This window comes from Bradyrhizobium sp. CCGE-LA001, from assembly GCF_000296215.2.
GTDB lineage: Bacteria > Pseudomonadota > Alphaproteobacteria > Rhizobiales > Xanthobacteraceae > Bradyrhizobium.
The window spans coordinates 840,549-894,787 of the sequence record NZ_CP013949.1 but is presented as its reverse complement, the minus strand read 5'-3'; the positions used below and the strand labels follow the sequence as shown (position 1 = coordinate 894,787).

Here is a 54,239-nt window from a genome sequence, read left to right as displayed (position 1 = left end):
ACAGGTCTTGCAACGCTTGCATTCGAGACGCGTCCATCCGCGGCGGACGGGTCGCCACAAGACCCATGGCGCTTATCTGATCGTAGATCGGATCAAGCGGAAAGCCGCCACCCAACATGTCCCACATATACGTCGCGACGACGCCGCCGGGAGCAACGACTCGCACCATTTCGCTGACACCCTTGGCGGGATCGGGAACGAACACGAGAACCAGCGCCATCACAGCCGCATCGAAGCTGCCATCGGCGAAAGGGAGTGCCATGGCATCGCCCTGGCGAAACTTTGCCACGCGCGCTCCAGGCCGAGTCCGTGCAAAAGCGAGTTGCTCTGCCGAGGGATCGATGCCCTGGACTTCGGCGGGGCTGCATCGCGCGACCAACAGGTCAGTGAAGGCCCCGTTGCCGCAACCGATGTCGATCCACCGCAAGCCCGCGGGTGGTGCCAGCCAGTCGAGGAATATTTCGCCGGCGAAGCGGCTCCAAATTCCCATCATCTGCTCGTAGGCGGCACCGTCGTCGAAACGAATTGTCTGCTCTGCCATGTCGAGAGCCTCCCCGGCCGGATGACGATCCTTGGCGGGCGCATTCTGCGCACAAAGGTTGCGATCGGGAAAGTGTCTGGCGGACCCTGGCCCGCGTTGGCCTACTGCCGTGCGACACTCTCACCGCGCAGCGTCCGCCTCCGCCAAAGGTCAACCATCACCTTTGCGGCCGCCATAACCACCAGCACGCACAGCGCCGCCTTCGAGATCGTCTCCATCGTCCCCTCGATCAAGAGGCAATGGACCACGCTGCCCGCGACGATGACGATGGCGAGCGGGATATGGATGATGCGCCAGGTTCGCAGGCGCAGGCCCAATCGCCGGCGCAAGAGCGCCAGAAGCGCGACGATGAAGATGGCCCACATCGCGGTGACGCCGAAGGGCGAGAAGGGCGTCGGCGACGCATAGGTCAGGGCGTCGATCATGTCGGGCGGGCTGGTGATCCAGAGGCCGGCGACGTGGATCACCACAGCCAGCACCAGCGTGCCGCCGATCCAATGATGGGCACGCCGCCCGCGATAGGGCGACAGGCCCGGCAGGTATCCGCCGATCAGCAGCGGCTGCACCAGCACGAGACCGAGGGCGATGATCCCGGCGAAGCCGGCGAGGATGTAGACCGGGCCGCGCCATGCGAGTTGCTCGCTGGTCGCGGCCAGCGCGACCGGCACGCCGATGGCCAGGGCAAGGGCGACCCAGATCAGGATCGCCCGCACCGATCTCCACTCCGTCATTCGCTGGCCCGATCAGGCCGGCTGCAGCACGAAGTGCGCCTCGAGGCTGGTTTCCTTTGCGCTACGCATGATCGGCCGGAGAAAGACTGTCTTGAACTCGCCGCTGTCATAGGCGAGGTGGCCGTGCGGCTGGCCGAAGATGGGAATGATCTGCGGCATCTCGAGCCGGAACTTGCCGTCCTTGTCGGTGAGCGTGGCGCCGTGGCTCTGCGGCTCGTGCTCCTGCCCTTCCACCGTGTGCGCCCAGATCTGGATGCGCTGGCCGGAGAGCGGCGCGCCGTCGCCGGCGCGGCGGACGGTGCCGCTCATCCAGAAGCCGCCCTTGCCGATGCGGTCCACGATCGCCGCGCCCTTGCGGTAATTGTTCGCCCCGCCCGACATCGTTTCGGTCGGCGCAAGGCCTGCCGCACGGGCCGGCAACAGGAGGCCGGGAACGGCGTATGCCAAGACCCCGGTTGCGAGGACGGAGCCGCCGGCGACGAGCAGGCTTCGGCGATTGAATACCGTGGTCATGTCGGTTCCTCCTGGCACCCCTGCGGCTGCCTCCGCACGCTACAACAACAGGCGCAAAACGCCCAGTTGCGGCGAAAGGCGCCAGAGGCCGCAATAACAGTGTTGTGAACGGGGACGGGGGCTGTCCGAACCTTCAAGCGAGAGTGTCTTCCTGACACTACATGTGTCCTTACGCGGCTCGCCGCGCAGATCCCCTCACGTCAGGTTTCCCACATGATCCCCTTTTCCGTGCTCGACCTCGCGCCGATCCGCCAGGGCGGCGACGCGTCGCAGGCGTTTCGCAATTCGCTCGATCTCGCCCAGCATGCGGAGAAATGGGGCTACAAGCGGTTCTGGCTGGCCGAGCATCACAACATGACGGGCATCGCGAGCGCGGCGACATCCGTGGTGATCGGGCATGTCGCGGGCGGGACCAGGACGATCCGGGTCGGCTCCGGCGGAATCATGCTGCCGAACCATTCACCGCTGGTCATCGCCGAGCAGTTCGGCACGCTGGAATCGCTCTATCCCGGGCGGATCGATCTCGGGCTCGGCCGCGCGCCGGGCACCGACCAGTTCACGGCGCGGGCGCTGCGGCGCGACCTCGCCACCACGTCAGAGAATTTTCCGCATGACCTGCTGGAGTTGCAGGCGCTGCTCGGCGATGTGCAGCCGAACCAGGCGATCCGCGCCGTGCCTGGGATGGGCACCAAGGTGCCGCTGTGGATCCTGGGATCGAGCACCTTTGGCGCACAGCTTGCGGCGATGCTCGGGCTGCCCTTCGCCTTCGCCTCGCATTTCGCGCCTCAGATGATGATGCCGGCGCTGCGCGAATATCGCGCCCGCTTCGAGCCATCGGCGCAGCTCGACAAGCCCTATGCGATGATCGGCGTCAACGTGTTCGCGGCCGAGAGCGACGAGGAGGCGCGGCGGATGTTCTCATCGCTGCAGCAGCAGTTCATCAATTTGCGCCGCGGCACGCCCGGCCCGCTGCCGCCCCCGGTCGACGACATGGACGCGCTGTGGTCGACGGCCGAGAAGGCCGGCGTTGCGCAGTCGCTATCGTGCTCGGCGGTGGGCTCGCCGGCCTTGGTGGAAGAGAGGCTGAAGACGCTGATCCTCGAGACCGGCGCGGACGAGCTGATGACGACGGGGCAGATCTACGACCATTCCGCGCGGCTGCGCTCGTTCGAGATCGCGGCGGAGGTGCGGGAGAGATTGGCGAAGCAGCCGGTGGTGTGAGCGGGATCGTGCTCGTCATTGCGAGCGAAGCGAAGCAATCCAGCCTGCCTCCGCAGAAACAGTCTGGATTGCTTCGTCGCTTCGCTCCTCGCAATGACGGCGGGGCTGTCTAATCCGTAAACCCGAACAGCCTGGCTGGATTGTGCACCAGTATCTTCTCCAGCTCGGCCTGGTCGGGCGCGTAGCGGTACATCAGCTCGAGCAGGTCGGCATCGTTCGGCGGCTGCTTCACCGAGACCGGGTGCGGCCAGTCGCTGGCCCAGACGCAGCGGTCGGGGGCAGCCTCGATATAGGCGCGCGCGATCGGGATGACGTCGTCATAGGGCGGACCGGCCTTCGAGGTCTTCTCGCCGAGCGACAGCATGACCCAGAAATTGCCCTTCTCGAGCAGCTCCAGCATCTTGCGCAAATTCGGATCGTTCTTGCCGGCTTCCGGATCTGGCCGCGCCATGTGGTCGATCAACACGGGCACGTCGAGATTCTCGTATTTGGCGACGCTGGACATGATGCCGTCCTTCTCCGGCTGGATCTTTGCGTACCAACCGAGCTCGCGGATGCGGGCGATGGCGCGGGCGAAGTCGGCATCCGACAGCACCGCGCCGAGCTCCTGGCGAAAGCTGAAGCGCGCGCCGCGGACGCCGGCGTCATGCAGCTTGGCGAGATAGGCATCGTTCGCCTCGGCGAACACCAGCGCGTTGGCGCAGCCGCGATAGTTCGGGCCCATCGCTTTGAGCCCGTCGAGCACGACGGCATGGTCGGCGCCGTAAGTGGTGGTCTGCACGATGATGCCGCGCTCGATGCCGAGCTGCTTGTGCATGCGCAGCGCCGCTTCCCAGGTCGCGGTCGGCATCCGATAGGCCGCACCCGGACGTTCCGGATACTTCTCGATCGGGCCCAGCACGTGAAACTGACTGTCGATGGTCTTCGGCGGCGGAGCCTTGACCGGGCGTCGCGGATTGGGATCGAACGGCAGATAGGTCGGCATGCAGGCGCTCCTTCAGTCGATCACGGCGGTGAAGTCGCACTGCACCAGCGCGCCGCCGTCCATCTTGTCCATCGGCAGCGCGTGGCGCGCTGGGCGCGAATGCTCGTCCGGAAACATCTTGAGCCACTCGACATTGACCGGCCCGCGCTGCGTGCGGTCCTTCAGCCACACCGTCATCTTGATGATGTCATCCGTGGTGCCGCCGGCGGCTTCCACCGTCGCCTTCATATGCGCGAACATGTTGGCGCATTGCGCGTCGAGGCTTTCGGGCATCGCATTGGTCGCGGGATCGCGGCCGAGGATGACGCCTGACATCACGAGATTGCCGATGCGGCAGGCGTTCGGAATCGGATTGACGTGCTTGAAGCCGCCGATGTGAATGCTTCTGCGCCGCGATTGACTCGTCATGGTGCGCTCCCTGCTTGTTGTTGCTTCAGACGAACCGGCACGACACCGAGCCGAACGCGCCGTAATCGGCATGGAAGGTGTCGCCGCGGCGGATGTCGACCGGACGCGTGAACGACCCCGCCAGCACCAACTCGCCGGCGGCGAGATGCTCGTCGTGCGGCGCCAGGCGATTGGCGAGCCAGGCGATGCCGTTGGCGGGATGATTGAGCACGCCCGCGGCAAGCCCGGTTTCCTCGACTTCGCCGTTGCGGAACAAGAGCGCGCCGATCCAGCGCAAATCCGCATCCAAGGGACGGAAGGGACGGCCGCCGAGCACCAGCGCGGCATTGGCCGCGTTGTCCGAGATCGTGTCCATCACCTTGCGGGTCCTGCCGGTCTCGGGATCGACGCGATGCATGCGCGTCTCCAGGATCTCCAGAGCGGGGGTGACGTAGTCGGTGGCATTGAGCACGTCGAAGATGGTGCAGTCGGGCCCGCGCAGCGGCGCCTTCAGCACGAAGGCGAGCTCGACCTCGATGCGCGGCGCATGGAAACGGTCGAACGGGATTGGCGTGGCGTCGGCGTAGAACATGTCGGCGAACAACACGCCGTAATCGGGCTCGTTGATGCCGACTGCGTTCTGCATCGCCTTCGAGGTCAGGCCGATCTTGTGGCCCTTGATGACGCGGCCGCGGCCGAGCTGGAGCTTGGTCCAGGCGCGCTGGATGGCGTAGGCATCCTCGATGCTGAAATCGGGATATTCCTTCGTGAACATCGGGATCAGCGATTTCGTGCGCTCGGCTTCATCGAGGCGCGCGGCGAGGCGTTCGATCGTGGCGGTATCCAGCATGGTCTAATGCTCCGCGGCCACGGTGTTGCGCAGCACGCCGATGCGGCTGGATTCGACATCGACGACGTCACCCGCCCTGAGCCAGCGCGGCGGGTCGAAGCGAGCGCCCGCCCCGGTCGGCGTGCCCGTCACGATCATGTCGCCGGGCTTCAGCGTCGCGAAGGTCGAGAGATAAGAGATGAGGAAATCGAACGGGAACATCAGCCGCTCGGTGGTGTCCTGCTGCCGCACCTCGCCGTTGACGCGCGTGACGATGTCGTGCGGACCGCGCGGATCGAGCTCGTCCGACGTGACGATCCACGGGCCGATGCTGCCGGAGCGGTCGAAATTCTTGCCCTGCGTGACATTGAACTTGCCGTGGCGCAGCCAGTCGCGGATCGTGCCCTCGTTGCACAGCGTCATGCCAAAGATGTGCGACCACGCCTGCTCACGCGGGATGTGGCGGCCGCCCTGCCCGATCACGATGACGAGCTCGCCTTCATAGTCGAGCTGCTCCGAGACCTTGGGCTTCTCCAGCGGCTGGCCGGAGCCGGTCATCGATGACATGCTGCGCACGAACAGGCTGGGATATTTGGGCAGGTCCGAATTGTCCTTATACTCCGCATTGCGCTCGGCGTAGTTGACGCCGATGCACCAGAGCTTTTCCGGCGCCAGCACCGGCGGCAGCAGGACGAGCTTGTCCAGCGCGTAATCGGGCTTTTGCCCGGCCACCGCTTCCTGCGCATCAGCGAGCGCGTTGGCCGCAATCAATGCCTTCACGTCGGAATAGTCGCGGCCGATGCGCCTGGTCAGATCGACCACGCCGCCGTCGACGGCCGCGCCGTAGCGCGGCGCTCCGTCCAGGAGATAGCTCAGCAGTCGCATAGTCATTTCCTCCGATGATCTCGAGGCGGCTGGGCGGGATGACCGGCCCGCGCACTCAGTCTTTCGATTTCGGCGTCTGGAACACGGTGTTGAGTGTCACGATCTCGCCGAGCCGGGCGTAGCGCGGGCCGCCGATGCGCGCGATCGGGTCGAGCGCTTTCGTCTCGACCTTGCCGTCATTCACGAGACCGTCGCGCAGATGGAACATCACGACCTCGCCGACGATGAGCCGGCTCTTGGCATCGCCGAATTCGAGGCACTGGCGGAAGCGGCATTCCATCGCGACCGGTGCTGCGGCGAGCCTGGGCACCTTGATGCGCTCGGAAGGTAGCGTTTCCAGACCGAGATGCTCGACCTCGCTGATTGCAGGGGGGTGCTCGACCGATGAGTCGTGCACCGCATTCATCAGCGGCGTATCGGCGATGTGGATTACATATTCCTCGGTATCGAGGATGTTGTGCGCGGTGTCCTTGTAGTCGGCGCCCTTGCGGCCGACGCTGATGGCCAGCATCGGCGGCTTCTGCGAGACGAAGGTGAAGGCGCTGAACGGCGCGAGGTTGAGCACGCCGCTGCGCGACAGGCTGGTGACCCACGCGATCGGGCGCGGCACCACGATGCCGGTCATCAGCCGGTAGATGCGCTCCGCGCCGAGCTCGGTGGGATCGATCCGCATCGATCAATCAGCCCTGATGTTGGCCTTGCGCACGACCGGAATCCACTTGGCGTCCTCACGCGCGAGATAGGCCTTGAACTCGTCGGGCGTCATCACGGTCGCTTCGCCGCCGAGCTTCTCGAACTTGTCAGCAATGGCCGGGTCCTTGAGGATCGCGACCAGCGTCGTGTGCAGCTTGTCGACAATTGGTGCCGGCGTACCCGCGGGCGCGAACAGGCCGGTGAAAGTCTGGCCGTCGAAATCCTTGTAGCCGAGCTCGGCGAAGGTCGGCACGTCGGGCAGTGATTTCAGGCGATGCGGGCTGGTGACCGCCAGCGGACGGAACAGGCCGGCCTTGATGTGCTGGAGGCTGACCGTGAGCTGGTCGAATGCGAACTGCACCTGGCCGCCGAGCAGATCGTTGATCGCCGGCGCGTTGCCGCGGTAATGCGCGGTGACCCATTGCAGTCCGAGATTCGACTGCATCAGCTCGCTGAGCAGATGGTTGGTGGTGCCGGGACCGGGCGAGGCCATGGTCAGCTTTCCGGGCTCGCGCTTGGCGAGGTCGATGAATTCCTTGAAGCTCGTCGCCTGTACCGAGGGATGCACCTCGAGCACCAGCGGCGTCATCGAGATCGTCGAGATCGGCAGGAAATCCTTCTTCCAATTATAGGCTTCGCGCTTGTTGATCTCGGTCGCGAACAGCACCGGGCCGTTGGCGCCGACGAACAGCGTGTAGCCGTCGGGCGCGGATTTCGCGAAGGCCTCGCCCGCGATCATGCCGCCAGCGCCGGCCTTGTTCTCGATGACGAAGGGCTGGCCGAGCTTTTCCTGGAGCTTGTCGGCGATGATGCGCGCCGCGCTGTCGACATTGCCGCCGGCCGGATAGGGCACGATCAGCTTGACGTTGCGCGCCGGCCATTCCTGGCCAGAGGCGGGCCCCGCCAGCATCGCCGCCACGGCGGCAATGCCAATCCAGATTAATCTCATGTTAACCTCCCAGCAGCGCTTCCAAATTCCTTCGGTGCCCTGACGTCGTGCGGGGCAATCCGACCTCGGCGCAATCTTCAAATGCGTGCTTGTTCTGTCGAGAGAATTGTGGCGTTCTTGTCCATATTATGGACAGAACGGCACTCGCTCGCAATGCAACAGAACCGCGCGAGGGCGCGCAGGCGATCCGCCGCGCGCTCGCCGTGCTGCGCATTTTGGCCGCAGGGCGCGAGGACGGCGTTCCCCTGGCCGAAGTGGTCCGGGCCACCGGCCTCACCCGCCCGACCGTGCATCGCATCGTCCACGTGCTGATCGAGGAAGGCATCGTCGAGCGGCACGAGCGGACCGGCCGCTATGCGATCGGCAACCAGGTGCCGGAGCTGGCGCTCGCGCGTCCGCGGCCGTCGCGGCTGTTGGTTGCCGCCAATCCATCGCTGCGGCGCGCCTCCTCCGAGATCGGCGACACGCTGTTCCTGACGGTGCGCACCGGCAACGACACGCTGTGCGTCGACCGCAGGATCGGGGTCTATCCGATCCAGGTGCTGTCGATCGAGGTCGGCGCGCGCCGGCCGCTCGGCGTCTCCAGCGCGGGTGTTGCGATCCTCGCCGCGATGCCGGCACAGGACGCGCGCAAGATCGTCGCGGCGAACGAGAAGAGGTTCGAGGCCTACCGGACCGATGTGGCGACGGTGATGGGCGAGGTGACGGCCGCAAGACGGCTGGGCTACGGCAAGCGGGAGATCGGCCTCGTGCAGGGCACGAAATCGATCTCGACCTGGATCAAGACGGCGGACGGCCAGCCGGCGGCGGCGATGACGGTCTCTGCCGTTCGCACGAGGCTCGGTCCCCGCCGCGAGCAGGAGGTCGCCGAGATATTGCTGCGCGAGGCGCGGATCATCGAGCAGGCGATCGGGGGTTAAGGCGGCGCTGTCAATGGGCTGACGCCGCATGCCATCTGTGGCACAAGAACCACCATCGCCGACCGCCAACGAGGCCACGCATGCCCGCGCCGAAACCGCCTGCCTTCGAGACCCTGAGCCTGCATGCGGGCCAGCATCCGGATCCCGCAACCGGCGCCCGCGCGGTGCCGATTTACCAGACCACCTCCTACGTGTTCCAGGATTCCGATCACGCCGCGGCGCTGTTCAATTTGGAGCGCGCTGGCCACATCTATACGCGCATCTCCAATCCGACCACGGGTGTGCTGGAGGAGCGGCTTGCGGCGCTGGAAGGCGGCGTCGGCGCGATCTGCACCGCCAGCGGCATGGCCGCGCTGCATCTGGCCATCGCGACGCTGCTCAATGCCGGCGACCACATCGTGGCGTCGAGCTCGCTCTATGGCGGCACCATCAACCTCTTGGCGCACACGCTGCCGCGCTTCGGCATCACCACGACCTTCGTCAAGCCGCGCGACCTCGACGCGTTCCGCAGCGCGCTCAAGCCGAATACCAAGCTCGTGATTGGCGAGACCATCGGCAATCCCGGGCTGGAAGTGCTCGACATTCCCAAGGTCGCGGCGATCGCGCATGAGGCGAGGATTCCGCTGCTGATCGACAACACCTTCGCCACGCCCTATCTCAGCCGCCCGATCGAGCTCGGGGCCGACATCGTCATGCATTCGGCGACCAAGTGGATCGGCGGCCACGGCATCGCGATCGGCGGCGCCATCGTCGATGGCGGCCGTTTCGACTGGCGCGGGTCCGGCAAGTTCGGCGTGCTGACCGAGCCCTATGGCGGCTATCACGGCATCGTCTTCGACGAGCAGTTCGGCAGCGCCGCCTTCATCATGCGGGCGCGCACCGAAGGCTTGCGCGATTTCGGCGCCTGCCTGTCGCCGACCAACGCGTTCCAGCTCCTGCAAGGGGTCGAGACGCTCGGCGTGCGCATGGACCGGCACATGCAGAACACGCACCTCGTGCTGGAGGCGTTGAAAGCCAACAAGGCCGTCGACTGGGTGTTGCATCCCTCGCTGGAGGATCACACCGACTATCAGCTCGCCAAGCAATTGCTGCCGCGCGGCGCGGGCTCGATCGTCTCGTTCGGCATCAAGGGCGGGCGGCCCGCGGGGCGCAAATTCATCGAGCAGCTGCGCATGATCAGCCATCTCGCAAATGTCGGCGACGCCAAGACCCTGGTGATCCACCCCGCCTCGACCACGCATCAGCAGATGGATGCCGAGCAGCTCAAGGCCGCCGGCATCGGCGAGGAGTTGGTGCGGCTCTCGGTCGGCATCGAGACGGCCAGCGACATCATTGACGATCTCGCCCAGGCGCTCCGCATCTCGCAGAAGGTTTAAGCCATGAAGCTCTCCGTCAACGGCACCGAGGTGTTCGCCGCAACCGGCGGCCGCGACTTCGACAAGTCGCTGCCCACGGTCGTCTTCATCCACGGCGCCGGCTTCGATCATTCGACCTGGGCGCTGCACACGCGCTGGTTCGCCCATCACGGCTTCGGCGTGCTGGCGCCTGATCTGCCCGGCCATGGCCGCTCGGCAGGACCCTCGCTCTCTGATATCGCCGAGATGGCCGATTGGACGGCGGCGCTGCTCGATGCGGCAGGAGCTGCAAAGGCGCACCTGATTGGCCACTCCATGGGATCGCTGATCTCGCTGGAGACGGCGGCCCGCCATCCCGACAAGGTTTCGGCGCTGAGCTTGATCGGCACTGCTGCCACGATGACGGTCGGCCCCGATCTTTTGAAGGCGGCCGAGGCCAACTCGCAGGATGCCAACGACATGGTCTCGATCTGGGGCCTCGGCTTCAACGCCGAGCTCGGCGGCAGCCTCGCGCCGGGTCTGTGGATGCATGGCGGCGCCCAGGCCGTGCTGAAGGCTTGCGAGCCGGGCGTGCTCTTTAGGGATCTGTCCGCCTGCAACGCCTATGCGAATGCGCTGCAAGCCGCCGCGAGCGTAAAGGTCCCGACGACGCTCATTCTTGGCGAACGGGACATGATGACGCCCGCCAAGGCGGGCAAGGCCCTCGCGGCTGCAATCCCGCATGCCAAGACCGTCGTGGTATCAGGCGCCGGCCACATGATCATGGCCGAGCGTCCGGATGAGTTACTGGCAGCGCTGAGGAACTGAGCGGATCGATCCTGTGCCTTGCGCGTTGCGGTCAGATATCCCTCTCAACTCGAAGAAGGGGAACTCGACCCATGCCAAGACAAGAGATCATCCGCAAAGCCAAACAGGACAAGCGCGCCGGCAAATCGGCGAGCACGCAGGCCGGCGAATTCGTCAAGGACCAGATCGACAAGATCAGGAAAGGCAAACACGGCGCGCGCTCGACCAAACAGGCCATTGCCATCGGCCTCTCCGAAGCGCGCCGTGCCGGCGTCGATCTGCCGCCGCCAGGCAAAGGTCGAACCAAAAAGTCGACACGCCGCAGCGCCAAATACGCCTATGAGGTCGGCCAGGGCAAACGCACACCCAAACGGCGGCCGCGCGTGTCGCGCGCCGTGGAGAAGGTCCTGAAGAAGGAGCCGCGCTCGACCGCGTCACGGGGCGCGCTCTCGAAGCAGGCCAAGAGCGCCGCAAGCCGGCGAACCGCCGCATCGCGATCGGCCGCGGCGCGGAAAGCCAGCCACACCAAGGGCGCCAAAGTCCGCTCCGCCGCCGCCAAGAAGGCGGCACGCACCAGAGCGCGCCGCAAGGGCTGATCAGCTCAGACGCCGGCCCCGCTCCGCGAGCACCGCACGGGCGGCGCGTTCAGCTTCGCGCGCCGAACGGAACTGTCGGCCTTCGAGGCTGTCGAACAAGCGCTCGGAGGAGAAGAAGCGGAAACCGCGCTCTTCTCTCGTGATGATGCCAGCGGCTCGGTCGTGAACCTCGATGATGTAGGCATTTGATTGCGCGTGGGACATGGCTGCTCATTCGCCGAAGTCTCGGCGTTCCTTGGATTGTGCGATGCTGAAAGGCTGCTAGGAGGCGGTCAGCAACAACAACAGGCGCCGGTTGCCGCCGAGAAACAGCGCCGCACCATGCAGGCCTGCATGTCGTTCTGATTGCGCTGATGATCGATTCTCATATCGCGGCTTGGGGGCTCGAGGAGCAGTTTCGATGCCGCGAATATCGAGCGGTTGGCGCGATTGGTCAATGAAATGGCTGTCCATATTTGCTTTGACGGCGCAGGAGCGCTTCTCCTGCGGCGAGCACCGGCAGCCGGATTCATCTCGCGATGAGTTCAACCCCGGACCGCAGCCGGCATGATAGGATTCCTGCGGCCACAGAACTGAAGAACCGGGAGGTCCAGCGATGACGCATGATCTGAAGGGACGCACCGCGCTCGTGACCGGCGGCTCGCGCGGGATTGGCGCAGCCGTCTGTCGCGCGCTGGCGGCATCAGGCGCTGCGGTGGCGATCAACTGCCGCGAACAGATCGGCCAGGCCGAGCAGCTTGCGGGCGAAATCGTCCAGCATGGCGGCCGCGCCATCGTCGTCGCCGCCGACGTCTCACAAGCCGAGGCCGTGGCCGGCATGATCGAACGCGTGGCGGGCGGGCTCGGGCCCATCGACATCCTCGTCAACAATGCCGGCATCGCCATCACGCGCGGCGTCGAGGATCTCACCGAGGACGATTTTGACCGCACCATCCTGGTCAATCTGAAATCCGCCTTCCTGTGCACGCAACAAGTTCTGCCCTCGATGCGCGCGCGGAAATGGGGTCGCATCGTCAACATTTCTTCCGGAGCCGCGCGCGGCGCGGGGTCTATCGGCCCGCACTACAACGCATCCAAGGCCGGGCTGGAGGGCCTCACGCGAGGCTATGCGGCGCGGCTGGTGAAGGACGGCATCACCGTCAACGCCGTGGCGCCGTCGCTGATCGAGACCGACATGATGAGCGGACAGACGCAGCTCGTAAGCCGCATCCCGCTCGGCCGCTTCGGCACGGCGGACGAGGTAGCGAAGGCCGTGATGTTGCTGGTCGACAATGCCTACATGACCGGGCAGACCGTCGCGCTGAGCGGCGGGATGGCGTTTAATTAGAGGTTACACCGTCATGGCCGGGCTTGTCCCGGCCATCCACGCCTTTCAGGTGGTGCGAAGAACGTGGATGCCCGGGACAAGCCCGGGCATGACCGATCAGTTGCAGATCGAGAGCGCTAACACTCACCACATCGTCGCGGCGGCTCGCTCCGGCCAGATCCGATCATACTCCGCGCCGCCGACCTTGTTGTCACTCATCTCGGCGAGGATCTGGCCCGGCGTCGGCAGCGTCTTCGGATCGACGCGCTTGTCGGGATTCCAGAGGTCGGAGCGGACGATGGCGCGGGCGCATTGAAAGTAGATCTCGTCCACACGCATCACCATGACGCTGCGCGGCGCCTTGCCTTCGACCTTGAACGAGGCCAGCAGATCGGAGTCGATCGACAGATGCGCGCGGCCATTGGCGCGGACGGCGTTGCCGGAGCCGGGAATCAGAAACATCAGCGATACCCTGGGATCGCGCACGATGTTGCGCAAGGAATCGACGCGGTTGTTGCCGCGGCGGTCCGGCAGCATCAATGTCTTGGGATCGTGGATGCAGACGAAGCCGGGCAGATCGCCACGCGGCGAGCAATCGATGCCTTCAGGACCGATGGTGGCAAGCGCAGCAAATGGCGCCTTCTCGATGAAGAGGCGGTAGAGCGGCGTGACATGATCGGCGACTTTCACGGTCGAGGCGTCGTTGGTGGCACCGTAAATGGCTTCGAGCTGCTCGACCGTTTCGATCACCGACATTCCATTCTCCTGGTTGCGCCGGCTATTCCTGCCAGCCTTCGTTCCTGATCACGCGCAGGAGCTGGCGGCCGTGATACTCCGCGCTGCCCGCATTGAGGATGGTGACATCGGCATGCGCCGAGGCGTCGTCGATGCTCCGGGTGAGACGCTCGGCAATGTCGCCGTCGCTGTTGCGCCCCCGCGCGGCAAGCCGCGCCGCCAGCACGTCAGGCGGCGCCGTGATCGCGACTACGACGACGTTGGCATAGGCCTGGCGCAGGGCACCAAGCACGGTGCGCGAAACGTTGACCACGACCGTGCGTCCGGCGCGGATATCGTCGTTGATCTGGGCCGGCAAGGCGTAGGAATGCCCGTGTGCTTCCCAATGCATGGCGAAATCGCCGTGCTCCCGCGCGCGGCGGAATTCTTGGGGCGCCACCGCGACGTTGTCCTCGTCGGCGGAGGCTTCGCGCGTGACGATCCGGCGCGGAAAGACGATGTCGTGGTCGTCGACGCACGCCGCCCGTGCCAACCGCAGCAGCGTGTCCTTGCCGGCACCGCTGGGGCCGACCACGAGCACGAGCCGGCCGGAACCGATCCCGCCTGCTGCATCCTGCGCCGTGGCGGCGGTCTCGCTCATGCGACGCGGTGTCCTTCCCGCCAGACGCTGCGGACCACGGGAACGCTGCCGGCGACATGCACGCGGATCAGATCGGCGCGCTTGCCCATCGCGATCTCGCCGCGGTCGGTGAGGCCGACGGCATCGGCGGGCGCCTTCGTCACGGTGCGGATCGCGGCGGGAAGGCTGATCGCCGGCACGTGCTCGGGCAGCTGCAGCGCCCCCATCAGCAGGCTCGACGGGATGTAGTCAGACGACAGGATGTCGAGCAGGCCTTCGCGGGCGAGATCGACCGCGGCGATGTTGCCGGAGTGCGAACCGCCGCGCACGACGTTGGGCGCGCCCATCAGGATGTCGATGCCGGCCTGATGCAGGCCGCGCGCGGCTTCCAGCGTGGTCGGGAATTCCGCCACCGCGACGCCGTCGCGCACGGCGTCCGCGACGTTCTCCTCGGTGGTGTCGTCGTGGCTGGCAAGCGGGATCTTGTACGCCTGCGCCAGCGCCACGATCTCGCGCATGTTGGCTGCGGCATATTGCTTCTGATACTCGAAGCGCTTGGCGAACAGCTCGTCGAGCTCGGCGTCGGTCTTGCCGCCGCCCTTGCCGCGGTAATAGTCGCGCAACTTCACCTCGTCGCGGAACTGGCGCTGGCCGGGGGTGTGATCCATCAGCGACATCAGCTTGACGTCGGGTCGGTCGATCAGCTCCTTGGCTTCCTCGACCACGCTCGGCATCGGGATCTCGCAGCGCAGATGCAGGAAGTGATCGGCGCGCAACAAATTGGCATCGCGCGCGGTCGTGATCGCGGCGGCGAGCACGCCGGAACGGCCGTCGACCTCCTCGGCGCCGTCCTCGCGCCAGACCCGGAGCGAATCGAACACCGTGGTGATGCCCGATGTGGCGAGCTGGCCGTCATAGGAGATGACGGCCGCGACCGGATTCCAGAACACCTTCGGACGCGGCACATAGTGCGCTTCGAGATGATCGGTGTGGAGCTCGATCAAGCCCGGCATGACCAGATCGCCGCCGGCATCCTCGGCGCCGGCGGGCGCCCTACCCTCGCCGATCTCGGCGATGCGGCCACCGACGAGCGCGAGCCAGCCCTGCTCGATCACCCGGTCGGCGAGCACGACCCTGGCATTTGCGATGACAATGTCCTTGGCGTTCATGTCCATTTTCCTCAGGCCGCGGCGGCGAAGCTGGTGACGTCGACGATGCGGTCCGCAATCAGATGACGGATTTCGTCGTCATGGACAATGGCGACCATGGCGACACCCTGGCGTTTCTTTTCGGCGACCAGCTCGACCACGACGGCGCGGTTGGCGGCGTCGAGCGAAGCGGTCGGCTCGTCCAGCAGCAGGATCGGCAGGTCCGAGATGAAGCCGCGCGCGATGTTGACGCGCTGCTGCTCGCCGCCGGAGAAGGTCGCGGGCGGCAGTTGCCAGAGGCGCTCGGGGATGTTGAGACGATGAAGCAGGTTGCCGGCGCGGGCCTGCGCATCGGCCCGCGACATGCCATTCACGATCAAGGGCTCGGCCACGACGTCGATCGTGGCTACCCGCGGCACGGCGCGCAAGAACTGGCTGACATAGCCGATGGTGGAGCGGCGGACATTGAGCACCTGGCGCGGCTCGGCGCTGGCGAGATCGATCACCGCGCCGCGATGGCGGATGCCGATGCGCCCCGAATCACAGCGGTAATTGCCGAAGATCATCTTCAGGATCGACGATTTGCCGGCGCCCGAAGGGCCCGACAGCACGACGCATTCACCCGGATTGACGTGAAAGGTCACGCCGCTGACGACGGGCAGTTCGATGCCACCCTGCAGGTGCATCGTGAAGGTCTTTCGGGCATCAGTGACGTCGATCATGGCAGTCATCGGAACACTCATCTGGGAAAGTTCATGGCGGCAGGATCGAGGAGACGAGGAGCTGGGTATAGGGCTCGCGAGGATCGTCGAGCACCTGATCGGTGAGGCCGGTCTCGATGACGCGGCCGCCCTTCATCACCATCACACGGTGCGACAACAGACGCGCGACCGCGAGGTCGTGCGTGACGATGATGACGGCGAGGTGCAGCTCCGCGACCAGGCCGCGCAGGAGGTCGAGCAGGCGGGCCTGAACCGAGACATCGAGCCCGCCCGTCGGCTCGTCCATGAACACCAACCGTGGCTCCGTGACGAGGTTGCGCGCGATCTGGAGCCGCTGGCGCATGCCGCCGGAATAGGTCCGCGGCGCGTCGTCGATGCGGGCTGTGTCGATCTCGACGCGGGTGAGCCAGTCGGACGCGGTATCGCGGATGCGGCCGTAGTGATTCCAGCCGACCGCCATCAGCCGCTCGCCGACATTGGCGCCGGCCGACACCGCCATGCGCAGGCCCTGTGCGGGATCCTGGTGCACATAGCCCCAATCGGTGCGGAACAGGAAGCGCCGCTCGGCCTCGCCCAGCGTCGTGAGATCGCGGGTGATGCCATCGCGCATCCGGTAGGAGACGTGACCTGCGCTCGGGGCGAGCTGGCCCGACAGCATTTGCAGCAGCGTCGACTTACCCGAGCCGGACTCGCCGACGATCGCCAGCACCTCGCCGGGATAGAGCGAGAACGACACGTCGCGACAGGCTGCGATGCGTCCGAACGACTTGCTGAGCTTGTCCGCGATCAGAAGCGGCTGATCATTCTCAAGCGTATCAACCATGGGAGCCCGCCTTCTCCTTGTACGGCGCGGCGCTGAGGCTGCCGTGATGGCCGGCGGCCTGGCGGCCCTCGCAATAATCAGTGTCGGAGCACACGAACATGCGGCCGCCCTTGTCGTCGGTGACGATCTCGTCGAGATAGGAGTTCTCCGCCGCGCACAGCGCGCAAGGCGCGTTGAAGCGGTAGGGCTCGAAGGGGTGGTCCTCGAAATCGAGCGACACCACCTGCGTGTAGGGCGGGATCGCATAGATGCGCTTCTCGCGGCCGGCGCCGAACAGCTGCAGCGCCGCGCAATTGTCCATCTTGGGATTGTCGAATTTCGGCGTCGGCGACGGGTCCATCACGTAACGTGCGTTCACCTTGACCGGATAGGCATAGGCGGTCGCGATATGACCGAACCGCGCGATATCCTCATAGAGCTTCACATGCATCAGCCCGTATTCGGCCAGCGCATGCATGCGCCGCGTCTCGGTCTCGCGCGGCTCGAGAAAGCGCAAGGGCTCGGGGATCGGCACCTGATAGACCAACACCTGATTCGCGTTCAGCTCCGCCTCGGGAATGCGGTGGCGGGTCTGGATCACGGTCGCATCATTCGTCGCCGTGGTCGTGGCAACGCCCGCAGTCTTGGCAAAGAACTTGCGGATCGAGATCGCGTTGGTCGTGTCGTCGGAGCCCTGGTCGATCACTTTCAGCACATCGTCAGGACCGAGGATCGCGGCCGTGACCTGCACGCCACCGGTGCCCCAGCCATAGGGCATCGGCATCTCGCGGCTAGCGAACGGCACCTGATAGCCGGGGATCGCGATCGCTTTCAGGATCGCGCGGCGGATCATCCGCTTGGTCTGCTCGTCGAGATAGGCGAAATTATAGGCAGGCGCGTTCATTCCGCGGCCTCCTTCATGGCATCGGGCGCATTGGCTTCGGCAAATTCCTTCCGCAACTTGCGAAGCAGGCCGAGCTCAGACTGGAAGTCGACATAATGCGGCAGCTTGAGATGCTCGACGAAGCCGGTCGCCTGCACGTTGTCCGAATGCGACATCACGAATTCTTCGTCCTGCGCGGGAGCGAGCGCCTCTTCGCCGAGCTCGCGGGCACGCAGCGCGCGGTCGACCAGCGCCATCGACATGGTCTTGCGCTCGCTCTGGCCGAAGGCGAGGCCATAGCCGCGGGTGAAGCACGGCGCTTCCGTCACCGAGCCCTTGAACTGGTTGACCATCTGGCACTCGGTCAGCTCGATCGAGCCGAGCGGCACGGCGAAGCCGACGTCTTCGGCGAAGAATTCGACCTCGACCTCGCCGAACCGGATCTCACCGGCGAAGGGATGGTTGCGGCCATAGCCGCGCTGGGTGGAATAGCCCATCGCCAGCAGGAAGCCCTCGTCGCCGCGGGCCAGATTTTGCAGGCGCAGGTCGCGGTCCGCCGGAAAGTTCAGCGGCTCACGGGTGAGATCGCCGACGCTGGCGCCCTCCTCGGCTCGCGGCGAGGATTCGATCAATCCATCGCGGCCGAGTATATCCGTCACGCGCGGCGTCGCCGCGGTGGAGGCTTCGGCCGTCGCCGGCGCCTCCGGCACGAAGCCTTCGGCGAGCGAGGGATCGAGCAGGCGATGGGTATAGTCGAAGGTCGGCCCGAGGATCTGGCCGCCGGGGATATCCTTGAATGTCGAGGACACCCGCCGCTGCACCCGCATGGCGCCGGTGTCGACCGGCTCGCTGGCGCCGAAGCGCGGCAGCGTTGCGCGGAACGCGCGGACCAGGAAGATCGCCTCGATCAGATCGCCGCGCGCCTGCTTGATGGCGAGCGAAGCAAGCTCGCGGTCATAGAGCGAGCCTTCGCTCATGACGCGATCGACGGCAAGGCCGAGCTGCTCCGAGATTTGCTCGAGCGTAACTTCGGGGACACTGGGGTCTCCCCGCCGGGCGTTTGCAAGCAGGCGATGGGCGTTCTCGATGGCGCGTTCGCCGCCTTTGACTGCGACATACATGCTTTCAGCTTCCCTTGCTCACGACGCGCGTGGTGCGGGGGATCGCGACCACGGCATCATCGGCGACCAGCACCACGTCGATGCCGCGTGGAAACAGCGCCTCGTTCATGCTCAGGCGCTCGAACAGGTCGAACGGTTTGACCGACGCCTGCAGCGTCGCAACGCCATCGATGCCAGGGCCGCGCAACTCGAAGCTGCGGCCCGCATCCAGACGATCGACCTGGAGGATCAAGGTGGTCGAGCGATCGGGATATTCGCTGGTGCCGAGCGCGAAACGCTCGAGCGGGGGCAGCGCCGCGCCGTCACTCATCAAGGCGAAGCTCGCGATCGAGGTGTCATGCACCACCGGCGCACCGGTGTGGAACTTGAGCCATTTCACAACGTCGGAGCTTTCCGCCATGCCCACATCGAGCCAGAGCGGCGTGTCGTGATCGAACAGCGTCAGCGCGATCGCGGCGGTGCCGCGCATAATCGCCGCGGGCGCTCCCGCCATCGGCACGATGCGCTGGACCGAACCCGGCCGCGCCATCGCGTCCATCACCGAACGAAAGGTCGACTGCGCCGACAGCACCTTGTCGGCGAAACCTGGCGGCAGTTCCGCAATCGTGGTCATGATCTCAGCCCTCACCGCGCACCATGGTGTAGAAATCAACCTTCGTCGCGGCGGTCTCGGCCGCGGCCTGTTCGCGGCGAATCATAAGCTGCTCGCGCAACGGGGCGATAACGTCGCGCTCGACAGCCGAGCCGAAATCACCGGATTGCACCAGCGCATCGCACAGCGCGATCAACCGCGCCTTTTCACCGTCGCGGCCTAGCGTGTAGCCGAAGCCGACCTCGCCGCTGGCGAGCCGCACCGCGGCGCGCGACACGGTGGCTTCGCCGAGGTTGAACGGCGCACCGTCGCCGCCGATTCGGCCGCGCAGCATGACGAGACCGTTTTCCGGTGCGCGCAGATCCTGATGCTCCGGCAGGGCCAAGTTGCGGAGGCGGGCGGCGATCTCGCCCGCCTCCGCGTGCGCCAGCACGGCCATCGCGGCCTTGCGCTGGGCTTGCTGGTTGTTGTGCTGGGTCACCGCCTCACCGATCTTGCCGCCATGAAGTTGTCTATGATACTAGACAACTTCATACGGGAGCGCCATGACTGTTTCGTGACAAAGCCGTGATTTTCGGGCTAGGCTGACCAGCGATATGAGCATGCAAGACACTGCATCGTCGGGCGTTGCGTTGTGGCGCCTCGTTGCCGACGGCATCGAGCGCGGCATCGCCGACGGCCGCTTTGCCGCCGGCGACAAGCTGCCGGGCGAAGTGGAGATCGCGGAAACCTATCGCGTGAACCGCCACACAGTGCGGCGCGCGCTGGCGGCGCTTGCCGAGCGCGGCCTGGTGCGGGCCGAGCGCGGCAGCGGGACCTATGTCGAGGCGCAGAAGCTCGCCTATCCGCTACGCTCGCGGACGCGCTTTTCCGAGATCGTCGGCGCCGAAGGACGCGAGCCGCATGGCCGGCTGATCGAGACGACCGGCGATGTCGCCACGCGCGAGTTGGCGAGGGAACTGGGATTGAAGACCGGCGCCCCGTTGGTGCGGATCGAGGCGATCCGCCTCGCCGATCGTACGCCGATCTGCGTCTCCACCACATGGTTGTCAGCGGAGCGGTTTCCGGACGCCGGCACCGTGTTTGCGGCGACGCGCTCCATGACCAAGCTGCTGGAGCATTATGATGTGCGCGACTATCGCCGCGGCGCGACGCGGATCACGGCCGGCATCGTCGACGCGACCGACGCCGCACGGCTGGATCTCGCGCTGGGCCGTCCGATCCTGGTGGTCGATGCGACCGACCACGATCTCGACGGCAAGCCGCTGGTGACCAAGCACTCGCGCTTCGCAGCAGAGCGGGTGGAGTTTCTGGTGGAGAACGGGTGAGTTGCTTCTTCCCCTCCCCCCTTGCGGGAGAGGGTGGCTCGCTGCGCAGCGGCGAGACGGGTGAGGGGTACGTCTCCGCGAATGTTAGTCTGAGTTTGGGGAGGCATACCCCTCATCCGGCGCTTCGCGCCACCTTCTCCCACAAGGGGAGAAGGGAAGTGGAGGTCCGCGGCGAGCACCATCGTTCAGGCGATAGCTCGCCTGCCGATGATCGCGAAGCGCAGCTTGCTCGAGATGAAATCGATCGCGGCGACCGCGACCAGAATCATCAGGATCAGGAACGACACCTTCTGCCATTCGAGCACGCGGATCTGCTCGGCGAGCTGGAGGCCGATGCCGCCCGCGCCGACGATGCCGATGATGGTGGCCGAGCGGGTGTTGGATTCGATGAAATAGAGCACCTGGCCTGCGATCACCGGCAGGACCTGCGGCAACAGGCCGAAGCGGATCTCGTGCAGTGCGCTGCCGCCGGAGGCCCGGATGCCTTCGACCTGCTTCTGGTCGGCGCCTTCGATCGCCTCCGAGAACAGCTTGCCGAACGCGCCGAAATCCGCGACCGCGATGGCGAGCACGCCGGCGAACGGGCCGAGCCCGACCACGTTGATCCAGACCAGCGCCCAGATCAACGTGTCGACGCCGCGGATCGAATCGAGGACACGGCGGACGGGGAAACGCAGAATTTTCGACGCCACCACGTTACGCGCGGCGAGCAGACTGACGGGGAGCGCGAAGATGGCGGCGAGCGTGGTGCCGAGCAGCGCGATCGACAGCGTCTCGCCCAGCGCCTTCAGGTAGACCGGCAGCGAGGAGCCCGGATCGGGCGGGATCATCATCCGGCCGATCCAGCCGAGCTGACTAAGGCCGGCGACGAAGCGTGACGGCGAGAAGTCGAGATCGACCAGGCCGTAGATGAGAATCGCGAACGCCGCCACGATCATTGCAGGCGTCGCCAGCCGCGCCGAGGCGGGCCGGTCGAACACATCAGGGTAGCGCGCACGCATCTCTCGCGTGTCGACCTCCTGCTTCGTCACGCCCGCGCCTCCTTGCCGAACAGGCGGCCGCGCAGCCAGCCGGTGGTGATGTCGATGACGAAGACGGTGACGATGATGGTGAGCAGGATCGCGCTGACGTCGGAGTAATAGAACTTGCGGATCGCGACGACGAGCTCCTGGCCGATGCCGCCGGCACCGACGAAACCCATCACCGAGGCCTCGCGGACGTTGATCTCGAAGCGCAGCAGCGCATAGCTGGCATAGCCCGCGGTCACCTGCGGCACCACGGCAAAGCGCATGCAGGCGAGCCAGCTCGCGCCGGTGGATCGGATGCCCTCGACCGGCTTCATGTCGGCATTCTCGACGATCTCCGAGAACAGCTTGCCGAGCGCACCGGTGGAGTGGATGGCGATCGCGAGCACGCCCGCCATCGGACCGAGCCCGAAGGCGATGACGAAGACCAGTGCGAAGACGATGCCGGGAACGGTGCGGGCGAATTCGAGCAGACGCCGCACCACGAAGCGCAGCCAGGGCGCCGGCGAGGTGTTCTCGGCCGCGAAGAAATTCAGGATGAAGGCGAAGGTCGCGCCGATCAGCGTGCCGACATAGGAGATTAGCAGCGTCTCGGCCAGCATCTTCAGCCATTTGCGCCAGCCCCACAGCCACTCGCCGACATCGGTCCAGACCCGCTGGCCGCTGTCGAGCGTGAGGATGCGGTCGAAATAGCTGACGAAGTTGCCGAAATAGGTGAACAGCGTCCGCAGATTCACTTCGGCGCCGACCGCGGCGAGAAAGAGCGCCGCGGCGAACACCACCGTTCCCAGAAAGAGGCGCCATCGCCTGCGCGCGACCGCCTGGCGATAGGCCGCGTTGAGCACGGCGAGCTGCTGCTCGGGAAGGATCGAAACCGCGACGGTCATCTTGTCAGGAATTGGCTCGCAAAAAAGAGAAAGAGCCGGGCCCATCGACCCGGCTCCAGTTGCATCGCCCTGAGATCAGGACGCCTTCTTCTTGCGTAGCGCATCGACGAACTTGATCAGCTCGATCGTGCCATCCCAATCCTTGGTCGTGGCGGCATGGAAGCCCTTCTTCTGGCCGTCGGAGAGACGATCGAATGCGGCCTTGTCCTTGGTCGGCGCATCGAAGAACGCCTTGGCGATGGCGGCCTTGGCGTCATCGGGCAGATCGGAATTATAGGCGTAGGGTCCGTTGATGATCGGCGCCGATTTGTGGACGATGCGGAAATCGTCCTTCTTCATCGGCGAGCCGTCGGCATTCTTCAGCATGCCCTTGGTCAGCATCTGCGCCAGCGTGGAATCGTTGTCGCTGGTCCACTGGTTGGCGGCGACGTCGACCGTGCCCTGCGCCAGCGCCAGCATCGCGTTCTCGTGGCTGCCGGTGAAGACAACCTTGCTGAAATAGGTGTCGGCGTCGTGGATGCCCAATTTGTCGAGTTCAAAGCGCGGCACGTTGTTGCCGGAGGTCGAGTTGGGGTCGACGAGGCCGAGGTTCTTGCCCTTGAGGTCGTCGATCTTCTTGTAGGCGCTGCCTGCCTTGACGAAGAACACCGAGTAATAACCGGTCGAACCGTCGGCGTTGATGTCGTTGGCGAAGGCGTCGGTCTTGACGCCGGTCAGGCGGGCGCGGGCGAACGAGGCCGAGCCGTAGCTCGCGATCTGGATGTTGCCGGCGCGCTGGCCTTCGATGACGGCGGCGTAGTCGTTGGCAATGCGCAGCGTGACCTTCACGCCCAGTTCCTTGGAGAGATAGCTGACGAACGGCGCCCAGCGCTCGGTCACGCCGGAGGCGTTCTCGGCCGGGACGACCGCGAAGGTCAGCTCGGGATATTTGGCCTTCCAGTCGTTGGCCGAGGCGGAGGCCGTAAAAGCGAGCGCAGCGGCGCCGGCGAGGACTAATCTACGAGTGAGCATGATACCCTCTTCATCATCAGTTGGGGTCGGTTGACGCAAACACTTGCAACGCAACGCGGCTCAGGCAGCCGCAGCCGTTCCGAGTGCCGGAACGCCCTCGGGCGCCGGGACGGGCGCGCCGCCCATGACGTCGGCGGCTTCGAGATCGTAGAGCTCGCGCGCCACGCGGTCGGTCAGCGCGGACGGTGCGCCGTCGAACACCACGCGGCCGGCGGCCATGCCGATCAGGCGGTCGCAATAGCTGCGCGCGAGATCGAGCGAATGCAGGTTGCAGAGCACCGTTATGCCGAAATGTTTGTTGATGCGCAGCAGCGCATCCATCACGATCTTGGTGTTGCGTGGATCGAGCGAGGCGATCGGCTCGTCGGCGAGGATGATGTCGGGCTGCTGCACCAGGGCCCGGGCGATCGCGACGCGCTGCTGCTGGCCGCCGGAGAGCTGGTCGGCGCGCTGCGCGGCGAGCGTCGCGATGTCGAACTGTTCCAGCGCAGACATCGCCAGCGCCTTGTCCTGTTCCGGCCAGATTTGCGAGAGCGAGCGCCAGGCCGGCATCGTGGCGAGGCGCCCCATCAGGACATTGGTCAGGACATCGAGCCGGCCGACCAGGTTGAACTGCTGGAAGATCATCGCCGAACGCGCCCGCCACTGACGCAGCTCCTTGCCGCGCAGCGCAGTGACGTCGAGACCGTCGAACAGGATCCTGCCCTGGGTCGGGGTCACCAGGCGGTTGACGGCCCGGAGCAGCGTCGATTTGCCGGCACCGGAACGTCCGATCACACCGACGAAACCGCCGGGAGAGATTTGAAACGAAGCGTCGTCCACCGCGGCTTTTGCGCCGAAGCGGCACGTCAGACCTTCAACCACCAGCATGCAGGGCTCCAGAGTAGCTGGGGCCCACCGCTAACGCCGGCGCTTGACACTTGTGTGACATCAGCGTTGCGGTGCGGCGATCCTCCACAGCTCATCCCCTGTCATCGCTACGTCATGACATCGTCATCAAACCGCTCGAAGAGGAACGCTCCGCCCACGCCCTGGATACGATATGGCAGCCAAAGCTCTTTCGATTCAGCCGACCATCGACCCTTCGGCCACACTGCACGAGACGAGGCTCGGCGCCTATACCGAGGTCGGCGCGCGCACCATCCTGCATGAAGTGGCGATGGGTGATTACTCCTATGTCGTCAACGATGCGCAGATCACCTACACCACCATCGGAAAGTTCTGCTCGATCGCTGCGATGACGCGCATCAACCCCGGCAATCATCCGATGCACCGCGCGACGCAGGCGCACTTCACCTACCGATCCAGCGCCTATTTCGAAGGCGAAAGCGACGATGCCGAATTCTTCGCCTGGCGGCGCCAGCATCACGTCCATATCGGCCATGACGTCTGGATCGGCCATGGCGCGATCGTGCTGCCGGGCCGCAACATCGGCACCGGTGCGGTGATTGCGGCCGGCGCCATCGTCACCAAGGACGTACCGGCCTACACCATCGTCGCCGGCAATCCCGCCCGTATCGTGCGGCGGCGGTTCTCGGAGGAAATTTCCGGACGGCTCGCGAAGCTGGCTTGGTGGGACTGGGATCACGACAAATTGCGCAAAGCGCTGCCTGATTTCCGCAAGCTCGGGATTGAAGATTTCCTGGCGACATACGAAGCACAGGCGAGCTCCTTCCCCGGGTCTCCCAGCAAACGAAGCGCGGTCGCGTGACAGAGATATTCCTTGAAGGCGGCCGGGCCCTGATCGGCGCCGAGCTCGTCGAAACCTCACTCCTCGTGTCCGGAGCGGACATTGTAGAGATCGATGGCTCACGCGGCCGTTCGCGGCTGGCGATCGATGCGCGCAACCTGCTCGTGCTCCCCGGCATCGTCGATCTGCATGGCGATGCCTTCGAGCGCCAGATGATGCCGCGCGCCGGCGTCGACTTTCCGATCGACGTCGCGCTCGCCGACAGTGACCGTCAGGCGATCAGCAACGGCATCACCACCGTGTTTCACGCCACGACCTGCTCGTGGGAACCGGGCCTGCGCAGCGCCGACAATGCGCGCGGCCTGATGGAGGCGATCGAGCGACAGCGCCCGCAATTCGCCGCCGACACCCGCTTCCACCTGCGCCACGAGACCTACAATCTCGACGCCGAAGCCGAGATCAGCCAGTGGCTCGCCGAAGGCCGCGTCGACCTGTTCGCCTTCAACGACCACATGGACGGCACCGTCGCCGACATGGCCAAGCCCCGCAAGCGCAACCGCATGGTCGAGCGCACCGGCCTTTCGAGCGAGGATTTCGACCGGCTCGTCGGGCTCGTGGTCGCGCGGGCTGGCGACGTGCCGGCCTCGGTAGCGCGACTGGCCGCGACGGCTCGCGCGACGGGGGTGCGGATGCTCTCGCACGACGATGCGACGCCGGCGATGCGTCAGGAGTTTCGCGAGCTCGGCGCATTGATCGCCGAGTTTCCGATCAATGAGGAGACGGCGCGAGCAGCCGCAAGCCACGGCGATGCCATCGTCTACGGCGCGCCGAACGTCGTGCGCGGCGGCAGCCACACCGGCTGGACCAAGGCGTCGGACATGATCGCCAAGGGTCTCTGCTCGGTGCTGGCGTCGGACTATTATTATCCTGCACAGCTGCTCGCCGCATTCCGCCTCGCCGCCGACGGCGTGCTGCCGCTGACGGAAGCGTGGGACTTGGTCTCCGCCGGCCCCGCGCGTGCCACCGGTCTGACCGATCGCGGTGTGCTTGCCGAGGGACGCCGCGCCGACATCCTGCTCGTCGACGACAGCGTGGCACTGCGACCGCGGCTCATCGCGGTGATCTCGGGCGGCAAGCTCGTGCACCTCACCGATGCCACGCGGCTGCTCGCAGCGGTGGCAACGCCGCGCGAGGCTGTCGCCGCGGCCTAAATTGGCTATGCTGAGGTGATGACAGGTTTTCCCCGCTACGCGATCTATTTTGCCGCCGGCTCTGACAGCGCCCTCTCCCGCTTCGGAGCCGAGCTGCTCGGATATGATGCCTACACCGGCGACGAGCTGCCGTTTCCGCACGACGCACTGCATGTCGCGCCGGATTGGCGCGACATCACTGCCGATCCCCGCAAATACGGCTTCCACGCCACGTTGAAGGCACCGATGGCGCTCGCGCCTGGCCGGACCGAAGCCGAGCTCGCGGCCGCCTGCGCGGCCTTCGCCGGCACGCCGCGGCCGATCCCGACGATCCGGCCGATCGTCGATTCCATCAGCGGCTTCATCGCCGTCATTCCGGCCGAACCGCTCGATGCGCTGCAAGGGCTCGCCGCCGATTGCGTCCGCGCGTTCGATTCGTTCCGCGCCGCGCTCACGGCGGAGGACCGCGCGCGGCGCAAGCCCGATAAGCTGAGCGAACAGCAGCGCGACCATCTCGACCGCTGGGGCTATCCTTATGTGATGGAAGAATTCCGCTTCCACATGACGCTGACCGGGCGGCTGGATGCCGCGCGACGCGGGCCGATATTGGAAATGCTGCGGCGACGGTTTGCAGCGCTGGGGCTTGATGCACTTGAGATCGACCGGCTCGCGCTGTTCAAGCAGGACGATGCCAAGGCTCGCTTCCGCATCATCGGTGAGTGGGCGTTGACGCGGTAGACTTCGCCGTCAACTCGCAAGATTGAAGGCGAGCGCCAGCGCGCCGACCAGAATGAGGCTGGTCGCCCAGACAGCATCCAGATTGAACCAGCTTCGCGAGACAAATTTCAAACCCAGATAGCGGTAGACCAACCACGCCAGACATCCGCCGGCGCTGACCATGGCGACGACGTGCACCAGGGAGACCAGCATCGTCATGGCGAGACTCGCCTTCATCAGCGCGCCCGCCGCCTGGTGGCCGGCATCCAGCTTGTAGGCCTGGCAGAGCCCGAGATAGATCGGCACGAGCATCAAGGCGGCGCCGTGGGCAATGGCGACGGCAAACGACCAGAGCGCCAATTGCGTCGGCGGAATCCGTGCCAGCGCGCGAGGATGACTCCGCGCGAACAAACGATAGGCGCCGAAGCCGATGACGACAAGGCTTGCGACGAGCTGGACCGGGCGCTGCCACTCGGCCAGCACGAGCAGAAATGCGAATGGCAGCAGCACGAGAAGCGTTGCCAGGAGATGGCCGGCCCACAGGGCCCACAACGCGCGGAAGAGCGCGCGTGGACTCTTGTCCATGAGCCCGGCCGAAACGGCGAGCGGCCATCCCATCCCCGGATTGATCCCGTGGTAGAGACCGCTCGCAACAAGCGCCAGCCAGAGCCAGCCAATCGCCGGGCTCGCCTGCCCCCAATCTAGACCGACGGGTAGCAAAAGGAGTCCGTCGAACAATCGCCGCCCTCCAGCCTGATCTGGTGCGCACGATATCCGTCGGGGAAGCTCACGAAGTAATCCTTGTCGAGTTCGAGACCGCCGTTGCGACCGGCATTGGCCATGACCTCAACGCCCGGAACGCCGTCGGGATAGAACTGGTCGTCCCAGGTGGAATAGAGCGAGTTGGTCCAGTACACGCGCCGGCCGTCGCGGCTGACCTCGACCATCTGCGGCCCGGCCGCAAAGGCCTTGCCATTTGGATGCGGGGTGCGGCGCGCGATGCCGCCGATATGGACCGAGCCCGCGAGCTTCGGCTTTCTGGGATCGCTGACGTCGTACTGACGCATTTCACCCGTGCCCCAGCACGAGACATAGAGGAACCGGTCATCCATCGACAGGTCGATGTCGGTCACCAGCGGCGGCACCGCGCCAAAGCCCTGCAGCAGCGGCGGGAGCTTCTCCTTTGGCGCGGGCTCGGGCGGGATCGTCGCCGTCTTCTCGGCATGGAATTTTCCGCCTTCGCGCCACCACGTCCAGATCGACGCCTCGAGGTTGGTGGTGTCGACCACGACACCAACGAAGCCGTATTCGCGAACCGGATCGTGCGCCGGTCGTACCTCCAGCGCCATTTGATGATTTGCGCCGAGGTCGATGGTCTGGACGTTGCGGCGGGCGCGAAGATCCCAGAAGTGGAGACGGTGGCCATATTTGTTCGCGAGCAGATCCTCCGGGACGATCCCGTTCTCGAACTGCGGCGGCAACGCCCATTCGCTCGTCACCATGTAGTCGCGCGGCAGGTTCCACCAGAAGTCATAATGCAGCGTCTGCGGACCGCGGTCGATCTCCCATCGTCCAAGAACCTCAAACGTCTCGCAATCCATGATGAAAACGCCTGGAGGTCCGCTGGTGCCGTCCTTGCCGCCGCCGCCCAGCGTGCTGACGTAAATGCCGTCCGGCCCGCAATGGATCGTGTGCGGACGCGAGTAGCCCGTCTTCTTGAAGACTTCATCGGGCTCGATGATCTTGTGAATCTTGGCTTGGGTCGGATCGGGCTTGGTGTCGATGATATAGATCCGCGACGAGCGCAGCCCGGGGATGATGAGATAGCGCCGCTCGACAAAGGCGTGGCCGGTGAGCGGCGACAGAGCGGAGGAGCAGGCATTCCAGCCGAAGTGATGAAACTCGTCGCCCTTGTTGGGCATCGTCACGGTGTGGACGATCTGGCTGTAGGTCGGCGATCCCGGCTTGACGTCGATGACCGCGAGAGCATCGGGCTTCGAGAAATCCGGGCTGAGCAGCAAAGTGTAGGCAAAGTTTTCCGCAGGTGCTTCCATCGCAAGCCTGGGCGATGCGTGGAAGGTGGGATCCGGCCTCATCGTCATGGCACTGCCTCCCTTTGTCGGTTCGGGCCAACCTGGCTTGGGATAACGGCATAATGAAGAGGTGTTGGGCGATGTCTTGAGACTGCTCCGCGGCTTGGTTGGCGAGCTTACGATACTTGATCACCGGGCCGGGGGAAACCGGCTGAATCGGCCAATTCGACGCCTTAGCCGAACGCTTGGCGCTACTTTCCCCACCGCAGCGCCAGCGCATCGCGCTCCTTGGCGAGCTCCAACAGGCCCGCGCGCGTCGCGGGATGCAGCGGCTGCAGCGGGTGGCGCACCGCGTCGGACTTGATCACGCCACCGGCCTGCATCATGACCTTGCAGGCGATCAGGCCGCATTGGCGATTCTCGTAATTGATCAGCGGCAGCCAGCGCTCATAGGCGGCCTTGGCTTCCTCGCGCTTGCCGGCAAAATAGGGATCAATGATCTGGCGGATGCCGTCGGGATAGCCGCCGCCGGTCATCGCGCCGGTGGCGCCGGCATCGAGATCGGCCAAGAGCGTGATCGCCTCCTCGCCGTCCCAGGGGCCTTCGATGTCCTTGCCACCGGCCTCGATCAGGCTGCGCAGTTTCGAAGCCGCGCCTGCGACCTCGATCTTGAAATAGCGGATGTTGGAAAATTCGCGCGCGAGCCGCGCGAGCAGCTCGACCGAGAGCGGCGTGCCGGCGACCGGCGCGTCCTGGATCATGATGGGAATGTCGATCGCACCCGACAGTACCTTGAAGAATTCGACGATGCCTTTCTCGGGCACCCGGAAGGTCGCGCCGTGATAGGGCGGCATCACCATCACCATGGCGGCACCGGCCGCCTCGGCCTGCTTGCTGCGCGCGGCGCAGACGGACGAGCTGAAATGCGTGGTGGTGACGATCACGGGAACCCGGCCGGCGACGTGTTCCAGCACCGCATGCATCACGGTCTCGCGCTCGGCGTCGGTGAGCACGAACTGCTCGGAGAAGTTGGCGAGGATGCAGAGGCCGTTCGAGCCGGCATCGATCATGAAATCGATGCAGCGGCGCTGGCCCTCGAGGTCGAGCTCGCCGCGCTCGTCGAAGATGGTGGGCGCGACCGGGAACACACCGCGATAGGGGCGCTGGGCCTTGTGTTGTGGCGTGACCGGCATCGAACTCTCCATCCCTGATATCTTGCGTCTGTTGCCGCCTACGTGACGCGGCGCCACAGATGTACCCGCCGCGCGAACTCGCGGCAATGCCGAACGCAGGGCGTCAGGATGGGAATGAGGCGAGACTACGCGGTCTTCACCGCGCCCAGGAAGCCCTCGACCGCAACGCGGAGACGATCGGCGTCGGCCGACATCTTCCTGACGGAGTCCGAGAGCACCGTGCCGGCGTTGCCGGTCTCCTGATTGAGGCTGGCAACGCTGCCGATGGTGTCGGTGACCTCGCGGGTGCCCTGGGCCGCCTGCTGGAAGTTGCGCGAGATCTCGGTGGTGGCCGCGCGCTGCTCCTCGACGGCGGCGGCAATCGCCGTCATCTTCTCGTCGATGCCGCTGATGGCGCCGCCGATCGAGCGGATGGCGGCGACGGCCTGGCCGGTGGCGCCCTGGATCTCCGCGACCTGGCGCGAGATCTCTTCCGTCGCGGTCGCGGTCTGCGCCGCGAGGCTCTTCACCTCGCCGGCGACCACGGCGAAGCCGCGGCCGGCCTCGCCCGCGCGCGCCGCCTCGATCGTGGCATTCAGGGCCAGAAGGTTGGTCTGGGCAGCGATGGCGTTGATCATCTTCACGACCTCGCCGATGCGGCTTGCGGTCTGGTCGAGGATCTCGACGGTCGCATTGGTCTGCGCGGCCTGCGCGACGGCCTCGCGGGCCTCGCGCGCGCTCGACTGCACCTGCGCGGAGATCTCGCCGACGGATGCGGAGAGCTCCTCGGTTGCGGCTGCGATGGTCTCGAGATTGTTGGTGGCCTGCTCGGCCGCGGAGGAGACTGCCGCGGTCTGGCTGCTGGATTCCGAGACCAGCGAGCGCACGTTGGTCGCGGTGGCATCGAGCTCCCGCGTCGACGCCGCGACGCTGTGGATGACGGCCTGCACGGTATCGTCGAAGCTGCGGCAGGCCGCATCGACCGTGCCGGACCGGGCGAGCTGCAGCGCCTGCTGCGATTCGCGTTCCAGGCCCAGGCGTTCCGCGGTCGCCGCGCTCTCGCGCAGGCTTTCCAGCGCAGCAGCCATGGTGCCGAACTCGTCGGGATGGCGGGATTGCGGCACCGGCGTCGCATAGTCGCGCGCGCTGATGCGGGCGATGGCATCGAGAATGGCGCGCACCGGGCGCATGAGGCGGTTGCGCACCACGAACACGCCGGCCAGGGTCACGGCCAGCGCCAGCACGAACGCGAACGATTGCACGATGAGATTGGTGAGGGCCTTCGCTTGAACCGCCTCCGCGCGCGCGATCGACAGGTCGAGCGCCTTGTGTGCGACCGCGACGATGGACGCAAACGGCGATTGGCACAGCGCGTTCCATTCCGAGGCGGGCATCGCCGGCCGGCCGCTGCCGTCCAGGTTCTTGGTGACTTCGCCGATCTGCTTGAGGGCGCCGTCGGTCTTGGCGCGTGCCTCCTTGGCCGTGTTAACGAGGTCCGGCGTCACGTCGGGCGCGGCCAGCAGCTCCTCCATGCCGGTCCAGCCGGCGGTGACGATGCCGTTCCAGCCGGCGACGGTCTGCTTTTGGGCGTCGTCGAGCGGCTTTGAGCTGTTGACGTTCGAGCGCAGGGTCGAGCACTGGATGCCGTAGCGGTCACGCACCTGCCAGGCGAGGCGACGGGCTTGGATCATACGGGCGATATAGGGATCGTTCATCCAGGCGCGGTTCGACACCGCGGTGGATGCGAGATTGGCGGTCTCGATCACCTTGGTGACGGCATCGTACCAGGGGGCGGTGCGCTCGACCTTGCGCTCGGCGCGGGGCAGCTTGGCCTCGTCGTAGAACAGCTGGAACTTCGGCGCGGCCTCGCCCCAGCGCTGCTTCAGCGTGCTTGCGAGCTCATCGCGCCGGGCGAATTCGACGGTTGCAAGCGCGGCGACGATGGCGTCAAAGCCGGCCTGCTCTGCCTTCTCGGCGGTGCCGAGCTTGGCGCGCGGATCGTCCTCGCCGAGCAGCGCGCTCTGGGCATCGCCGCGATTGTTGCGCAAGGACAGCACGCCCTGGAAGATCGCCTTGTCGGCGTTCGCCAGCCGCTCGGTCTCCAGGCTGTCGCTGTAGCGGCCGAACGCCCCGAACATCTGGATCGCCGTGCTGGTCAGCGCGCCCACCGCCAGCAGGGCCATCAGGACCAGGAGAAGCGTGCTTACCGATTTCTTAAACATTGCCATGGGCGAGAGGCCTACTCTTCACAAGGAGGCCACCCTGCACCGCGACATGCCAAGGTTTGGTTAAGACTTTAATCAAATATCTGCTGCGCTGTCCCAGCGCGCCCGCGTTCCCTCACGCGACCTTCGTAAAATCCGGCGGACGGCGCTCGGCAAAGGCAGTGAACGCCTCACGCGCCTCCGCGGTGCGCAGGCGCTGCGCGAACTGCTCGCCTTCGGCCTGCATCTGCGCGACCAGCACCTCGCCGTTTCGCATCAGCTTCTTGGTGGCCGTGAGCGCACCGGCCGGCTGGCGGGCAAGTCGCTGCGCGAGCGCCAGCGCCTCGGCGTCGAGCTTGTCGAGCGGCACCACGCGGTTGGCGAGGCCCCATTCCAGTGCGGATTTGGCGGGAACGGCCTCGCCGAGCGCGAACATCTCATAGGCGCGGGCATAACCGATGCGCGCCGGCATCAACAGGCTGGAGGCCGCTTCCGGCACCAGCGCGAGGCTGACGAACGGCGTCGACAATTGCGCGTTATCCGCGAGCACGACGAGGTCGCAATGCAGCAGCATCGTGGTGCCGACGCCGACGGCGCGGCCCTGCACCGCCGCAACCAGCGGCCGGATGCAGCGCGCCAGCGACTGGATGAAGCGCACCACGTTGCGGCTGCCTTCCGATTTTCCGACTGCGACGGCCGCGAATTCACCGACGTCGTTGCCTGCGGTGAACATGTCGCCCTCGCCGCGGATCAGGATCACGCGGGTCGATGGATCGAACTCGGCGGATTCGATGGCGTCGGCGAGCTTGCCGTACATCGCATCCGTGAGGGCGTTCTTCTTGTCGGGGCGCGCCAGCGTGAGGGTGAGAATTCCACCGTTGTTCTCGATCCGGACGTGCTCGGTCATTGCTCTGCTCCTCTTGGAAACTTGTCCTGAATGCTCGTCAGCCAGCGCGCGACGATGTCGATCTCCGCGGCCGTAAATCCTTCCGTCAGCGCCGCATTGACCTCTGCCGCGCCGGCCTTCGCCTGAGCCAGCGCGGTGCGTCCCTTCGGCGTCAGCCAGATCCGCCAGGCGCGTCCGTCCTCACGGTCGGCCCGCCGCTCTATCAGCTTCGCCGCCTCGGTGCGATCGACCAGGCCGGAAATGCCGGCCGGCCCCAGATCGAGCGCCGCGCCCGCCTCGCCCATCAGCACGCCATCCTGCTTGCCGAGGATGAACAATAGCCCGGCCTGCGCCGGCGTCACCTCGCTCTCGGGCCGCGTCGCCATCCAGCGCTGCAGCCGGCGGTGCGCGACGCTCAGCAGGTAGATCAGCCGATGGTGCCGCGCGCCGGCGCTATTATTTCGCATGCGAAATATCTAGCTGAGCGCGCGGCGGTTGTCAAACGAGCGGTTCGTCTACGGCGCGCAGGTAAAGCTCGAAGCCTCCGTCACCGAACCACTCTTGTAGTGCGGCCAGGACGGCCAGCGGCACAGCGGCAGCGCACGCGTCACTGCAAAGGACGGCGCCTCCACCTTCTGCTCGGTGACTTCGAGGTCGCCCGGCGCCTTGCCCTTCTCGACCCAGTCGACCAGCACGCTCAGCATGTCGACATTGGCCGGCGCGCCGGAGCCGACATGGTCGACGCCGGGCGCGGTGTAGAGGCGGGCGAACTCGGCGGTCTCTGCCTTGCCGAGCTTGCGCTCCACGCTCTCGAAATAGCGGATGCCGGCATAGGGGCTCTGCGCGTAATCGGCCATGTGCTCGAGCATGATCAGCCGGCCGCCGCGGGCCCGGAAGCGGCTGAGATCGGGATCGGTCGAATCCATCAACCTGGAGACTTCGAGCAGCCGCGCTTTGTGCTCCTCCACCTTGTAGGTGGTGACGTCGAGCTTCGGATCGCGCGCGAACACATATTGAATGCCGCCGGCGCCGTAGATCCAGGCGATGCCGTTGTTGGGTGTCGGCGGCTGCGCGGGCGGCGCGGTGCCGAGCCACCAGGCGACCCAGCCGCCGGTCGGGCCGACGGCCGGTATGTCCTCGCCGGAGATGCCCCAACCCGGATAATCGTCAAGACCATTGGCGAGCGGGAACGGGAATTTGTAGGTCCCGTGCAGCGTGTTGACGGCCTTGATCTGCGCCTCGGTGAGGCATTGATCGCCGCTCTGGCCCGCGGCGCAGCGCAGCGTCTCAACCTTGAATGCCGCCTTGCAGGACACGGGATCCTGCACCAGCGCATCGTCAGAGCCATCGGCCTTGTCGCAAGCCGAGCGCACCGCATCGCCCACGAGCTTGACCTGCGCCGGATTGATCCAGCCCTCGCCCATGGTCGCAAGGCCCGCGCGCGTGCCGGCATGCTGCAGGCCGACCCAATTGATTACGGGCACGCGGGCGAAAATTCCGTCGAAATCGTCGGGATAGCGCTGCGCCATGGTGAGGCCCTCGCGGCCGCCCTCGGACGAGCCCATGAAATACATCTTCTCAGGCATCTTGCCGTAAGCGCGCTGCATCAGCGCGACGGCGGCATCGCGCACCTTCTTGTAGGCGCGATGAGCAAAGTTCTCGAACGCTTCGTCGTTGAGTGCGAAAACCTGCGGCGGCTCGCCCTGCTTGGTCTCGTGACCGGAATCGGTGCCGTAGGTGACGAAGCCACGCGCGAGCGGCGACGGCTTGTCGAACGGATAGGCCGGCGGCAACGCCAGGCCGGTGATCAGCACGCCGTTGAAACCGCCGCCGCCATATTGCAGCGAGCGGCCGTTCCACTCGACCGGAAGATTGACCTGGAATTTGATCGGCGGCGCCTTGGGATCGGTGGGATCGATATGCCCGAGCACCTTGCAGAAGGCGGGATTGGCCGGCGTGACGCGTCCCGACGGAGTCGGCCCGCGCTCGGCGACGGCGAGCGGCGACGGCGCCTGCAACGTCGCGGCATCGATCTTCACGATGTCCGCGCCGCCAACGAGACCCTTGCAGACGGCCTCGGCATCTTCCGCCAGCGTCGCCGCCGAGGCGCAGTTTGCAGCCAGCAAGGCCGCCGCGCCGACGGGCAATGCACAGAGCTTCGCACGCAGTTGCGCCATCGTTTCCCCCGTTTCTATTGTTGTTCGATCAGGAGGCCGCATTGAAGTCGACCGACGGCCGGCCGTCAATGACGCTCTAGTGCTCGAACACCAGCCGCGCCCCGACCGTGCCTTCGAGGCTGCGGATCTGATCGAGCAGCGCCGCTGAATCCTGGCCCGCGAGATCGGCATCGAGCACGACATAGCCGAGGTCGCCGGCGGTCTCGAGATATTGCGCGGCAATGTTGATGTCGCGCTGCAGGAAGACCTCATTGAGTCTTCGCAGCATGCCCGGCACGTTGCGATGGACGTGACTGAAGCGCGCGCCGGAGGGGCGAAGATGCAGCTGCACCTCCGGGAAGTTCACCGCGCCCATGGTCGATCCCGTGATGAAATAGTCGACCAGCTTGCGTGCGACTTCCCCGCCGATGCGCTCCTGCGCCTCCTCGGTCGAGCCGCCGATATGCGGCGTGAGGATGACGTTCTCCAGGCCCTGCACCGGGCTGTTGAAGCGATCGGAATTCGAGGACGGCTCGACCGGAAACACGTCGACGGCCGCGCCGGCGAGATGACCGTCGCGCAGCGCGCGCGCGAGCGCATCCAGATCAACCACGGTGCCGCGGCTGTTGTTGATCAGAAACGAGCCGGGCTTCATCGCCCGCAGCTCCTTCTCGCCGATCATCCCGGCGGTTTCCGGCGTCTCGGGCACGTGCAGGCTGACGACGTCGCTCTGCGCCAGCAGGTCTTCCAGCCGCTCGACCGGCTCGGTGTTGCCGTGGCGAAGCTTGTCGGTGCGATCGAAATAGATCACGCGCATGCCCATGGCTTCGGCCAGCGTCGAAAGCTGCGAGCCGATATTGCCGTAGCCGACGATGCCGAGCGTGCGGCCGCGCACCTCGCGGCTCCCCGTGGCCGACTTGTCCCAGCCGCCGTCATGCGCCGACACCGACCGCGGAAAGATCCGCCGCAGCAGCATCACGATCTCGCCGATCACGAGCTCGGCGACGCTGCGCGTGTTCGAGAACGGCGCGTTGAACACGGGAATGCCGCGCTTGCGCGCCGCCAGGAGATCGACCTGGTTGGTGCCGACGCTGAAGCAGCCGATGGCGAGCAACCCATCGGCTGCTTCCAGCACGTCATCCGTGATCTGGGTGCGCGAGCGGATGCCGAGCAGGGACACGCCCTTGAGCGCCCGCCGCAAATCCTCGCCGTCCAGCGCCTTGGTTAGCCGCTCGACATTGGTGAAGCCCGCGCCCTTGAAAAGGTCGACAGCGCTATCATTGACGCCTTCGAGCAGCAGTGCCTTCGCAGTCCGCTCGGGGCTTTGGCCTGGGGCTGGCATGGTGTCTCCGTAAGTAGCAGCTTTGCCGCAGCTCTTAGACCGCGGACGGTGCGCGGCACAATAGGGCGTGGATACGGGGAGAAGATGGCGGGCGGCAGGGAGGGGCTACCAAACGGCATCGCCTTTGCGCGGAGTTGACGGACGACAGAATCAAATCACGTAGAATCCGTGCGTGCCGTCGAGCCTGAGCTGTTCGACCAGCCCATACTCCCAATCGAGATAAGCCTGCATTGCGGCTTCGGCGACGTCGGTACCTTCATAGGGCCGGCGATAACGATGTGCCGGGTCCGGCTTAGGCAGCACCAATGGCGGGCCGATTTCGAGCGCACCGTCATAGCCGCCTTCGAGCACATAGACCTCCCAGCCCATCTGGGCGAGCCATGACGCCGTCATGTCGGCACGGACACCCTTGTCGTCAGTCAGGAGAATGCGTGCGCCGCGCACCGGCGCCGCCATGTCGGTCTCCTGAACGAGCTGGCCGCCAGGATAGTGACGGAAGCCCGGCAGATGGCCGGCGGCATATTCCTCGGCGTCGCGCACGTCGAAGCGATAGAGCGTGCGATCAGTTTGCGCGAGCAGCGCGGCCATCTCGCTCGCACCGATATGCCGAACGCCGGCGCGGTAAGCGACGTCGCGGGCATTGGCCGGACCGCCCTCGAACGGTCCGATCGCGCCGCGCCTGTCGGCACCGTGGTCGAGTGTGTGTCGCGCCAGCGTCCAGCCGATGGTGCCATTGCGCAGCGCGCGCACCTTGTTGGGCACGCCGGCATTGATCAGCGACTGCGTGCCGATGATCGAGCGCGTGCGGCCGGCGCAATTGACGATGATGGTGGTTTCAGGATCGGGCGCGGCCTGTCCCGCCCGCAGCACCAGCTCAGCGCCGGGCACACTGACCGAGCCCGGAATGTTCATGGTCGCGTATTCGTCGAAGCGGCGGACGTCGAGGATGGCGATGTTGGCCTTGTCCGCGATCAGCTTTGCCACCTCGTCGGCGCTGAACGAGGGCGTGTGCCGGCGCGACTCGACCAGTTCGCCGAAGGCCTTGGAATAGGAATTGACATCCTCGAAGACCTGATAGTCCGCCGCGCGCCAGGCCTTCAGTCCACCGTCCAGCGCGCTAACGTTGGTGTAGCCCAGCGCCGCAAGCCGCTCCGCACCCACTGGGACGAGGCCTTCGCCGTCATCGTAAAGCACGATCGGAACGTCCTCGCGCGGCAGCCGGACCTCGGCCTCGACGGCGATCCGATCGGCCGCCATGTTGGCGGCGAACAGCGGATGTCCGGTCGCGAACGCCGCCTCATATCTGAGATCGAGCAGCGCGATCTCCTCGCGCAGCAGCAGCGCGCGGCGGATCTCGGCGGGGGTGACGGTGGAAAGCTTCATGGCGGGGACCTTGACGAGAACAGGCCATGGGCTTTTGAACGATTGTCGCCGGCTTGGCTAGCCTTCGTGTCCGCTCACTCGCCGGGAACGAGTCGGCCGAGCGGCGGCTGCGCCGGACGCCGCAGCTTGCGGCGCGACAGATAGAGCAGGATGCCGGTGACCGAGAACAACGGCATCAGCGCCGCCGCGATCATGAAGGCGAGCTTGCCCGCCCAGCCCAGGATGGCACCGCGATGGATGTCGAGCATGTTGGCGATGATCTTCTCGCCAAGGGTCTTGTCGGCGTACCGCTCCGCGGAAACCAATTGTCCCGAGACGGCATCGATGCGGAATTCGTCGCGCGTGGTGTCGAGCGTCGTCTCCTTCGCCCACGACCGGATCCGGATCACCGTGCCGGGGCCCGCCGGCAGCGTCAGCAGGGCTTTCGCGAAATGGCCACCCTCCTCGCGCCGGAACGTCGTCCACGCCTGGTCGAAACCGATCGCTTGCGCCTCGATACGGCCGGCCTCACCCGGCGGCTTTGCAGACATCTTGGGCTGCATCTTGGCCGTGGCGACATGCGGCCGCGACAGCAGCCAGACCACACCATCCTTGTACCAGTCGAACGAGTACCAGAGCCCGGTGAGCGTCATTATCAGATAGACCGGAAGCACCCAGGTGCCGACGACGGCATGCAGCGAGCGATGCAGAGCGCGGCCGCCGAGCGAAAGATTCGGCTTCAGCCACATCTTCACGCTGCCGGCGCGGCGCGGCCAGCGCAGCACGAGGCCGGAGATCAGCATCACGATCAGGCCGAGCGCGGCGACGCCCGTGACCTGGCGCCCCCACCCCTTGGCGTCGCCGGGGATCAGCAGCCAGCGATGCAGCTTGCGCACAGTCGCGAAGAACTCCTCGCCGCGCGGCGAGCCCAGCACGCTTGCGTCATAGGGGTCGACATAAAGCGAAGCCGGCCTCGCGCCCTGCTCGTCGCGGCCGAAGCGAACCCGCACAGCTGCGGACGGATCGCTCGACAGCATGACGGCGGAGACTTTGCCGACATCCTGCGTCGCCTTCAGCCGCGCGACCAGCTCGTCGGGCATCAGCGTCGGCGCTGCCCGCGGCGCGACGTGCATGATACCGGCGTTGAGATGATCGACGATTTCGTCCTCGAAACTCATGATCGCACCGGTCAGCGCGATCAGGGCGAGCAGCAGCGCGAGCACGAGGCCCGCGATGGAATGGACCTGGAGCAGGGCTGCCTTGATTGTGTGTCCCCGCCGCACCGCCATCGCTAGAACTTCACCGTTGCCGACAACGACACGCGCCTCGCATCGCCGACGGCGACGTTCAGATTGTTGACCGCGGATGGATAGTAGACCTTGTCGAACAGATTCTTGACGTTGAATTGATAGATCACCGGGAATTGCTCGTACCTGGTCTCGTAGGTCGCGAAGATGTCGGCGACCACGTAGGAGGGCAAGAAGAAAGTGTTGATGGCATCACCGGGGCGGTCGCCGACATAACGCGCGCCGCCACCGAGGCGGAGCCGGCCCGGCAATGCGGTCCCGAAATCGTGGACCAGATAGAGCGAGGCCGTGTTCAGGGCGACGTTCTGCAGCTTCTTGCCGAGCAGCGTCAGATCCTCGGACGCCGTGACGCGCGCATCGGTATAGCCGTAACTGCCGATCAGCGCCCAACTGTCCGTGAGCCTGCCGGTGACGTCGACCTCGACGCCGCGCGAACGCGCACGGCCGACGGTGTGAAGCTCGACGATGCCCGCGCTGTTGGTCTTCGTCGTCTGCACGTTCTTCTTGTCGAGGTCGTACAGCGCGACGGTGCCGGAAATGCGCTGGTTGAGATCGAACTTGAGGCCGGTCTCGTAGGACACGCCCTCTTCCGGCGCGACGCGGGAATCGATCACGGCGCCGATCGACGCGATGGTCGAGTTCGGCTTCAGCGATTCGGTGTAGCTCGCATAGAGCGAGATCTGGTCGGTGAGCTTGAAGATGGCGCCGCCGAGCGGAAGCACCTTGTCCTGGGACACGTTGGTGTTGGTGACGAAGGGCTTTCCGCGCCCTGCGATCTGATCATAGTCCATGTAGCGCACGCCGCCGACCAGCGCGAACCAATCGGTTAGATGCAGCGTGTCCTGGAAGAACAGCGACCACTGGCCGAGCTTGTCGGTCTGGGCGCTGTCCGTGTTTGACACGGTCGTACCTGGGCCGATCAGCCCGTAGACGGGATTGTAGATGTTGATGGCGGGCGTCGCCTGCCGGATCAGATTGTCACGGTAGATGGTGCGGTACTGTCCGTCACCCCCGACGAGCACCTCGTTGCGCATGTTGCCCAGCCAGAAGCCGCCGGAGACGTAGGACGTTCCGTAGCTGACATTGCTGAGCGAGCCCTGCGTGCCGTCATTGCTGCGCGTCTCGTTTCCGGTCGTGAAGTTGATGCCGGTGATGCGGAGCTGGTTGGCGCTGAAAGTTTCGGTGTTGTAGCTGTAACCAGCGTAGAGCTTCCAATCCTGGTTGAAGCGGTGCTCGATCGAGGCCTGGATCAGGTCCGACGTGCCCCAGGTGTTGTTGAAGGGCTCGTCCAGCCGGCGCGTGGCGGGCACCGCCAGCGGCGCCTTCGTCACCGGATTGAACGCTGTGCCGCGATCGAACGGATAGATGAACTCGCGGTGCTCGTAGTTGAGCTGCACCGTGGTGTCCTGGCCGTACCAGGCCAGTGACGGCGCCACCAGCATCTCGCGGTGCCGGCCGAAATTGCGCCAATAGTCCTCACTGACGCCGTAGCCGATGAAGCGATAGGCGAGGCCCTGGTCGCCGATCGGACCGGTGACGTCGAGCAGGCCGTCGGCGCCGGTTTTCGAGGCGCTGTAAGCCGAACCGAGCAGCGTGACCGAGCCGTGCTGATAGAGCTCGGGGCGCTTGCTGATGGTGTTGACGATGCCGCCGGGATCCATGATGCCGTAGAGCAGCGAGGCCGGGCCTTTGAGCACCTCGACGCTTTCGACAGCAGGATTGAAGCTGCGGCCCTGTACCAGCGGCATGCCGTTACGCATGATCGAGCCGTCGCGGTTGTCGCCGAAGCCGCGTCGGATCACGGCGTCCTGGCTGCCCGCCAGCGTGTTGGTCTGGGTGATGCCGGAGACGTTGATGAGCGCATCGTCGATATTGCGTGGCAACTGGTCCTTTAACACCTGCTCGGGCACGACGTTGACCGCCTGCGAGGTGTTCAGGGGCGAAGCGCCGCTGCGCAGCGTGGTCGCGCTCGGCATCGCGCGATAACCGAGCTTTGCGGCCTGTTGCGCGGCGGCTTCCACAGCCGCGCGCTCCGAGAGCGTCGGTACGGCGGGCGCCGGATTGGAATTGCGACTGCGCTGGCGCATGGCGGTTTGCGTGCGGCGTGGCGCCTGTTCGGATGCGCGCGCCGGCCGCGGCCGTTGCACCGGGGCTTCCACCGTCACCGGCGGCAGCGAAGATTGCGCCTGCGCGATCGTCATGCTGGAGGAAGATTCAGCGAGCAGCACGGCCGCGCCAATGAGAAGACTTGCACGGCTCTTGCCGGCACGAGTTCGACGGCCATCGACAGGTTGGCCGTCCAGATGAGCAGGCACGATTCACTTCCAGGTCAGACGCAGCATTGACGCTGGCGCGTCTAACAGTCGCAGCGCGTCAAGAGAACCGTAAGTCGGCTTGAATCGCTCTAGTATTGAAGCGTTCTAAAGACAGAGCGCACCGGAGCGCAATCAACAATTGCGGCGACGCCGCTCGTGGCACGCAACACGCGAATTCGCTGCGGCGCGCAGATAGGCCGCGGTCCTGCGCGGACTCACGCGATGGCAGGTGCCATCAACTCGTCGAGCTGTCGCTTGAACGCGGCACCGTCGGACAACGCACGCAGCGGCGGACGCACACGCAGCCAGCCCGCATCGCCGGTCTGCGCCGCCAGGATCGCCTTCAGCGTCGGGAGGAAGGACGGCGTCTTCAATACGACGTCAATCGCAGCTTGCATGCGCGTCTCGATATCCTTGCCGTCGAGCATGCCCTTGACCAGCTCGGGTACGATGTTGGCCATGCCGCAGATGGTGCCGGCGCCGCCGGCGGCGACCGCACGGGCGATGTCGGCCTCGTTGCCGACGGTGATGGCGAGCTCGGGCGCGGCCGCACGGAACGCCTGAAACTGCTTGAAGTCGCCGCTGGAGTCCTTCAGGCCCGCAACGACCTTGCCATAGCGTTTGCGCAGGTTGGCGGCGACGCCGGTCGGGATCGCAACGCCCGAGACCTGCGGGATGTGATAGAGATAGGCGCGCAGCCGGTCGTCGGCGACGCCGTCGATGATCGCGGCGAAGGCATCCTCAACGCCCTCAGGCGTGACGCCACGGTCGAAGTAAGGCGGCAGCACCAGCACGTGGCGCAGACCGAGGCCGAGCACCGCGCGCGAAAGTGCAATGCTGTCGGCAATGGCGGGGAAGCCGCCGCCGATGCCCATGCGCTCCGGTGCGATCCCCGCCTTGAGCAAGGCTTCGATGGTCGTAACACGCTCGGTGACATTGAACGAGGTGCCCTCCCCGGTGGTGCCGAACAGCACGACACCGTCGACGCCCTTGCCGAAGAGCTGCTTGGCATGAGCCGCGAGCTTGGCGGCATCCACGCTGCCACCCGCCGCCAGCGGCGTTGCCGACGCCACCCAGAACCCGCGAATTGCCTCCGTCATCCCATCGCCCTTCTTGCTGCGAGCTCGGACGCAAGCCTTTGATCCGGAACGATCTAGGCTGTGTTCTGAGTCATTGTTTTTACTTTACTTTTAATCTTGTACCTTACATACAAGACCGGTGCAAATCCTTTCCACCCTCGCGGCGCGCATGAGGCGCAGCTGATTTTAGCGGAGGTCTCGCATGGACATGGCAACTCCCCTTGGGCGTGCTGACCAACTGCTCGGCGCACTGCGTGACAAGCTCGGCGCGGCGGCGGTGCTGACCGGCAGCGAAGTGCCCGCACGCAATTGCAACGATTGGAGCGCGAGCCTGCCGCAGACGCCGCTGGCGGTGATCCGTCCACTCGACGCGCAAGGCGTTGCCGATGCGATTGCGACCTGCCGAGAGGCCCGACTGCCGTTCGTGCCGCAAGGCGGCTTGACCGGGCTGTGCCGCGGCGCCTCGCCTGAAGCGGGCTGGGTCGCGATCTCGCTGGAGCGCATGAGCGGGATCGAGGAGATCGATCCCGCATCGGCGACGATGACGGTGAAATCAGGCACGCCGCTGGAGACGATCCAGAAGGCCGCGGACGAGGCCGGCTTCTTCTTCCCGCTCGATCTCGGCTCGCGCGGCTCCTGTGCGATCGGCGGCAATCTCTCGACCAATGCCGGCGGCAACCGCGTGATCCGCTACGGCATGACGCGCGAGCTGGTGCTCGGTCTCGAAGTGGTGCTGCCTGACGGCACCATCATCACCAGCCTCAACAAGCTGATGAAGAACAATGCCGGCTATGATCTGAAGCATCTCTTCATCGGCTCCGAAGGCACGCTCGGCATCATCACCCGCGTGGTGCTGAAACTGTTTCCAAAGCCGCGCTCGACCATGGCCGCACTTTGCGCGTTGAAGGACTATGCTGCGGTGGTCGCGTTGCTCGGCGCCGCGCGCAGCGGGCTCGGTCCGCTGCTATCGGCCTTCGAGGTGATGTGGCCGGACTATTGGGACGTGATCACCAATCGTGCCGGCGTGAAGCCGCCGGTCGCGGCGCGTCACGGCCTCTACGTGCTGGTCGAAGCGCAAGGCACCGACGAAAGCGTCGATGCGCCGCGCTTCCAGGCCTGGCTCGAAGAGCTGATGGAGCGCGGGCTGCTGGCGGATGCCGCCGTGGCGCAATCGCTGGCGCAAACGCAAAGCTTCTGGCGCGTGCGCGACATCTGCGCCGAGTTCGGCCAGGTGCTGGGCCCGCACATCTCCTACGACATCGGACTTGCGGTCAACCGGATGGATGAATTTGCCACGCGCTGCAAGGCTGCGCTCGCCGCCGGCATCGAGGGCTGCGAGAGCGTCTATTACGGCCATATCGGCGACGGCAATCTGCATCTGGTCTCCTGGGTCACCGGCCTTCCCGTCGAGCAGCAGCCGAAGGAGGAGATGGACGCGATCATCTACGGTCTCGTGCGCGAGCTCGGCGGCAGCGTCTCCGCCGAGCACGGCATCGGCACGCTGAAAAAGCAGTGGCTGGGGCACGCCCGCAGCGAGCCCGAGATCGCGCTGATGCGGACGCTGAAGGCCGCGCTCGACCCGGACCATCTGCTCAATCCCGGCAAGGTGATCTGAGGGCAGATGCGCTCGCTCAAGCTCGATACGCCGAAATCGCTGTCGCAGCGCGTGATGCAGCGGCTGCGCCAGGCCATCATCGACGGCGAGTTCGCGTTAGGTGCCGCCATCTCCGAGGAGATGGTGGCCAATTCCTTCGGCGTCAGCCGCACGCCGGTGCGCGAGGCGATGGGCCTGTTGCAGGCGCAGGGGCTGGTGGTGATCCGGCCGCAGGTCGGCAGTTTTGTCTTTACCCCGAGTGCGGAAGACATCAATGCGCTCTGCACCTTCCGGATCGCACTCGAACCCAGGGCGGCCGAGCTCGCCTTTCGCCATGATCGCGACGGCGCCATTGCAGTGATGAACGATGCGATCGCGGCGATGGAGCCGGCGATCGCAGCAAAAGACAACATCGCCTATGGCCGCGCCGATACGGCGTTCCACGAGGCGTTGTTCGCCCATTGCGGCAACCGCTATCTCGTCGAATCCTACCAGCTGGCTTCCGGCCGCGTCGCCGCGCTCCGCACCAATCTGACCTCGCCAATCGACGTGCGCACCCGCACGTCCTTCGACGAGCATCGTAAGCTGCTCGAACTGTTCGCGTGCGGCGACTTCGCCGCCTTCGAAGCGGCGATGACGACGCACATCACCAATTCGGGCGTCGTCTATGCCAGGGCCTTGAAGGTGGAAGCGGTGGACGCGGACTGAAGGCGCTTACTACGCGTCCTTCGATCCCGGCCTGTCCAGGAAATCCAGCGCAGTGTTGATCTGTTCGAGCTGATGCTCGATCTTGTCGCGGTCCTCGACCGACGGCACCCTCTCGAGCTGTTCCACGAGCTTCTGCTTCCGCAACAGCAAGTTTTCAATGACTGTACTCACAGGTCCCCCATCGCCAGAGGCGACGCCGCGAACGCCGAAACGATGGCGGCGCGCGCAACCCGGGCCCGCACGGACCCTTGATCAGAATGTTTGCAGCCGCGGATGGTTCCTGCGCTTGAACCAGGACTCGTTCAAATGGAACTATCGGCGCAAGCTGGCCCAGACGCCGCCGAGGATCAGCAGCCCTCCGACGAGATGGATCGGCTTTGGAGGTTCGCCAAGGATCGCGAAAGACAATAGGGCGCTTGCAACCGGTCCGAGGTAGAGGACGAGCGAGGTCCGCACCGAACCGAATTTGGCACCGAGCCAGGCAAAGCCGGCATACGCAAGCAGGCCAGGAACGATCCCGGCGAAGACATAGGCTGATAGCGCCTTGGTGCTGAAGGTTTGGGCGGGCATGGCCCACATTTCCCAGGCCGCGAGCGGCAGCGAGAACAAGGCGCCGGCGGCCGAGAACAGGCTGATGCGTGCGAGCAGCGACGCCTTCGGTGCGGCGCGCGATTGCAGCAGCGTATAGCCGGACCAGCCCAGCATCGCGATCACGACCAGGCCGTCGCCCGACGCCGTCTCCAGTTCGAACAACGCCGCCGGATGGCCGCCGGAGATGATCAGCAGCGCCCCCGATAGCGCGAGTGCAGTACCGGACCATTGCAGCGGGCCGACATGCTCGATCTTGAGCGCCGCAGAGATCATCAGCACCGTGATCGGCGAGAGCGCCATGATCAGCGCGATGTGGATCGCCGTCGTCGACACGCCCGCGGCATAGACCGGACCGCCGCACAGAAACATGCCCATGAAGCCGGCGGCAAGGATCGGCCAGATGTTTTTGTCGAGCGGCACGCGGCCTTCGCGGATCTCCTTGAGCGCGATCGGCGCGAGCCCGATGGCTACAATGCTCCAACGGAAGAAGGCGAGTGCGAAGGACGGGACCGAGCCCGCAAGCCCGCGAGCGAGAATCTGATTGGACGCCTGCGCGGTCGCCACCAGAATGAAGCCGATCAGCGCAATCGCGCCGAGCCAGGCGCCTGCGGATAGTGCAGTGCTCGCGACCGCGTCGCTGCCGCTGCCTGATGTTCCCTTGCCCATGGAGCGACCGAATACTCCATGGCCGCTGCGGTGAGAACCCGGATCGCCGCATGCGACGATTGCAGCGATCAAAGCCGATCGGCTCACCGCGCATGGATGCGGGGTTAACGCGTACACGGGCGGATGACAGGAGGCGGAACCGCAATCTTCACGCCCCCGTCGGTTGAATTCGCCGGCCTGGAGTCCTATGCGTAAGCGCATGGACACCCAGATCATCGCCGCCGAAAAGCCCCTGATGGCCCAGGCCCGCCCGCGTAAGCCGGCGCCGTTCCTCCCCATGAGCCGCGCCGAGATGGACGCGCTCGGCTGGGACGCCTGCGACATCGTGCTGGTGACCGGGGATGCCTATGTCGATCATCCGAGCTTCGGCATGGCCATCATCGGCCGGCTGCTGGAGGCGCAAGGCTTCCGCGTCGGCATCATCGCGCAGCCGGACTGGCACTCGGCCGAGCCGTTCAGGGCCTTGGGCAAGCCGCGCGTGTTCTTCGGTGTCACCGGCGGCAACATGGATTCCATGGTGAACCGCTACACCGCGGACCGCCGCATCCGCAGCGACGATGCCTATACCGCCGGCGGCGAAGGCGGCAAGCGGCCGGACCGCTGCACCATCGTCTACGCCCAGCGCTGCCGCGAGGCGTTCAAGGATGTCCCGATCGTGCTCGGCGGCATCGAGGCCTCGCTGCGCCGGATCGCGCATTACGATTACTGGTCCGACAAGGTGCGCCGCTCGGTGCTCGCGGACGCCAAGGCGGACTTGCTGCTCTACGGCAATGCCGAGCGCGCCGTGGTCGAGGTGGCGCAGCGGCTTGCCGCCGGCGAAGCGCCGCGCGAGCTCGACGACATCAGGGGCGTCGCACTGTTTCGCCGCGTGCCGGAAGGTTACACCGAGCTGCACGCCGACGATCTCGATTCCGCGGACGAGGGTGCAACGCGCCAGAAGGGCGCGATCGTGATCCGCCTGCCCGCGCTGGAGCAGGTCGAGCAGGACAAGGAAGCTTACGCCCGTGCCTCGCGCGTGCTGCACCGGGAGAGCAATCCCGGCAATGCGCGTCCGCTGGTGCAGCGTCATGGCGATCGCGATCTCTGGCTCAACCCGCCGCCCATCCCGCTGACCAGCGAGGAGATGGACGCGGTCTACGATTTGCCTTACGCGCGCGCGCCGCATCCATCCTATGGCGAGGCAAAGATCCCGGCGTGGGACATGATCAAGTTCTCGGTGACGATCATGCGCGGCTGCTTCGGCGGCTGCACCTTCTGCTCGATCACGGAGCACGAGGGCCGCATCATCCAAAACCGCTCCGAGGGGTCGATCCTGCGCGAGATCGAGAAGATCCGCGACAAGACGCCGGGCTTCACCGGCGTCATCTCCGACATCGGCGGCCCCACCGCCAACATGTACCGGATGGCTTGCAAGGACCCCAAGGTCGAGGCGGCGTGCCGGCGGCCGTCCTGCGTCTTCCCCGAGATCTGCCCGAACCTCAACACCTCGCATGACGACCTGATCCGGCTCTATCGCAAGGTGCGCGAGACCAAGGGCATCAAGAAGGTGATGGTCGCCTCCGGTGTGCGCTACGACCTCGCGGTGGAGAGCCCCGAATACATCAAGGAGCTGGTCACCCATCACGTCGGCGGCTATCTCAAGATCGCGCCTGAACATACCGAGCGCGGCCCGCTCGACAAGATGATGAAGCCGGGCATCGGCGCTTACAACAAGTTCAAGCGGATGTTCGATGAAGCGGCCGAGCGGGCCGGCAAGAAATATTACCTGATCCCCTATTTCATCGCGGCGCATCCGGGCACGACCGACGAGGACATGATGAACCTCGCGCTGTGGCTCAAGAAGAACCGCTATCGCGCCGACCAGGTGCAGACCTTCCTGCCCTCGCCGATGGCGACCGCGACCGCGATGTATCACACCGGCGTCAACCCATTGCGCGGCGTGCGGCATGGCGGCAGCGACAAGGTGGAGGCGATCAAGGGCCTGCGCCAGCGCCGCCTGCACAAGGCGTTCCTGCGCTATCACGACCCCGACAATTGGCCGGTGCTGCGCGAGGCCTTGATCGAGATGGGCCGCCGCGACCTGATCGGCTCTCAGCCGCACCAGCTCGTGCCGGCGCACCAGCCGCCCGGCACCGGCAAGGCCGCCGGCACCAAGCGCCCCGTTCGCCCCGGCGGCAAGACGCAGAAGTTCACGACCAAGGGCCTGCGGGTGATGAAGTAGCGGGCGCTACGCGCCTGCTACAGCGCGAGCACGACCTCGCCCGAGACAGCGTCCGTCACACCGCGTCCGTTGCCCTGGTCCTCGAGCACCGACCTGAAACTGTCGAGCGTTTTGATCATCGCCGAGCGCGCCGCGATCAGCGCATCCTGGCTCGCCCATGTGCCGATGAGGCAGAAAGTCTGATCGCCGGTCTTGATGATGACGCCGTGCTCCAGGCCCGGCCATTTGGCCTTGCCGTCCCGGTGCGCGTCGAGGAAGGCGGCTTCCTCGCCCGGCTTCACCTTGAACTTGACCACGTTGTAAACCTGCATGATGCGCCTCCGGAAAAAATGAACGGATGAAAACGGGCGCCACGCGAGGTCGGGGACGAACAGGCCACGTGGTCGCCTAGCCGATTGTTGCCCTCACGCGCGGCGCCGTCACCGTGACAAATCGGCGTGGCGATCTCGGTGTTTTCTGTCCGACGAAAACAAAGTGCGAAAACAACCCCATGCACAGTAGACGGCATGAGCGGGATCAATGACTTAGCCGAATCGCTGAAGCGCTGACGCCTCGGGCAGAGAGGCGTAGCGCCGTCGGGCAAAACAGGAGCAGGATGGCATGATCGGGCGCGCATGTGTGGCGTCCACTTGGCGCTGTTCTGGCAGCGCTGCATCTCCCGAAAATCTCACGACTTCTCCATGCTCTGCTGCCTGCGCCTCGCGTGGCGTAGCCAGTCGTTGACTTTGGCCCAGATCTGCAACATATGAAGTTACATGAGACGCGACTCCCGATTGTCCGGCGTGCTCCACGTGCTGCTGCACATGGCGCAACAGCCCGGCCCGTTCACGTCCGAGACGCTGGCGAAGGCGATGGACACCAACCCGGTGGTGATCCGCCGCATCATGGCGGGGCTGCGCGAGCTCGGTTACGTCCGCTCCGAGAAGGGGCATGGCGGCGGCTGGCGGCTTGCATGTGACCTCGCGAAGGTGACGCTGCGCGACGTCTACGCCGCGCTCGGCAGCCCGGCGCTGCTGGCCATGGGCAACAGGACGGAGTCGCCGGGCTGTCTCGTCGAGCAGGCCGTCAATGCCGCCCTCGATCAGGCCTTTCACGAGGCGGAAGCGTTGCTGCTGTCGCGCCTCGGCGAGGTGACGCTGGCGATGCTGAGCGAGGATTTTCGCAAGCGCCTCGGCTCCCGGAAGCATCAGGGCTTGCGCGCCCATGGCGCGTGACTGCCGCATTCAGCAAGGATGACGCCATGACCAGCATTCAAGACATGTTCTCCGATCCGCAGGCCGTGGCGCGATACACGGAAGGGCCGCCACGCTTCGTGCCCGGCTACAATGCCATGCTGTCGATGGCGGCGATCCTGCTGGCCGAGCGTGCGCATGACGATGCGCGGATCCTCGTCCTCGGTGCCGGCGGCGGCCTGGAGTTGAGAACATTTGCGCAGGCGCAGCCAGGCTGGCGCTTCGACGGCGTGGACCCGTCCGCTGCGATGCTGGGGCTCGCGAAACAGACCCTGGGGCCGCTGGCGCCGCGCGCGCATCTTCACCAGGGCTATATCGACGATGCGCCGGAAGGACCGTTCGACGGTGCCAGCTGCCTTTTGACGCTGCACTTCGTCGATGTCGCGGAGCGGCGCCGCATCGCCTCCGAGATCCGCCGCCGGCTGAAGCCGGACGCGGCTTTCGTGGTCGCGCATTTGAGTGCGCCCAGTGGCGAGGAGGAGCGCCCGCTATGGCTGTCGCGGTACTCCGCATTCCTGGCCGCCTCCGGCGTTGAGCCCGCCCAGGCGGCAGCCGCGCGGAACGCCGTCACCAACCACCTGGAGATCCTCACGCCCGCGCAGGACGAGACGATCCTGCGCGAGGCTGGCTTCTCCGAGCCGACCCTGTTCTACACCGGCTTCACCTTTCGCGGCTGGGCAGCTTACGCGTGAGGCGTAGCCGTTTCTTCATGCGGCTGGATCACCATGGGTATTCTCATCTCTACGGCCCCATGATTTTTCTCATCGTTGCTCTTTGCATTGACCGAGCGTCAGGCGGTTCGAGAAGGCGGCGCGTCTTGTTCGCCAGGCCCGCGACGTCTCCCTGCTAATCGGCGTCAACTTGCGGGATTGCGCGCCTTGACGATCGACGTCGCGCCGTTGATCATCAGCGACCGCTCGCCGGGGCAGCTCGCGAAGGCGGCGCGAACCGCGGCCAAGGCGCGGGCACGGATGTCGTCGGGCTGGTCAGCGAGCGCGCGCGACAGCGGGCCGACCTCCAATGTCATCTTTACCGCGCCGTCGATCGCCGCGTCCCGCGTCGCGCCCTCGCCAAACGAAACGGAAGCATCGAAGGGCGTGATCGCGATATCGGTGAAGCCGGCCGCCGTCAGGATGCGAGTGATCCGCTCCGGGTCGCCGAACGAGAATGGACCGGGCGCTTCGGGATCGGGCGGCGCCATCGGGACGATGCCCTTGATCGCGCCCATCGGCAGGCGCATCCAATCGTTCTCGGCCGTGCCGCGCCAGCAGACGAAAGCGACCCGGCCGCCGGGCTTCAGCGCACGGCGCATATGCGCGAACGCCTTTGTCGGATCGTCGAAGAACATCACGCCGAAACGCGAGAACAGGATGTCGAACGCGCCCTCGGGCAGCTCGGCGCTGCTGGCGTCGGCCACCCGGAACAGGGCCGGCGTATCCTGTGGCGCACGCGCGCGCGCTCGGGCGATCAGCGGTTCGGAGATGTCCACGCGCAGCACTTGGCCCCCCGCGCCGACGCGCGCGGCCAGAGCCAGAGTAGACGCGCCCGCGCCGCAGCCGACGTCCAGCACGCGCTCGCCCGTTGCGGGCGCGGCGGCTTCGATCGCGGCCTGGCCGAACATCGCCGCTATGGCGTCGAGGCGGGCCTGGTGCGCGACCCAGCGCTCCCCGCTTTGGCCATTCCAGTCGGCGACCCGATCGGCATTGTGCTGTGCCATGACATATCCTTGTCCTGATGGCGGCATCCCACGAATGATCTGCGTTAGCTCACGATTGGTCCAGCCGCAGCTTCATCCAAACCGGCACGAGCTTGGATAGCGAGGCTTCGCTCTGCAGCCTGCGAGTCGAAGTATTCCTCAATCGAATGAACCTTGCCCCATCGCAACTTGAAGACGTGGACGCCCCTGTTCACATACGAGCTGTGGCCGTCAAGTAGTCTCGCGTTGGCCCGCCACTTGACGAACACTGTGGTGTTCGATGGCCAACCCGTCACCTCGATCTGCTCAATATCTATGTGAAGCTTCGGGAAAACACGGCCCATGCGCTCGAACCACTGCCTTACCGATTGCTTTCCATGTCGCTCACCTCCCAACGCATGATCTCCGGCAACCCAGTGATACGCGTTTGGTGTTAGGCCCTTTGCAGCATCATCCCAACGCTGGTTGTTGACGTGATCGAAGCTCCTGCGGATCTCTTTTTCGACAATTAGACTGTAGACCATTGATGCCACCTGTTGTTGGATAGCCGACGGCTCTGCAAGACGGATGGATACTTTCCAGATACTGAAGCTGGTCCGGGTAACGACGGCGATCTGTTGGGAAAGCTGGCTGACGGGCGGCCCCGCAGGCGGCAGCGGCGGAATAGTCAGAGCCAGCGGCGAACCTCGGCCTTGTAGCGGCGGTAGTCGTCGCCGAACTTCGCTTCGAGATAGCGCTCCTCGCGAGCGATCACCTGCGTCTGGATCGCGAGCAGCACCAACGGGAGCAAGGCGAAGGCGATCGGCCCGTCGAAGCCGATCGCAAGGCTGGCATAGATAAGCGCCATGCCGAGATACATGGGATTGCGGGTCCACCGATAAGGGCCGGTCGTTGCGATGAGGGTCGTTGGCTGCGACGGCGGAACGTTGGTGCCCAGCCGTCGGAACAGCCCCGCCGCCGCAAGCATCTTCGCCGCGCCGGCAACGAACAGCAGCGCGCCTGCTGCGACTAGCAACCGCCAGTCGATGCCGAAGGAACGCAGGGTGACGAACCGCTCCGCCACCAGCCCCAACAGCAGCGCTCCCAGATAGACGAAGGGCGGAGGGAAGCGCACACCCGAGCTGTCCGGTTCGACGGCCATGCTCATCCTGCATGTGTGCTCTCAAACCACCATCGACTGCTGGGCGAAGATACCTGCCATCGCGCCGTGCGATGATGCCAGGGTGACCGATGGCGGCGTGATGGGGTTGGCGAGGTCGCCGGCGGCGTAGATGCCGGGCATGCTGGTTTCGCGGCGCTCGTCGACCTTGAGGATGATGCCGAGCGGTGTTTTGACGGTGGCGAGGCCCAGTGATTCATGCAGGCTGGCGGACGGCTTGTTGCGCGGATGGGCGAACAGGATGTCGACCGCGACATGCATGCGAGGGGACCAATACCGGCTGCTGCTTCTGCGATTGGCCGCGTGAGAGATAATTTCCAAGCCGATGCGTCGCATAGATCGTCGCAAACGCGATGCCCACGCCGGCAATGACGTCGACGAAGAAGTGTCCACCGCCAATCGGCGTCGCCGCCAACACGACGGCATTCCACAAGGTCCCTGCGACTCTCAGCCAAGGGATCGGCCACAGGGCCCATGCGTAAAGGACGGCCGTGATGGCGTGGAAGCTCGGAAATGTCAGAAGGGGACCCAGGCTGAACGCGTCCAACACCCTGGTGGTACCATCACGCACAAGAGGAAGCTCGCGCAGGGTGTCATAGTAGACGGAAGGCTCGATGTTCGGATGATCCGCCGGCAGCAGGCCCAAGGCATGATAAACGCCCGTGGCAGGAACCAGTGTTGAAATGACCGTGGTGACGATCAGCGTCAGTGCGAAGCAGAGAACGAATTCTGCAGCCCGTCGATAGAAACCGCACAAGGGCAGGAGAACGACGAGCAGGGTCAGCTGCACGAATATGGAATTGTAGGCAGGGGCAAGCGCACGGATCAATCCGGGCCGGTCGTTCACAAACGACAGATATGCTCGAAAATTCAACCCCAGTGCTCGATCGAATGCAAGCAGTCCGGCTTCCTGCATTGGGAGAGCCGCCGACGCCGCGATATATCCCAGCGATGTGACGAGTATGAGGACCAGGATGATCTGCGCTAAGGTGAACAGGGTCGCATAGACCCGCGGATTGCCGCGCCCGGAGCTCGCGTTGCGATGTCCGATGTATCCGTAAAGCCCGGTCATTCCCATTATGGTGATGTAGCCTTTCGGCTCCAGCCGGAAGCTGGTCAGCAGAACGCCGAGTGCGAGCAAGACCAGGACCACGCCGATGATGATCCAGTTCAGCTGGAATAGCCTGAGGGAAAGCTCCACATCTCCCTTGAGGTTTGAGAGCATCCCGGCTGAGTCGAAACGTCGTCCACCCTTTTTGGTTGTCATTTGACATTCCTGCATTCCAGGGGAATGTTTCTGCCAATACAACCATTAATAAATGCACAACACAGACGTGCATCATTGGTCA

General features: G+C 65.5%; 57 protein-coding genes and 1 pseudogene (1 of these 58 only partly in view). 15 read left to right on the top strand and 43 right to left on the bottom strand.

Annotated features, from left to right (window positions below; translation table 11 throughout):
* From BCCGELA001_RS04280 to BCCGELA001_RS04270, 3 genes are all read right to left on the bottom strand, one after another.
* A protein-coding gene (locus BCCGELA001_RS04280; RefSeq protein ID WP_008542979.1) for a class I SAM-dependent methyltransferase crosses the window boundary here: on the bottom strand, nt 1-541 show its 5' portion. 248 nt of this gene lie to the left of the window's left edge; 541 of the gene's 789 nt are visible here — the first part of the coding sequence; the start codon lies at nt 539-541; its stop codon lies beyond the left edge, outside the window.
* A 101-nt stretch (nt 542-642) separates the two neighbouring features.
* A complete protein-coding gene (locus BCCGELA001_RS04275; RefSeq protein WP_008542978.1) occupies nt 643-1,272 on the bottom strand; it encodes a ferric reductase-like transmembrane domain-containing protein in 630 nt (209 codons plus the stop codon).
* Between the two features lie 12 nt (nt 1,273-1,284).
* Nucleotides 1,285-1,785 carry a hypothetical protein gene (locus BCCGELA001_RS04270; RefSeq protein WP_008542977.1) on the bottom strand — a complete coding sequence of 167 codons (501 nt, stop codon included), beginning with the start codon at nt 1,783-1,785 and terminating at the stop codon, nt 1,285-1,287.
* A 213-nt stretch (nt 1,786-1,998) separates the two neighbouring features.
* On the opposite strand from BCCGELA001_RS04270, the gene BCCGELA001_RS04265 reads away from it, so the two are divergent.
* Complete coding sequence (locus BCCGELA001_RS04265) at nt 1,999-3,006, top strand: LLM class flavin-dependent oxidoreductase (protein WP_060734702.1); 1,008 nt, start codon at nt 1,999-2,001, stop codon at nt 3,004-3,006.
* 109 nt (nt 3,007-3,115) lie between these two features.
* Here the strand turns inward: BCCGELA001_RS04265 and BCCGELA001_RS04260 are convergent, their stop codons facing one another.
* From BCCGELA001_RS04260 to BCCGELA001_RS04235, 6 genes are read right to left on the bottom strand one after another with little or no spacing between them, the layout of a single operon-like run.
* A complete protein-coding gene (locus BCCGELA001_RS04260) occupies nt 3,116-3,991 on the bottom strand; it encodes an amidohydrolase family protein (RefSeq protein WP_008542973.1) in 876 nt (291 codons plus the stop codon).
* 12 nt (nt 3,992-4,003) lie between these two features.
* Complete coding sequence (locus BCCGELA001_RS04255) at nt 4,004-4,399, bottom strand: RidA family protein (RefSeq protein ID WP_008542971.1); 396 nt, start codon at nt 4,397-4,399, stop codon at nt 4,004-4,006.
* Nucleotides 4,400-4,424: 25 nt separating this feature from the next.
* The gene (gene hpaH / locus BCCGELA001_RS04250; protein WP_008542969.1) at nt 4,425-5,228 is read right to left on the bottom strand and encodes a 2-oxo-hept-4-ene-1,7-dioate hydratase; all 804 of its coding nucleotides are present in this window, start codon (nt 5,226-5,228) and stop codon (nt 4,425-4,427) included.
* Between the two features lie 3 nt (nt 5,229-5,231).
* Nucleotides 5,232-6,092, bottom strand: a complete 861-nt coding sequence (locus tag BCCGELA001_RS04245) for a fumarylacetoacetate hydrolase family protein (RefSeq protein ID WP_008542967.1) — start codon at nt 6,090-6,092, stop codon at nt 5,232-5,234.
* Nucleotides 6,093-6,147: 55 nt separating this feature from the next.
* Entirely contained in the window at nt 6,148-6,765 is a 618-nt protein-coding gene (locus BCCGELA001_RS04240; protein ID WP_008542966.1) for a flavin reductase family protein, read from the bottom strand.
* Between the two features lie 3 nt (nt 6,766-6,768).
* Complete coding sequence (locus tag BCCGELA001_RS04235; RefSeq protein ID WP_060734701.1) at nt 6,769-7,734, bottom strand: Bug family tripartite tricarboxylate transporter substrate binding protein; 966 nt, start codon at nt 7,732-7,734, stop codon at nt 6,769-6,771.
* Nucleotides 7,735-7,862: 128 nt separating this feature from the next.
* Here BCCGELA001_RS04235 and BCCGELA001_RS04230 point away from each other — a divergent pair, with 128 nt between their 5' ends.
* The 4 genes from BCCGELA001_RS04230 (at nt 7,863) to BCCGELA001_RS04215 (ending at nt 11,391) form a co-directional block, all read left to right on the top strand.
* Nucleotides 7,863-8,654, top strand: a complete 792-nt coding sequence (locus BCCGELA001_RS04230) for an IclR family transcriptional regulator (RefSeq protein ID WP_060734700.1) — start codon at nt 7,863-7,865, stop codon at nt 8,652-8,654.
* 80 nt (nt 8,655-8,734) lie between these two features.
* Nucleotides 8,735-10,030, top strand: a complete 1,296-nt coding sequence (locus tag BCCGELA001_RS04225) for an O-acetylhomoserine aminocarboxypropyltransferase (protein ID WP_060734699.1) — start codon at nt 8,735-8,737, stop codon at nt 10,028-10,030.
* A gap of 3 nt (nt 10,031-10,033) precedes the next feature.
* The gene (locus BCCGELA001_RS04220) at nt 10,034-10,816 is read left to right on the top strand and encodes an alpha/beta fold hydrolase (protein ID WP_008542953.1); all 783 of its coding nucleotides are present in this window, start codon (nt 10,034-10,036) and stop codon (nt 10,814-10,816) included.
* Between the two features lie 71 nt (nt 10,817-10,887).
* Nucleotides 10,888-11,391 carry a DUF6496 domain-containing protein gene (locus BCCGELA001_RS04215; RefSeq protein WP_008542952.1) on the top strand — a complete coding sequence of 168 codons (504 nt, stop codon included), beginning with the start codon at nt 10,888-10,890 and terminating at the stop codon, nt 11,389-11,391.
* On the opposite strand, the gene BCCGELA001_RS04210 is transcribed toward BCCGELA001_RS04215, so the two are convergent.
* Both BCCGELA001_RS04210 and BCCGELA001_RS37810 read right to left on the bottom strand, forming a co-directional pair.
* Nucleotides 11,392-11,595: a hypothetical protein gene (locus BCCGELA001_RS04210; protein WP_008542950.1), complete on the bottom strand. Its 204-nt coding sequence runs from the start codon at nt 11,593-11,595 to the stop codon at nt 11,392-11,394. It lies immediately after the preceding gene.
* Between the two features lie 57 nt (nt 11,596-11,652).
* Nucleotides 11,653-11,844 carry a hypothetical protein gene (locus BCCGELA001_RS37810; RefSeq protein ID WP_158511598.1) on the bottom strand — a complete coding sequence of 64 codons (192 nt, stop codon included), beginning with the start codon at nt 11,842-11,844 and terminating at the stop codon, nt 11,653-11,655.
* 142 nt (nt 11,845-11,986) lie between these two features.
* Here BCCGELA001_RS37810 and BCCGELA001_RS04205 point away from each other — a divergent pair, with 142 nt between their 5' ends.
* Entirely contained in the window at nt 11,987-12,718 is a 732-nt protein-coding gene (locus tag BCCGELA001_RS04205) for an SDR family NAD(P)-dependent oxidoreductase (RefSeq protein ID WP_060734698.1), read from the top strand.
* A 123-nt stretch (nt 12,719-12,841) separates the two neighbouring features.
* Here the strand turns inward: BCCGELA001_RS04205 and BCCGELA001_RS04200 are convergent, their stop codons facing one another.
* The 9 genes from BCCGELA001_RS04200 to phnG are packed head-to-tail and all read right to left on the bottom strand — an operon-like array spanning nt 12,842 to nt 19,758.
* Nucleotides 12,842-13,453, bottom strand: a complete 612-nt coding sequence (locus BCCGELA001_RS04200; RefSeq protein WP_008542939.1) for a pyridoxamine 5'-phosphate oxidase family protein — start codon at nt 13,451-13,453, stop codon at nt 12,842-12,844.
* 22 nt (nt 13,454-13,475) lie between these two features.
* A complete protein-coding gene (gene phnN / locus BCCGELA001_RS04195; RefSeq protein WP_060734697.1) occupies nt 13,476-14,072 on the bottom strand; it encodes a phosphonate metabolism protein/1,5-bisphosphokinase (PRPP-forming) PhnN in 597 nt (198 codons plus the stop codon).
* Entirely contained in the window at nt 14,069-15,226 is a 1,158-nt protein-coding gene (locus BCCGELA001_RS04190; RefSeq protein WP_144441131.1) for an alpha-D-ribose 1-methylphosphonate 5-triphosphate diphosphatase, read from the bottom strand. Before BCCGELA001_RS04190 ends, phnN begins: the two co-directional genes overlap by 4 nt.
* 5 nt (nt 15,227-15,231) lie before the next feature.
* A complete protein-coding gene (phnL, locus tag BCCGELA001_RS04185; protein WP_060734695.1) occupies nt 15,232-15,930 on the bottom strand; it encodes a phosphonate C-P lyase system protein PhnL in 699 nt (232 codons plus the stop codon).
* Between the two features lie 22 nt (nt 15,931-15,952).
* Nucleotides 15,953-16,744, bottom strand: a complete 792-nt coding sequence (phnK, locus tag BCCGELA001_RS04180; protein ID WP_060734694.1) for a phosphonate C-P lyase system protein PhnK — start codon at nt 16,742-16,744, stop codon at nt 15,953-15,955.
* Nucleotides 16,737-17,627, bottom strand: a complete 891-nt coding sequence (locus tag BCCGELA001_RS04175) for an alpha-D-ribose 1-methylphosphonate 5-phosphate C-P-lyase PhnJ (RefSeq protein WP_060734693.1) — start codon at nt 17,625-17,627, stop codon at nt 16,737-16,739. The genes phnK and BCCGELA001_RS04175 overlap by 8 nt, the downstream gene beginning before the upstream one ends.
* Nucleotides 17,624-18,727 (bottom strand): carbon-phosphorus lyase complex subunit PhnI, encoded by a 1,104-nt coding sequence (locus BCCGELA001_RS04170; RefSeq protein ID WP_060734692.1) that lies wholly within the window; start codon nt 18,725-18,727, stop codon nt 17,624-17,626. The genes BCCGELA001_RS04175 and BCCGELA001_RS04170 overlap by 4 nt, the downstream gene beginning before the upstream one ends.
* A gap of 4 nt (nt 18,728-18,731) precedes the next feature.
* On the bottom strand, nt 18,732-19,340 hold the full coding sequence (phnH, locus tag BCCGELA001_RS04165; RefSeq protein WP_008542913.1) for a phosphonate C-P lyase system protein PhnH: 609 nt from the start codon (nt 19,338-19,340) through the stop codon (nt 18,732-18,734).
* A gap of 4 nt (nt 19,341-19,344) precedes the next feature.
* Nucleotides 19,345-19,758: a phosphonate C-P lyase system protein PhnG gene (gene phnG / locus BCCGELA001_RS04160; protein ID WP_060737477.1), complete on the bottom strand. Its 414-nt coding sequence runs from the start codon at nt 19,756-19,758 to the stop codon at nt 19,345-19,347.
* A 157-nt stretch (nt 19,759-19,915) separates the two neighbouring features.
* On the opposite strand from phnG, the gene phnF reads away from it, so the two are divergent.
* Nucleotides 19,916-20,647, top strand: a complete 732-nt coding sequence (gene phnF / locus BCCGELA001_RS04155) for a phosphonate metabolism transcriptional regulator PhnF (RefSeq protein ID WP_060734691.1) — start codon at nt 19,916-19,918, stop codon at nt 20,645-20,647.
* 185 nt (nt 20,648-20,832) lie between these two features.
* Here phnF and phnE (BCCGELA001_RS04150) read toward each other — a convergent pair whose 3' ends face one another.
* From phnE (BCCGELA001_RS04150) to phnC, 4 genes are all read right to left on the bottom strand, one after another.
* On the bottom strand, nt 20,833-21,648 hold the full coding sequence (gene phnE, locus BCCGELA001_RS04150) for a phosphonate ABC transporter, permease protein PhnE (protein ID WP_060737476.1): 816 nt from the start codon (nt 21,646-21,648) through the stop codon (nt 20,833-20,835).
* 26 nt (nt 21,649-21,674) lie between these two features.
* Nucleotides 21,675-22,559 carry a phosphonate ABC transporter, permease protein PhnE gene (gene phnE, locus BCCGELA001_RS04145; RefSeq protein WP_060734690.1) on the bottom strand — a complete coding sequence of 295 codons (885 nt, stop codon included), beginning with the start codon at nt 22,557-22,559 and terminating at the stop codon, nt 21,675-21,677.
* Between the two features lie 75 nt (nt 22,560-22,634).
* Nucleotides 22,635-23,570: a phosphonate ABC transporter substrate-binding protein gene (gene phnD / locus BCCGELA001_RS04140; protein WP_060734689.1), complete on the bottom strand. Its 936-nt coding sequence runs from the start codon at nt 23,568-23,570 to the stop codon at nt 22,635-22,637.
* Between the two features lie 60 nt (nt 23,571-23,630).
* On the bottom strand, nt 23,631-24,440 hold the full coding sequence (phnC, locus tag BCCGELA001_RS04135) for a phosphonate ABC transporter ATP-binding protein (RefSeq protein WP_008542887.1): 810 nt from the start codon (nt 24,438-24,440) through the stop codon (nt 23,631-23,633).
* A gap of 172 nt (nt 24,441-24,612) precedes the next feature.
* Between phnC and BCCGELA001_RS04130 the strand changes: the two genes are divergently transcribed.
* The 3 genes from BCCGELA001_RS04130 to BCCGELA001_RS04120 are packed head-to-tail and all read left to right on the top strand — an operon-like array spanning nt 24,613 to nt 27,188.
* On the top strand, nt 24,613-25,281 hold the full coding sequence (locus BCCGELA001_RS04130) for a transferase hexapeptide repeat family protein (RefSeq protein ID WP_008542884.1): 669 nt from the start codon (nt 24,613-24,615) through the stop codon (nt 25,279-25,281).
* Nucleotides 25,278-26,471, top strand: coding sequence for an alpha-D-ribose 1-methylphosphonate 5-triphosphate diphosphatase (locus BCCGELA001_RS04125; protein WP_060734688.1), 1,194 nt, complete (start codon nt 25,278-25,280; stop codon nt 26,469-26,471). The genes BCCGELA001_RS04130 and BCCGELA001_RS04125 overlap by 4 nt, the downstream gene beginning before the upstream one ends.
* An 18-nt stretch (nt 26,472-26,489) precedes the next feature.
* Complete coding sequence (locus tag BCCGELA001_RS04120; protein ID WP_008542878.1) at nt 26,490-27,188, top strand: DUF1045 domain-containing protein; 699 nt, start codon at nt 26,490-26,492, stop codon at nt 27,186-27,188.
* Between the two features lie 9 nt (nt 27,189-27,197).
* Here the strand turns inward: BCCGELA001_RS04120 and BCCGELA001_RS04115 are convergent, their stop codons facing one another.
* The 12 genes from BCCGELA001_RS04115 to BCCGELA001_RS04060 form a co-directional block, all read right to left on the bottom strand.
* Entirely contained in the window at nt 27,198-27,785 is a 588-nt protein-coding gene (locus BCCGELA001_RS04115) for a hypothetical protein (protein WP_144441679.1), read from the bottom strand.
* A gap of 83 nt (nt 27,786-27,868) precedes the next feature.
* Nucleotides 27,869-29,269: a selenium-binding protein SBP56-related protein gene (locus BCCGELA001_RS04110; RefSeq protein WP_060734686.1), complete on the bottom strand. Its 1,401-nt coding sequence runs from the start codon at nt 29,267-29,269 to the stop codon at nt 27,869-27,871.
* 182 nt (nt 29,270-29,451) lie between these two features.
* Nucleotides 29,452-30,393, bottom strand: coding sequence for a dihydrodipicolinate synthase family protein (locus BCCGELA001_RS04105; RefSeq protein ID WP_060737475.1), 942 nt, complete (start codon nt 30,391-30,393; stop codon nt 29,452-29,454).
* Nucleotides 30,394-30,518: 125 nt separating this feature from the next.
* Nucleotides 30,519-32,600, bottom strand: a complete 2,082-nt coding sequence (locus tag BCCGELA001_RS04100) for a methyl-accepting chemotaxis protein (protein WP_060734685.1) — start codon at nt 32,598-32,600, stop codon at nt 30,519-30,521.
* 112 nt (nt 32,601-32,712) lie between these two features.
* A complete protein-coding gene (locus tag BCCGELA001_RS04095; protein WP_008542870.1) occupies nt 32,713-33,483 on the bottom strand; it encodes an enoyl-CoA hydratase in 771 nt (256 codons plus the stop codon).
* Nucleotides 33,480-33,929 carry a MarR family winged helix-turn-helix transcriptional regulator gene (locus BCCGELA001_RS04090; protein ID WP_008542868.1) on the bottom strand — a complete coding sequence of 150 codons (450 nt, stop codon included), beginning with the start codon at nt 33,927-33,929 and terminating at the stop codon, nt 33,480-33,482. Before BCCGELA001_RS04090 ends, BCCGELA001_RS04095 begins: the two co-directional genes overlap by 4 nt.
* A gap of 48 nt (nt 33,930-33,977) precedes the next feature.
* Nucleotides 33,978-35,639 carry a tannase/feruloyl esterase family alpha/beta hydrolase gene (locus BCCGELA001_RS04085; RefSeq protein ID WP_060734684.1) on the bottom strand — a complete coding sequence of 554 codons (1,662 nt, stop codon included), beginning with the start codon at nt 35,637-35,639 and terminating at the stop codon, nt 33,978-33,980.
* Between the two features lie 76 nt (nt 35,640-35,715).
* The gene (gene serA, locus BCCGELA001_RS04080; protein WP_060734683.1) at nt 35,716-36,960 is read right to left on the bottom strand and encodes a phosphoglycerate dehydrogenase; all 1,245 of its coding nucleotides are present in this window, start codon (nt 36,958-36,960) and stop codon (nt 35,716-35,718) included.
* Nucleotides 36,961-37,110: 150 nt separating this feature from the next.
* Complete coding sequence (locus BCCGELA001_RS04075; protein ID WP_008542855.1) at nt 37,111-38,343, bottom strand: rhodanese-like domain-containing protein; 1,233 nt, start codon at nt 38,341-38,343, stop codon at nt 37,111-37,113.
* A 74-nt stretch (nt 38,344-38,417) separates the two neighbouring features.
* On the bottom strand, nt 38,418-39,611 hold the full coding sequence (locus BCCGELA001_RS04070) for a PepSY-associated TM helix domain-containing protein (RefSeq protein ID WP_008542854.1): 1,194 nt from the start codon (nt 39,609-39,611) through the stop codon (nt 38,418-38,420).
* A 2-nt stretch (nt 39,612-39,613) separates the two neighbouring features.
* Nucleotides 39,614-41,944, bottom strand: a complete 2,331-nt coding sequence (locus BCCGELA001_RS04065; protein ID WP_060734682.1) for a TonB-dependent siderophore receptor — start codon at nt 41,942-41,944, stop codon at nt 39,614-39,616.
* A 215-nt stretch (nt 41,945-42,159) separates the two neighbouring features.
* Nucleotides 42,160-43,044: a dihydrodipicolinate synthase family protein gene (locus BCCGELA001_RS04060; protein ID WP_060734681.1), complete on the bottom strand. Its 885-nt coding sequence runs from the start codon at nt 43,042-43,044 to the stop codon at nt 42,160-42,162.
* Between the two features lie 181 nt (nt 43,045-43,225).
* Here BCCGELA001_RS04060 and BCCGELA001_RS04055 point away from each other — a divergent pair, with 181 nt between their 5' ends.
* Together BCCGELA001_RS04055 and BCCGELA001_RS04050 are read left to right on the top strand one after the other, a co-directional pair.
* The gene (locus BCCGELA001_RS04055) at nt 43,226-44,638 is read left to right on the top strand and encodes an FAD-binding oxidoreductase (RefSeq protein ID WP_060734680.1); all 1,413 of its coding nucleotides are present in this window, start codon (nt 43,226-43,228) and stop codon (nt 44,636-44,638) included.
* Between the two features lie 6 nt (nt 44,639-44,644).
* A complete protein-coding gene (locus tag BCCGELA001_RS04050) occupies nt 44,645-45,325 on the top strand; it encodes a GntR family transcriptional regulator (protein ID WP_060734679.1) in 681 nt (226 codons plus the stop codon).
* Nucleotides 45,326-45,637: 312 nt separating this feature from the next.
* Here the strand turns inward: BCCGELA001_RS04050 and BCCGELA001_RS04045 are convergent, their stop codons facing one another.
* Nucleotides 45,638-46,582 (bottom strand): DMT family transporter, encoded by a 945-nt coding sequence (locus tag BCCGELA001_RS04045; protein ID WP_083543290.1) that lies wholly within the window; start codon nt 46,580-46,582, stop codon nt 45,638-45,640.
* A gap of 199 nt (nt 46,583-46,781) precedes the next feature.
* Here BCCGELA001_RS04045 and BCCGELA001_RS04040 point away from each other — a divergent pair, with 199 nt between their 5' ends.
* On the top strand, nt 46,782-48,803 hold the full coding sequence (locus tag BCCGELA001_RS04040; RefSeq protein ID WP_060734678.1) for a YgiQ family radical SAM protein: 2,022 nt from the start codon (nt 46,782-46,784) through the stop codon (nt 48,801-48,803).
* A gap of 17 nt (nt 48,804-48,820) precedes the next feature.
* On the opposite strand, the gene BCCGELA001_RS04035 is transcribed toward BCCGELA001_RS04040, so the two are convergent.
* Nucleotides 48,821-49,114: a hypothetical protein gene (locus BCCGELA001_RS04035; RefSeq protein WP_008542831.1), complete on the bottom strand. Its 294-nt coding sequence runs from the start codon at nt 49,112-49,114 to the stop codon at nt 48,821-48,823.
* A gap of 444 nt (nt 49,115-49,558) precedes the next feature.
* Here BCCGELA001_RS04035 and BCCGELA001_RS04030 point away from each other — a divergent pair, with 444 nt between their 5' ends.
* Nucleotides 49,559-50,017 (top strand): Rrf2 family transcriptional regulator, encoded by a 459-nt coding sequence (locus BCCGELA001_RS04030; RefSeq protein ID WP_060734677.1) that lies wholly within the window; start codon nt 49,559-49,561, stop codon nt 50,015-50,017.
* Nucleotides 50,018-50,043: 26 nt separating this feature from the next.
* On the top strand, nt 50,044-50,727 hold the full coding sequence (locus BCCGELA001_RS04025; RefSeq protein WP_060737473.1) for a class I SAM-dependent methyltransferase: 684 nt from the start codon (nt 50,044-50,046) through the stop codon (nt 50,725-50,727).
* A gap of 164 nt (nt 50,728-50,891) precedes the next feature.
* Here the strand turns inward: BCCGELA001_RS04025 and BCCGELA001_RS04020 are convergent, their stop codons facing one another.
* From BCCGELA001_RS04020 to BCCGELA001_RS04000, 5 genes and pseudogenes are all read right to left on the bottom strand, one after another.
* Nucleotides 50,892-51,752: a class I SAM-dependent methyltransferase gene (locus BCCGELA001_RS04020; RefSeq protein ID WP_008542824.1), complete on the bottom strand. Its 861-nt coding sequence runs from the start codon at nt 51,750-51,752 to the stop codon at nt 50,892-50,894.
* A gap of 44 nt (nt 51,753-51,796) precedes the next feature.
* Nucleotides 51,797-52,255 (bottom strand): nuclear transport factor 2 family protein, encoded by a 459-nt coding sequence (locus tag BCCGELA001_RS04015; RefSeq protein WP_060734676.1) that lies wholly within the window; start codon nt 52,253-52,255, stop codon nt 51,797-51,799.
* 143 nt (nt 52,256-52,398) lie between these two features.
* Nucleotides 52,399-52,872 (bottom strand): methyltransferase family protein, encoded by a 474-nt coding sequence (locus BCCGELA001_RS04010; RefSeq protein WP_008570462.1) that lies wholly within the window; start codon nt 52,870-52,872, stop codon nt 52,399-52,401.
* Nucleotides 52,873-52,893: 21 nt separating this feature from the next.
* Nucleotides 52,894-53,148: pseudogene (locus BCCGELA001_RS04005) on the bottom strand (NAD(P)/FAD-dependent oxidoreductase); the annotation flags it as partial.
* On the bottom strand, nt 53,087-53,806 hold the full coding sequence (locus BCCGELA001_RS04000; RefSeq protein ID WP_236840883.1) for a phosphatase PAP2 family protein: 720 nt from the start codon (nt 53,804-53,806) through the stop codon (nt 53,087-53,089). The pseudogene BCCGELA001_RS04005 and the gene BCCGELA001_RS04000, both read right to left, overlap by 62 nt.
* Between the last annotated feature and the right edge of the window lie 433 nt (nt 53,807-54,239).

Bases quoted from the DNA above. Each gene is read 5' to 3' on its own strand.
- BCCGELA001_RS04040 (WP_060734678.1), top strand. From the start codon at position 46,782: ATGGACACCCAGATCATCGCCGCCGAAAAGCCCCTGATGGCCCAGGCC.
- BCCGELA001_RS04000 (WP_236840883.1), bottom strand. From the start codon at position 53,806: ATGCAGGAAGCCGGACTGCTTGCATTCGATCGAGCACTGGGGTTGAAT.
- BCCGELA001_RS04275 (WP_008542978.1), bottom strand. From the start codon at position 1,272: ATGACGGAGTGGAGATCGGTGCGGGCGATCCTGATCTGGGTCGCCCTT.
- BCCGELA001_RS04020 (WP_008542824.1), bottom strand. From the start codon at position 51,752: ATGGCACAGCACAATGCCGATCGGGTCGCCGACTGGAATGGCCAAAGC.
- BCCGELA001_RS04025 (WP_060737473.1), top strand. From the start codon at position 50,044: ATGACCAGCATTCAAGACATGTTCTCCGATCCGCAGGCCGTGGCGCGA.
- phnC (WP_008542887.1), bottom strand. From the start codon at position 24,440: ATGCTGGTGGTTGAAGGTCTGACGTGCCGCTTCGGCGCAAAAGCCGCG.
- BCCGELA001_RS04255 (WP_008542971.1), bottom strand. From the start codon at position 4,399: ATGACGAGTCAATCGCGGCGCAGAAGCATTCACATCGGCGGCTTCAAG.
- BCCGELA001_RS04060 (WP_060734681.1), bottom strand. From the start codon at position 43,044: ATGACGGAGGCAATTCGCGGGTTCTGGGTGGCGTCGGCAACGCCGCTG.
- BCCGELA001_RS04035 (WP_008542831.1), bottom strand. From the start codon at position 49,114: ATGCAGGTTTACAACGTGGTCAAGTTCAAGGTGAAGCCGGGCGAGGAA.
- phnE (WP_060737476.1), bottom strand. From the start codon at position 21,648: ATGCGTGCGCGCTACCCTGATGTGTTCGACCGGCCCGCCTCGGCGCGG.
- hpaH (WP_008542969.1), bottom strand. From the start codon at position 5,228: ATGCTGGATACCGCCACGATCGAACGCCTCGCCGCGCGCCTCGATGAA.
- BCCGELA001_RS04190 (WP_144441131.1), bottom strand. From the start codon at position 15,226: ATGGACATGAACGCCAAGGACATTGTCATCGCAAATGCCAGGGTCGTG.
- BCCGELA001_RS04270 (WP_008542977.1), bottom strand. From the start codon at position 1,785: ATGACCACGGTATTCAATCGCCGAAGCCTGCTCGTCGCCGGCGGCTCC.
- phnL (WP_060734695.1), bottom strand. From the start codon at position 15,930: ATGACTGCCATGATCGACGTCACTGATGCCCGAAAGACCTTCACGATG.
- BCCGELA001_RS04030 (WP_060734677.1), top strand. From the start codon at position 49,559: ATGAGACGCGACTCCCGATTGTCCGGCGTGCTCCACGTGCTGCTGCAC.
- BCCGELA001_RS04235 (WP_060734701.1), bottom strand. From the start codon at position 7,734: ATGAGATTAATCTGGATTGGCATTGCCGCCGTGGCGGCGATGCTGGCG.
- BCCGELA001_RS04090 (WP_008542868.1), bottom strand. From the start codon at position 33,929: ATGCGAAATAATAGCGCCGGCGCGCGGCACCATCGGCTGATCTACCTG.
- BCCGELA001_RS04075 (WP_008542855.1), bottom strand. From the start codon at position 38,343: ATGAAGCTTTCCACCGTCACCCCCGCCGAGATCCGCCGCGCGCTGCTG.
- BCCGELA001_RS04240 (WP_008542966.1), bottom strand. From the start codon at position 6,765: ATGCGGATCGATCCCACCGAGCTCGGCGCGGAGCGCATCTACCGGCTG.
- BCCGELA001_RS04230 (WP_060734700.1), top strand. From the start codon at position 7,863: ATGGACAGAACGGCACTCGCTCGCAATGCAACAGAACCGCGCGAGGGC.
- BCCGELA001_RS04210 (WP_008542950.1), bottom strand. From the start codon at position 11,595: ATGTCCCACGCGCAATCAAATGCCTACATCATCGAGGTTCACGACCGA.
- serA (WP_060734683.1), bottom strand. From the start codon at position 36,960: ATGCCAGCCCCAGGCCAAAGCCCCGAGCGGACTGCGAAGGCACTGCTG.
- BCCGELA001_RS04105 (WP_060737475.1), bottom strand. From the start codon at position 30,393: ATGCCGGTCACGCCACAACACAAGGCCCAGCGCCCCTATCGCGGTGTG.
- BCCGELA001_RS04095 (WP_008542870.1), bottom strand. From the start codon at position 33,483: ATGACCGAGCACGTCCGGATCGAGAACAACGGTGGAATTCTCACCCTC.
- BCCGELA001_RS04265 (WP_060734702.1), top strand. From the start codon at position 1,999: ATGATCCCCTTTTCCGTGCTCGACCTCGCGCCGATCCGCCAGGGCGGC.
- phnD (WP_060734689.1), bottom strand. From the start codon at position 23,570: ATGCTCACTCGTAGATTAGTCCTCGCCGGCGCCGCTGCGCTCGCTTTT.
- BCCGELA001_RS04070 (WP_008542854.1), bottom strand. From the start codon at position 39,611: ATGGCGGTGCGGCGGGGACACACAATCAAGGCAGCCCTGCTCCAGGTC.
- BCCGELA001_RS04175 (WP_060734693.1), bottom strand. From the start codon at position 17,627: ATGAACGCGCCTGCCTATAATTTCGCCTATCTCGACGAGCAGACCAAG.
- BCCGELA001_RS04220 (WP_008542953.1), top strand. From the start codon at position 10,034: ATGAAGCTCTCCGTCAACGGCACCGAGGTGTTCGCCGCAACCGGCGGC.
- phnH (WP_008542913.1), bottom strand. From the start codon at position 19,340: ATGACCACGATTGCGGAACTGCCGCCAGGTTTCGCCGACAAGGTGCTG.
- phnN (WP_060734697.1), bottom strand. From the start codon at position 14,072: ATGAGCGAGACCGCCGCCACGGCGCAGGATGCAGCAGGCGGGATCGGT.
- BCCGELA001_RS04085 (WP_060734684.1), bottom strand. From the start codon at position 35,639: ATGGCGCAACTGCGTGCGAAGCTCTGTGCATTGCCCGTCGGCGCGGCG.
- BCCGELA001_RS04115 (WP_144441679.1), bottom strand. From the start codon at position 27,785: ATGGGATGGCCGCTCGCCGTTTCGGCCGGGCTCATGGACAAGAGTCCA.
- BCCGELA001_RS04045 (WP_083543290.1), bottom strand. From the start codon at position 46,582: ATGGGCAAGGGAACATCAGGCAGCGGCAGCGACGCGGTCGCGAGCACT.
- BCCGELA001_RS37810 (WP_158511598.1), bottom strand. From the start codon at position 11,844: ATGGACAGCCATTTCATTGACCAATCGCGCCAACCGCTCGATATTCGC.
- BCCGELA001_RS04010 (WP_008570462.1), bottom strand. From the start codon at position 52,872: ATGGCCGTCGAACCGGACAGCTCGGGTGTGCGCTTCCCTCCGCCCTTC.
- BCCGELA001_RS04130 (WP_008542884.1), top strand. From the start codon at position 24,613: ATGGCAGCCAAAGCTCTTTCGATTCAGCCGACCATCGACCCTTCGGCC.
- BCCGELA001_RS04055 (WP_060734680.1), top strand. From the start codon at position 43,226: ATGGACATGGCAACTCCCCTTGGGCGTGCTGACCAACTGCTCGGCGCA.
- phnF (WP_060734691.1), top strand. From the start codon at position 19,916: ATGAGCATGCAAGACACTGCATCGTCGGGCGTTGCGTTGTGGCGCCTC.
- BCCGELA001_RS04015 (WP_060734676.1), bottom strand. From the start codon at position 52,255: ATGGTCTACAGTCTAATTGTCGAAAAAGAGATCCGCAGGAGCTTCGAT.
- BCCGELA001_RS04050 (WP_060734679.1), top strand. From the start codon at position 44,645: ATGCGCTCGCTCAAGCTCGATACGCCGAAATCGCTGTCGCAGCGCGTG.
- BCCGELA001_RS04245 (WP_008542967.1), bottom strand. From the start codon at position 6,092: ATGCGACTGCTGAGCTATCTCCTGGACGGAGCGCCGCGCTACGGCGCG.
- phnK (WP_060734694.1), bottom strand. From the start codon at position 16,744: ATGGTTGATACGCTTGAGAATGATCAGCCGCTTCTGATCGCGGACAAG.
- BCCGELA001_RS04225 (WP_060734699.1), top strand. From the start codon at position 8,735: ATGCCCGCGCCGAAACCGCCTGCCTTCGAGACCCTGAGCCTGCATGCG.
- BCCGELA001_RS04200 (WP_008542939.1), bottom strand. From the start codon at position 13,453: ATGTCGGTGATCGAAACGGTCGAGCAGCTCGAAGCCATTTACGGTGCC.
- BCCGELA001_RS04110 (WP_060734686.1), bottom strand. From the start codon at position 29,269: ATGACGATGAGGCCGGATCCCACCTTCCACGCATCGCCCAGGCTTGCG.
- BCCGELA001_RS04205 (WP_060734698.1), top strand. From the start codon at position 11,987: ATGACGCATGATCTGAAGGGACGCACCGCGCTCGTGACCGGCGGCTCG.
- BCCGELA001_RS04215 (WP_008542952.1), top strand. From the start codon at position 10,888: ATGCCAAGACAAGAGATCATCCGCAAAGCCAAACAGGACAAGCGCGCC.
- BCCGELA001_RS04100 (WP_060734685.1), bottom strand. From the start codon at position 32,600: ATGGCAATGTTTAAGAAATCGGTAAGCACGCTTCTCCTGGTCCTGATG.
- BCCGELA001_RS04170 (WP_060734692.1), bottom strand. From the start codon at position 18,727: ATGTATGTCGCAGTCAAAGGCGGCGAACGCGCCATCGAGAACGCCCAT.
- phnG (WP_060737477.1), bottom strand. From the start codon at position 19,758: ATGGCCGTGCTGGCGCACGCGGAGGCGGGCGAGATCGCCGCCCGCCTC.
- BCCGELA001_RS04120 (WP_008542878.1), top strand. From the start codon at position 26,490: ATGACAGGTTTTCCCCGCTACGCGATCTATTTTGCCGCCGGCTCTGAC.
- phnE (WP_060734690.1), bottom strand. From the start codon at position 22,559: ATGACCGTCGCGGTTTCGATCCTTCCCGAGCAGCAGCTCGCCGTGCTC.
- BCCGELA001_RS04260 (WP_008542973.1), bottom strand. From the start codon at position 3,991: ATGCCGACCTATCTGCCGTTCGATCCCAATCCGCGACGCCCGGTCAAG.